The organism is Streptococcus oricebi (genome assembly GCF_017883985.1).
GTDB classification, from domain to species: Bacteria; Bacillota; Bacilli; order Lactobacillales; family Streptococcaceae; genus Streptococcus; species Streptococcus oricebi.
The window spans coordinates 166,738-224,408 of record NZ_PRDG01000001.1 but is presented as its reverse complement, the minus strand read 5'-3'; the positions used below and the strand labels follow the sequence as shown (position 1 = coordinate 224,408).

The window sequence follows — 57,671 nt, the reverse complement described above, 5'->3', positions numbered from 1 at the left end:
TCATCGGATTTGACTGTGCATCATCAGAATTCTACGACAAAGAACGTCAAGTATATGACTACACTAAATTTGAAGGTGAAGGAGCTGCTGTCCGCACTGCTGCTGAGCAAATCGACTACCTTGAAGAATTGGTAAACAAATACCCAATCATCACTATCGAAGATGGTATGGACGAAAACGACTGGGACGGATGGAAAGCTCTTACCGAACGTCTTGGTGGACGTGTTCAATTGGTTGGTGACGACTTCTTCGTAACTAACACTGAATATCTTGCTCGTGGTATCGAAGAAGGAGCAGCAAACTCAATCCTGATCAAGGTTAACCAAATCGGTACTTTGACTGAAACATTCGACGCTATCGAAATGGCTAAAGAAGCTGGTTACACTGCCGTTGTATCACACCGTTCAGGTGAAACTGAAGATTCAACTATCGCTGACATCGCAGTTGCTACCAACGCTGGCCAAATCAAGACTGGTTCACTTTCACGTACAGACCGTATCGCTAAATACAACCAATTGCTTCGTATTGAAGACCAACTTGGTGAAGTAGCAGAATACCGTGGATTGAAATCCTTCTACAACTTGAAAAAATAAGACATCAGTCTAAAGAAAAATCGATTAGCCTAGGCTAGTCGATTTTTTGCCAGTGTAAAAAGTGGATTGAGGTGATAAAGATGCATACGATTCAAGAAATTTATGAAAAATGGCATGAATATGCTAAGGGAAAGGATACAGAAGCACTGATTGCATTATATGCAGAGGAGGCTATTTTTGAGAGTCCTTTGGTACCAGCTATTCTGGATATAGAAAACGGCGTTTTGGAAGGAAAAGCTGCTATTCGTCATTTTTTAGAAGAAGGCACTAAACGTCGTCCCAATGAATTGGTAAAGTGGTTTCGGACGGGTGAGTATTTAACGAATGGAAAGATTTTGATGTGGGAATATCCAAGGATGACAGATGACGGTGAACAAATTGATATTCTTGAAGTTATGGAAATTGAAGAAGGGTTGATTAGTAGGCACCGAATATATTGGGGTTGGAAGGGGTGCATGATGATAAGCCCAGCTTTATCTAAGTTGTTAAAATAGCCTCAATATATAGGTGTGATGGATTTATTCTAATAGAAATGAAAAAATCCGATTTGATAACTAAAAAATGGTCCTTGATAGACCATTTTTGTTTTGCTAGATATATCGAATAACTGCCTGGCTAGTCTGACGGGTTTTAGGACTAGGTGTTTCAGCGCGATAGCCAAAGCCTGCCATCAGAGATACTTTGAAGTGCTTGCTATCTAAAATGCCTCTCTCAGTTAAAAGTTGCTCGACTTTTTCTTGGTTGAATCCTTCGATGGGACAAGAATCGATTTTTAGGAGAGCAGCAACAGTCAGCATATTTCCTAGGGCAATATAGGTCTGCTTTGAAGCCCAATCCTCCAATTTTTGTTCGTTTTCAAGTAACTTAAAATCCTCCTTTTGGAAGTTTTCAAAGGCTTTTCTTTTATTGATGACGACTTGTTGGGGTAGTTTTTGTACCTGGTTCATCATCTGGTCAATAAAGTCTGAATGATAAATCATATCAGAAGCCTTACGGGAAAGGATAATTAGGAAATGGCTTGCTCCTCTTAAGCTATTTTGAGCACCCCAAGCAAGAGGAAAGAGGTCATTTTTTAAGTCTTGGTTCTCTATGACTAAAAATTGCCAGGGTTCAAAGCCAAAAGAACTAGGTGAAAGTCGTCCCGCCTCTAGAATTGCTTGGAATTCATGTTCTGGAATTTTTTTATGACTATCAAAAGATTTGCAGGCATAACGAAAGTGAAATGCTTGAAGTATTTCATTAGCTTGAATGGACATGGTTAAGTCCTCCTTTATTTCTTATTTGATAAAATTATAACATGCTTGTTCTTTTTCTTGAAGAAGGCAAATTTTTTATATATAATATATAAAAAGTTACTTAGATATATTTTTTATACTGAAGGGAAAGCAATGAAATCAGAGAAATGTCAAAATCAACCATGCCCTGTTGAGACAACCTTAAAACTTATTGGTGGCAAGTGGAAGGGGCTTTTAATCTACCGTTTACTGGATGGTAAGAAACGTTTTAGTCAATTACAAAAGCTCATTCCTAGCATCACTCATAGGAGTCTTAGTCTGCAGTTGAAAGAATTAGAGGCTGCTGGTCTTGTTAAGAGGACAGTTTACCCAGAAGTGCCACCCAAGGTTGAGTATGAATTGACAGTTTTGGGCCAGTCCATGAGTTCTATCATTTATGCCATCTATGACTGGGGCAAATTCTACCAGGAAGGGCATAAGTAGCAGTCTTTAAAAATAGCTCTAGTTCAGTTGACTAGAGCTATTTTTTCTCAAACTTACAAAATTGTCATTTTGAAAACCTTTTCTGTAAGCAGAAACGATGGTTGTTTGATAAGATTTATCCTATAATAATTTTAGGAAATCAATTAAACGAGGTTATGAAAATGAATGTAAAAAAATTTGCTACGGCATCTAATTTAAAATATTTGGCCGCTTTTTGTATGTTCTTGGACCATATCCATGAGATGTTTGCGACAGCTGGTGCCCCCTCCTGGCTGACCATGCTTGGGCGGATTGTCTTTCCAATCTTTCTCTTTTTGGCGGCAGACTCCTTTTACTATACTAGTAATCGTAAGGCCTATATGAAACGTCTTTATCTAGCTTATGCTGGCATGGTTCTGCTAACAGCGCTTCTAACTAGCATTTTCCCGACGGACCGAATGATGCTGGCCAATAATGCCTTCGGTACCTTTTTTATGACCGGGCTTTATATCTACTCCTATGATTTGATGCGGGCGGCCTTTCAAAAGGGTCAAGCTAAACTTTTCTTTAAGGGCCTGGGGCTGGCTGTGCTCCCTCTTTTGACTTTTGGTCTTTTCTTTCTCTACCAACCTGTCTACCAATTCTTGCCTTATTGGCTGGCTCGACCTGTGGCCATCTTACTAGGACTTATACCCAGTCTATTTACAGTTGAGGGAGGCTATATTATGGTTGGCCTAGGGCTCTTCTTTTATATCTTCCGCAAGCATCGCTGGCTTCAACTAGCGGGTTTGGTAGCTCTATCAGTCTACATCTATCTACTAGATCCGATTTCCCTCCAATGGATGATGGTTTTTGCGGCCTTGCCAATGGCTCTTTATAATGGCCAAAAAGGTTCAGGCAGCAAGTCCTTCTTCTACATTTTTTACCCTAGTCATCTGGCCTTTCTTTATATCTTATCCGTTCTTCTTTTGGGTTAGGGGAGATAAAAAAGTGGGGAAGGAGGTCTTCTACAAAGAAGCGCCTTCATCACTTAGAGGTTGCCAAAACTAGGCACCCAAGGGATAGCCTAGTTTTTAGCTAGGTCCCATCCATTGCTAATACAGAGGCTGGAGACTTTTTGTCTCGGTCTCTTTTATTATGGTTTTAAGTTGGAAAAAAGAAAACCGCTAGCGAAGCTAACGGCGGGTAAGATTTTTTTGCTAGTTATTTCTCAAAAGCCACGCAAACCGCTTCTGGGACATAGAAGTCGTGGGAAAGCTCGGTCAGTTTGCCAGTTTCTGGATTGCGTTTAAAGACGGTGGCATTATCTGAGTCTTGGTGGACAGCGATAAGGTAGTTTTGGTCGGGTGTGATATTGAAATCACGGGGATTGTTGCCTTGGGTCGGAACGATTTCGACCAGTTCCAGCATACCGTCTCCGACAATCTTGTAAACAACAATCGAATCATGGCCACGGTTAGAGCCGTAGAGGAAGCGGCCATCAGCCGAAAGGCGAAGAGCAGCTGTTCCATTAGGTCCTGTATAATCTTCTGGTAGGGTAGAAATGGTTTGTAGGTGTTCAAAATCTCCCATGCCATCATAGGCCAAAACCTCAATAGTCGAATTTAATTCGCAGATAAGGTAGGCCATCTTGAAAAAGTGATGGAAAACGATGTGGCGGGCTCCTGCACCAGGAGCAGCCTGGTAGCTACCGAGTTTGCTAATCTTTCCTTCGGGGCTGACATCGTAGGTGATGACCTGATCAGTCCCCAAGTCACAGGTAATCAGGTAGTTGTCGGGGGTTAAATCGCTAAAATGCACATGGGCTGAAGCTTGATTTTCGTGAGGCCCATGACCTTGATGTGTATCCGAGTCAGCCAGGGTCAAACTGCCATCTGCCTGCTTTTGATAGACCAGGACCTGTCCCTTATGGTAGTTAGCCCCGTAGACTAGTTGGCGTTTTTCATCGACTGCCACATAGCAGAGAGGCGCACCTTCTGAGACAAGGTGATTGATGACCTGTCCTTTTTGATCAAGGGCAACAATTCCTCCTTGGCCGTCTTTGGAGCCGACCGAGTAGAGATGGCCTGCCTGGTCAAAGGCTAGATAGGTCGGACTAGGTTCTGCTGCGACCAGGGTCAGCTGGCTTAAGTGGCCACTTGTAGGGTCAAGGTCTGCCTTGTAAATTCCTTGGGAATTTCGGCGAGTATAGGTTCCAAAATAGACAGTTTGAGTCATAATTCACCTCACAAAATTTTACTATTTTTATTATAACATAAAATTGATGAAAGAGTTTCCATGCTTGTTAACAAGCATTTTTCAAAAAATACAGAAAAAATAGATGGGGGGTAGGAAGGTCTTAGAAGGCTTTGTTAGAATAGAATTATTCTTAAAGATGATAAAGGAGACCCATCATGAAACTAAAAAAAATAAGTATTCTTACCCTAGCCCTTTTAACTTCTAGTTTGGTCCTGGCTGCTTGTGGACAGAAGAAAGAGGCTGATAGTAAGGCCCAAAATGAAAAAAGTGTGGATATCAATAAAGATGCTATTGATACCAAGACCAAGACTGTCAATGGTAAGGAAGTCAAGGAATACACTATGCCAGATGGCAATGTTGTCCAAATCCCGGCAGACGGTGAGGTTCCTGATTCGTCAGGTTCAGCTGAAAATGGTGACTCTAGTTCCAGCCAAGAATAAGGCTTGATAGACTAAGGATGGAGGATATATGGTTCAATTAAGAAAAATGAGCCCTAAAAGAAAGATTCTACTAGCCAGCTCTTTGGTCCTAGCAACGGCGGGTATAGCTGGATATTTCGTTTATCAAGGGCAAAGTCAAAGCCAGCAGACCCAGCTTAGCAATCAGGTGGATTCTTTGACAGTCAGAGAAGCCGTTGATAAGAGTAAAAAGACCAACCTAGTTTTGGCTGGAGAGGTGGCTGCTAATAATAGTAGCAAGATTAAGATTGACTCTACCAAGGGAGAAATCAAGGAAGTTTTTGTTAAAAATGGTGATACGGTAACTGCAGGTCAGCCCCTCTTCCGCTATTCGACTGCCCAGGAGTTAACAGCCCAGTCAGCCCAGTATGATGCCCAAATCAAGTCCAATGCTATTGCGGCAGCCCAGAGTACAGCCTCCCTCAAATGGGAGAGCTACCAACGCAAACTTGCCGAGGTCAATGGATTGAAAGACAAGTATAACAAGTCCAATGACGAATCTCTCCTGGAGCAGATTAAAACGGCCGAAGAGGCCCTAGCTCAAAGCCTAATCGATGCTAAAAATAGTGATAATGAGGTTAAAAACGCCCAGATTGAAGCCGAAAAGGCTCAGGTTACAGCTGATACGGAGAATGAGCGGACCAAGTATGATACGGTCCATGCGGATACTGCAGGGACCATTACCTCTCTAAATGAGGACCTGCCCAAGCAGTCCAAGGCCAAGAAAGATGAAGAAACCTTTATCGAAATCCTGGACAAGTCTAAGACCCTGGTCAAGGGAAATGTGACTGAGTTTGACCGGGAGAAATTGGCTCTGGGTCAAAAGGTTGAAGTGGTGGACCGCAAGGATCCTAAGAAAAAATGGACCGGTACGGTGACCCAGGTTGGAAGTCTGACCAATGAGGCCAGTGCTAGCGGTGGCAATAAACAAGGGCAACAGGAAAACCCTAACCAGTCTAAATATCCTTATCGAGTTGAGTTGGATCAGGCAGACAATATGCCTCTGATTGGCTCCCACACCTATGTCAATGTCCTAGATAGCTCGGTTGAGCCGGGTAAACTAGCCCTTAAGTCCTCCTATACCTTTAGTAAAAATGGTAAGACCTATGTTTGGAAGATTAAGGACAAGAAGATTGTGATGCAGGAAGTTAAGACCCAGAAAAAGGGTCAGGATTTGCTGGAAATCACTGAGGGCTTAAGCATGGAGGATATGATTGCGACCCCCAAGGCGGGGATGAAGGAAGGCATGGAGGTTGGGCAAAATGTTAAAGCTTGAAGGGATTCACAAGTCCTATCGGCAGGGAAGCCAAGATTTTCCCATTTTAAAGGGGATTGACCTCCATGTACGAGAAGGAGATTTTTTAGCCATTATGGGTCCTTCTGGCTCTGGGAAATCCACCCTGATGAACATTATTGGTTGCCTGGATAAGGCCAGTCAGGGTCGTTATGCCATTGAAGGGGCCGATGTGTCGGACCTTTCAGATGATGCCCTGTCTGATTTGCGCAATCAAAAAATTGGTTTCGTCTTTCAAAATTTCAATCTCATGCCCAAGCTAACGGCCTGTCAAAATGTTGAGCTTCCCCTGACCTATATGAAGATTTCCAAGAAGGAAAGAAGAGAAAGAGCCTTGGAAATGTTACGCCTAGTCGGTCTGGAAGAAAGAAGTGAATTTAAGCCCATGGAGCTATCGGGAGGGCAAAAGCAGAGAGTGGCTATCGCGCGTGCGCTCGTTACCAATCCTAGTTTTATCCTGGGTGACGAGCCAACAGGGGCGCTAGATACCAAGACCAGTGTGCAGATTATGGACCTCTTTAAGGAGTTTAATGAGGCCGGCAAGACCATTGTCATCATTACCCATGAGCCTGAAGTGGCGGAGCGGTGTAAGAAAACAGTGATTTTGCGGGACGGTAATCTAGAAAGCAAGCTCGATTAGAAAGGACCCTGCCTATATGGAAGATATTTTTGTAGCCTTAAACTCAATCTTATCACATAAGATGCGCTCAACCTTGACCATGTTAGGGATTATTATTGGGATTGGGGCCATTATCGCTATTTTCTCGATTATTGAGGGCAATAGTGAAAATACTAAGAGACAGCTGATTGGTGGCAGTAATAATAGTTTGAATGTGGTTTACAATAAAAAAAATGCCATCAATCCAGATATTCCCGATAAGGCCAATGCCAAGAAACCTCTCTATCTACCTTTTCTAGGAGAGGAAACCTTGGAGCAGATTAAAAAAATTCCAGGGGTTAAAAACGCGGTCTTATCCTACCAAAAGGAAAATCAAATCTATTACCTACAAAATAAGGCCACAAGCAAGGTCATTGCGACCAGTCAGAATATTGCTGAGGTCAAAAAGATGAAGACTACTAGTGGAGCGGATTTTTCAGACCCGGCCTTTAGGAATCAGGAGCAAGTCGTTTACCTAGAAAAATCCCTCTACCAGACCCTTTTTCCAGCTGGAGATGGCTTGGGGAAATACGTTGAAATAAAAGGCAATCCCTTTAAGGTTATTGGGGTTTTTGAGTCCAAGAAGGCTAGTGGCTTAACTGCCGGTACAGAAAATCTGGCCTATATCCCCTTGAATCAATGGCACCGGATTTTTGAAGAGATTGATGTCAGTCCAGAAGTGACAGTGCAGACAGAGCGGGCCGATGGTTTAAAACCAGCAGCCAAGAAGGTAGGTGACTATCTGAACAGTCTGGTCCCCGATTCGGATTATATGTTTGGAGTGATGAATTTAAGAGAGTTTGAGCGGCAGCTAACCAAGCTCAACCAGTCCAACTTTGTCCTTTTAGCTGGTATTGCCAGTATCTCGCTCTTGGTTGGTGGAATTGGAGTCATGAACATCATGCTCGTTTCTGTGACCGAGCGAACGCGTGAAATCGGGGTCAAGAAGGCCCTAGGAGCTAGACGTAAGGTGATTCTCAAGCAGTTCTTGATTGAGGCAGTTATTTTGACCCTGATGGGGGGCGTGATTGGCGTATTGGCTGGAATCATTTCCGGTTTAGTTATTACACGCTCGCTGGACTACCCTTATATTCTTTCTCTCTTTTCAGTCTTTGTAAGTTTGCTATTTTGTTGTATAATAGGAGTAGTGTTCGGTTTACTGCCAGCCGTCAAGGCTTCCAAGCTAAACCCAATCGAAGCCTTACGGTTTGAATAAGGGAGAAAAATGTGATTTAACTAGCCTGACCAGTGCTTTACCAATCTTTTACCAAGAAGGAGGGGGAAGAAGTAGACTAGTTGAAGGCTTTGTATCTTGTGTAATTGAACACGCCCTAAAAACTTTGAAAAACCACGAACGAAAGAGTTGTGACTTCAAGACGCAGTAGACATCTGTTTGTAGGCGACGCTCATGCTTGCCTACAAACTAGTTGTCCTTGCGGGGGTCTCACGACGGAGTTGTTAGCAACTCCTGTTTGGCCGCCTATTTTTTCTTCGTTTTTCGACATTTCACAAGCAAAACGATAATTTTTGCTTGTGAAATTAGTGCAGACTTTAGAAAGAGCACGCTAGTGGCTTTCGTTTCCTGACAGCGCTCTAGGCGCTAGACAGGAATAAGTCTGCGAACGGGCTCGTATCTTATGAAATTGAACTCGGGCTAAAATCCTAGTAAAAAAGACTCGCTTACCTTGCTTCATCGAAGCGGCACCGCGCTCCCTATTTTTATACGGATTTTTTAACGCCCTCATATCTTATGGAGGAATGATGTACAGAATTTTAGTAGTAGAAGATGACACTACAATTAACCAAGTCATCTGCGAGTTTTTAAAAGAAAGTAATTATCAGGTAAAGCCTGTTTTTGATGGTGGAGAGGCTCTGCGAGCTTTTGCGGAAGAGTCTTTTGATTTAGTCATTTTGGATATGATGCTGCCGACCATAAATGGTCTGGATGTGCTCAAGGAGATTCGGAAAAGTTCACAGGTTCCAGTGATGATTTTAACCGCCTTGGACGATGAATATACCCAGCTTGTCAGCTTTAATCATCTGATTAGCGACTATGTGACCAAACCCTTTTCACCTCTAATCTTAGTCAAACGGATTGAAAATATCCTGCGCCGCCAGGTGGTTGTTTCAGAAATCACGATTGGAGACTTGCAGGTGATTTTAGAGGATTGTACGGTCTATTGGAAGGGGGAAAAGATGACTCTGACCAAGAAAGAGTTTGAAATCTTGCAGGCCCTAGCCAAGAGAAAGACCCACCTGGTCACTCGCGATCAGCTCATGAATACTATCTGGGGTTATAGCGAGCTAGATAGTCGGGTCTTGGACAATCATATCAAGAATATTCGTAAGAAAATTCCGGGCCTTCCCCTAAAGACGATTACGGGGATGGGCTATAAGCTCGGAGGAGATGAAGAGTGAAAATCGTTAAGAAGAACTTCCTATTGACTACTTCCTTGATTTTTATCGTAGTAACGGTACTTTTGGCCAGTCTTTACTTTATGATGCCCTTTTACTATGAGCAGGTAAAGACAGCTGAGGCTAGAAATGAATTTGAGGAAATTCTCAGTCAGGTTGAAGGGAAGTCAACAGAGGACATGCTGGAGCTTTTGGGTGATTACAGTCAAAAGAGCAATCGTCTCTGGTTTACCCTCATGGATACCAATAAAAAGGTTTTCTATCCGACCGTAGCCGAGATAGATGCCAGCGACGAGTCCTTACAGTTAACGATATCTCCTAACTTTACGGCCAGTATCTACAAGAATAAATATCTGAGCGAAACTATTAAAAATAAGGCTGGCCAAACCCTGCTCTTGCAGGGTGAATATTCCTTGCAGCCTATCTCAGATGCCAGTCGCATTCTCCTGAAACTCTACCCCATGGTCCTCTTTTTTGCCCTGACCCTAGGAGGATTGGGAGCCTACCTTTACAGTCGGACTTCCAGTAAACGGATTAAGGAAATTTCTAGAAGTACCCGCCGGATGACCAGCTTAGAGCCCCAGGTGATTTGCCCCGTCAAGGGACGGGATGAAATTGCCGACTTGGCCCAGGATATCAACCATCTCTATGAGAATTTATTAACCAGTATCGAGGCCCTGCGCCTGGAAAATGAAAAAGTCGCTGAAAGTGAACGTGAAAAGGCCGAATTTCTCAGAATGACCTCTCATGAGCTCAAAACCCCGATTACCAGTATGATGGGCATGATTGACGGGATGATTTATGGGGTAGGAGAGTTCAAGGACCACGATACCTATCTCCACCGTTGTCGGACCATTCTAGAGGAGCAGGCCGAGCTAGTCCAGTCTATCCTAGCTATTTCCAAGTTAGAAATGAAGCTAGATGAGGATGAAGAAGACCTCTCACTCAAGAGTCTCCTTAAGGACAATTTGAGTAGCTATAAAATCTTGGCCGAGGTCAAGAAGTACCAGTTTGAGGTCGAGCTGGAAGAGCTGGAGATCAAGGCCAATAAGACCTACCTACTCAAGGCAATCAAAAATCTCTTGGACAACGCCTTTCACTATACCCGCCAGGCAGGCAAGATTCGTTTGAGCTTAGGTAAGGGCCAGCTGGTGATTGAAAATCAGGCAGAACGCCTCCTAGATGAACAGCAGATTCAGCAGATTTTTCAACCCTTTTATCGACCGGATTATAGCCGAAATCGAAAGGACGGAGGGACCGGTCTAGGCCTCTTTATCGTCCAGCAAATTCTGGAAAAACATCATTTCAACTATCGCTTTGAAGCAGTGGACGAATCCTGGATGCGCTTTACCATCTTCTTCTAAGCTAGCTCAGTAGTGGCTCCGGCTCTTGAACCCATCTAGGGATTTGGAAAAACAGCCGTAAGAGCAGACTTGTGACGGAGTCACTTTTAGGATTTAATAACAAAAAAGATTGGGGCCAAGGCCATTCTTGCCTCAATTTTTTTATGCTTAGAGTGATTTTTTTGACAGAATTTTTCTTAGAAAAATGCTACAATGAAAAGAGATAAACGAAGGAGTCATCATGAACAAAAAAGAGAGAAATTTTACTATGAGTTGGTTTTTCAGGTGGTTTGTAGATAATAAGGCGATTACCGTCTTTTTAGTCTTTCTCCTCCTGGGTCTAAATATTCTTGTCCTTAGCAAGATTAGTTTTATTTTCGTTCCGGTCATCAACTTTTTGAAGGTCATCATGCTACCAGTTATCCTGTCAGGCTTGATTTACTACCTAATCAATCCCATTGTGGATTTTATGGAAAAGCATAAGGTTAATCGCCTCCTAGCTATAACCATTGTCTTTATCCTGATTGCCCTCCTTTTGATTTGGGGTCTGGCAGTCTTGATTCCTAAGATGCAGGAGCAGATTTTTAGCTTTATTAAAAATATCCCCGACTATATGGAGCAGGCTGAAAGGGCCTTGGACGGCCTGGTTGAAAACCAGATTTCTGAGGAGCTTAGACCCCAGATTGCAGAGGTCTTTACCAAGTTTTCTTCCCAGTTAACCACCTGGGCTAGCTCTTTTTCTTCTCGAGCTGTCAACTGGGCTGGTAGCTTTATCGGGGCAACCTCCCAGGTCGTTGTTGCCCTGATTATCATGCCCTTTATCGTCTTTTACCTCCTTAGGGACGGGAAAAACCTTAAGTCTTATCTGACTAAATTTTTACCTAAGAATTTCCGGGAACCGACAGCCAAGGTCCTCAGTGAAGTCAATAGTCAGTTGGCCAACTATGTTCGCGGTCAGGTGACGGTGGCGGTTATTGTTGCCTTGATGTTCATTCTCTTCTTTAAGATTATTGGTCTGCGCTACGGGGTGACCCTGGGTATTTTAGCTGGTTTCCTCAATCTAGTCCCTTATCTGGGTAGTTTCTTGGCCATGCTGCCAGCCTTGGTCTTGGGCTTGATTGCAGGACCGATTATGCTCCTCAAGGTTATTGTTGTCTTTATTGTGGAGCAAACAATTGAGGGGCGTTTTGTCTCCCCGCTCATTCTGGGTAGCCAATTGAGCATCCATCCCATTACAATTTTATTTGTCCTTTTGACCTCAGGCTCCATGTTTGGCATTTGGGGTGTCCTGCTAGGAATTCCGCTTTATGCCTCCATCAAGGTAGTTGTCTCAGCTATTTTTGAATGGTACAAGGAAGTCAGTGGACTTTATGATGATAAGGAAACAGGTGAAGAAAGTGAGCAAGCACAATAGTCAAAAAATGCTTCTAGCCTTAGAGGAGCAAGATTTAGAGCAGGCCAATTCCTACTTTGAGCAGGCCCTATCTAGCGACACAAATGAAGAATTACTAGATTTAGCCGACTACTTAGAAAGTATCGGCTTTTTCCCTCAAGCCCAGCAAATTTATCAGAAATTATACCCCCTCTATCCAGACTTGGCCCTCAATCTAGCCAGTATTGCTAGTGATGATGGTGACTTAGAAGGGGCCTTTGCCTACCTTGAAGAAATTGCTTCCTCGAGCCCCCTCTATCCGGCCAGCCTACTAGCCAAGGCAGATCTCTACCAGCAGGAGGGATTAGCAGATGTGGCGCGTGAGAAAATTTTAGAGGCCAGTCAAATCTCGGATGATCCCCTGCTTATCCTAGCCCTGGCCGAAATAAACTTTGAATTGGGCTACTTTCAAGAGGCCATTAAGAATTATGCCAGCCTGGACAATCGTCTCATCTATCAAGAGGCCGGCCTATCCACCTACCAGCGAATCGGCCTTTGCTATGCCAATCTAGGAAAGTTTGAGGCGGCGATTGAATTTCTGGAAAAGGCCCTGGAGCTAGAGTATGATGAGGCTACCCTCTTTGAGCTAGCCTTACTCTTGGCTGACCAGAAGGAATACCAGAGGGCCAATCTCTACTTCAAGCAGCTGGATACCCTGTCCCCTGATTTTGAAGGTTATGAATTTGCCTATGCTAAGTCCCTACATGCCGAGCATCAGACGGAGCAGGCCCTAGAAATGGCGAAACAGGGCTTGCAGAAAAACCCCTTTGATAGCCAGTTGCTTCTCTTAGCCTCCCAGCTTTCCTATGAACTGCATGATCAAAAAGGAGCAGAAGACTACCTTCTCCGAGCCCAAGTCGAAGCCGATGATTTAGAAGAGGTCGCCCTGCGCTTGACCAATCTCTATCTGGAACAAGAGCGCTACCAAGAAATCCTGCCCTTTGAGCAGGAGGAGCTGGACAATGTTCTGACTCGCTGGAATATAGCAAGAGCCCATCAGGCCTTGGAAAATCTAGAGCAGGCCTTGGAACTCTTTAGGGATTTGGCTCGTGATTTAAAAGACAACCCTGAGTTTCTAGAGCAATTCATCTATCTCCTCAGGGAATTGGGCCAAGTCCAGGAGGCCAAGTCCTATGCTAGAAGCTATCTGGACTTGGTCCCAGATGATGTGTCCATGCAGGACTTCTACCAAGATTTGTAAAAAGTTTAACAAGCATCTCTTTTTCACCCCCTTCCTAATTGTGGTATAATGAGCTTACATTTCTCTGGCAAGGAAGTCAGAGGTGAAAGTAGCAGGAACTTTGCTTGAAAGAAAGCACAATCAAAATAGCCTCTAGCTAGGATAAGAGCTGAAAGCCAGGGTCCTATCAGATTAAAAGAAAAGAAGTAGAAAAAGGAGAAAACATGGCAGAGCCAGTCAAATTATTTCAATACAATACCCTAGGAGCCTTAATGGCCGGTCTTTACGGTGGAAGCATGACCATTGGGGAGCTCTTGCAATATGGTGATTTGGGCATTGGGACGCTGGACTCGATTGATGGAGAGTTGATTGTCCTAGATGGTAAGGCCTATCAGGCCAAGGGCTCTGGTGAGTTACCAGAAGTAGTCGAGGTATCAGACGAGGTCACCGTTCCCTATGCGGCCGTTGTTCCTCATCAGGCCGAAGTTATCTTCCGCCAGCGTTTTGAGATGAATGATCAAGAGCTGGAGCAGCGGATTGAGTCCTACTATGATGGCGAAAATCTCTTTCGCTCTATTAAGATTCATGGTGACTTCGCCCACATGCATGTCCGAATGATTCCCCGCTCGACCGATGAGCGACGCTTTGCTGAAGTAGCAGTCAGCCAGCCAGAATACCATGCTGATAATGTCTCAGGGACTATCGTTGGCTTTTGGACACCGGAAATCTTTAATGGGGTCAGTGTAGCCGGCTACCACCTCCACTTCATCTCCGATGACCACACCTTTGGTGGCCATGTCATGGACTATATCATCAAGGAGGGGGTGGTTGAGCTAGGAGCAGTTGACCAGCTAGACCAACGCTTCCCCGTCCAAGACCGCAAGTATCTCTTTGCCAAGTTTAATCTGGATGAGATGAAAGAAGACATTGATGCCGTTGAGTAAAGGCTTGCTCCCAGTCTAAGCAGGTCAAGATTTGAAAGTTCAGAAATTTGCCTAGCTTTTTGCAGGGGCAAGTTTCTATAAGCAATAGAGGTCGGAGACTCTGTTTCGGCCTTTTTTTGTTGCAATCTTTTGCTCTCTTTTTCTAGATAGGCAGCAGAAAACCACCAGTTTGGCTGGTGGCTGATAAATCCTTTAGTTTCTCTTGCTTTTCATGCTTTTGATTTTTTCCTCATCTGGGGTAACCCTCAGGGTCTTTTGGCCGGTATAGGTGACAAAGCCAGGCTGGCCCCCCTTGGGTTTATTGAGCTTGCGGACTTCAATCATGTCTACCTGGACGAGATTGGAGAGGCGGGCCTTGGAGAAGTAGGCCGCTAACTCTGCCGCATCCGTTTTAACCTCATCGGAAGGATTAGGATTGCCTGTAATCAAGACATGACTGCCCGGAATATCCTTGGCATGAAACCACAGGTCCTCTTTTTTAGCCATCTTAAAGGTCAATTCTTCATTTTGCAGATTATTGCGGCCGACCAGGATAATGGTTTGGCCGTCACTAGCCAAGTATTGCTCGGGCTTTTGCCGCTTTTGAATCTTTTCTCTTTGTCGGCGGCGGATAAAGCCGGTCTGAATCAGCTCCTCGCGAATATCCGCAACTTCGTTAAGACTGGCCTGGGCCAAGGCTGTTTCGACACTTTCCAAATAGAGGACCGTCTTTTGTCCCTGCTCAATGAGCCTCTTGAGGTGCTTGACAGCCTCCTTCAATTTCTGGTATTTCTTGAAATAACGCTGGGCATTTTGGCTGGGACTAAGGGCCTTATCCAGCTGGATTTGAATTTCCTGGCCGGTATAGTAATTATCCAAGACCACCCAGTCCTGGTCCTTGGGAACCTGATGCAAGAAGGTGGTTAAGAGCTCCCCTTTTTGCCGATAGTCCTCGGCATTTTCACTATCCTTGAGCTGGGCCTCTTGCTTGAGGATTTTTTTGCGATTTTTTTCCAGCTCCTGCTCAACCCGACGGATTAACTCGCTAGCCTGTTGCTTGACCCGATCCCGCTCAGCCTTGTCCTGATAGTAGTTGTCTAGTAGCAGAGAGAGGCTGGCAAATTCTTCCTGACTATCCTTAAAAGAAGTAGCAGCAAAAGACTTGCTGGTCAGATTGGGCTGGCAAGGGGCTGCAAAGAAAGCACGGAAGGATTTGAGTCGCTGGTCGCCCAAGCTCTGGCTCAGTTCCTCAGCGCTATCTCGTCCCAGACCTTGAAAGGCCTGCTGGAGATTTTTAGCAGTCGGCTCTTGGGTCTGTAAGATTTCAAACAGTTCCTCATCTCCCACGCTAAAGGGATTGGCCTGCGGTTTTTTGGGCGGTCTCAAATAGCTAGAGCCAGGCAAGAGGGTCCGATAGGAATTTTGCGAAAAGCCGACATGCTTGATGGCCTCGATAATTTTCCCGCTAGCCTTGTCCAGTAAGATAAGATTACTGTGCTTGCCCATGATTTCTACAACCAGGGTTACTGCAATATGGTCGCCGATTTCGTTTTTATTAGAAACACTGATTTCGACAATGCGGTCATTTTCTACCTGCTCGATACTTTCGATATTGGCCCCCTGCAAATACTTCCGCATCATCATGGTAAAGGTGTTTGGATTTTGCGGATTTTCAAAGTTAGTTTGGGTCAGTTGCAGACGACCAAAGACCGGATGGGCCGATAGGAGTAGTTTGTGGGTCTGCCGCTGACTTCTGATTTGTAAGACCAACTCCTTGTCAAAGGGCTGGTTGATTTTTTGAATGCGTCCGCCCAGCAACTGCTGGCGCAATTCCTCTGTCATATAGTGTAAAAAAAATCCGTCAAAAGACATGGCCTACCTCGTTTTTCTAAATTCTGGTCACAACTAGTAATATTATACCAAAAAAATGAGCCAAACCCTAGTCAACCCTATTTTCACAAAAATAGAAATTTTCTGACAAAAGTCCTTGACATTTTTGGGGAAAATGGTTACAATGTTAGCATATCAGAAAAGTAGGAAGTGACTTATTTTTAGAGAGTCCGCGTTGGGTGGAAGCGGATAGTAAGAGCTTGTGAAATTGGGCTGATGGTAAAATGAATTTGAAACCATAAAAATTCGGTCGGCACCCCTTATCGTGCAACTTGTTAACAAGCAAGATAGAGATGTGGATTTTTCCATAATTGAGGTGGCACCGCGATTTACGCCCTCACACAGATTTTTTCTGTGTGGGCTTTTTTCTTGCTTAAAAAAATAAAGGAGTAGCAGTATGCAAAACAAAAGTTTAAAACTTATTCTAGGCCTTTTGGTCCTTCTAATTGTCGGAGCGGGAATTTACTCTGGCTTTACCAGTAAAAAAGCTCCCAAGACTAATCAAACCAGCAAGGACAAAACTGTCAAGGTCGGGGTTCTCCAGTATGTCAGCCATCCGTCCCTGGATGAGATTTATAAGGGGATTCAAGATGGTCTAGCCCAGGAAGGCTATAAGGGGGCTAAAATTAAGCTGGACTTTATGAATGCTGAGGGAGACCAAAGCAAGGTAGCTACCATGAGTAAGCAGCTAGCGGCCAATAAAAACGATGTCCTAGTCGGAATTGCTACACCAGCCGCTCAAGGTCTGGCCAATGCCAGCAAGGACCAGCCCATTATCATGGGGGCTATTACCGATCCAGTCGGAGCCAATCTAGTCAAGGACCTGAAAAAACCAGGTGGCAATGTGACCGGAGTATCTGACAATAACCCTGCCCAGCAGCAACTAGACTTGATTAAGACCCTGACACCAGATGTAAAAACAATCGGTATCCTTTATTCTAGCAATGAGGACAATTCCAAGACCCAGGTCCAAGAATTTACCAAGCTAGCAGAAAAGGCAGGCTATACCGTCCGTCCTTACTCTGTACCATCCACCAATGAGATTGCCTCAACCATGTCTATCATGACTTCAAAAGTAGACGCCATTTGGATTCCAATTGACAATACCATTGCGTCAGCCTTTTCTACCGTTGTTTCTAGCAACAAGGAAGCTAAAAAGCCAATCTATCCTAGCGCAACTGCTATGGTTGAAGAAGGCGGCCTAGCCTCTGTCGTGGTCGACCAGCACGATCTAGGAGTGGCAACTGGGAAAATGGTTGCCAAAATTCTTAAGGGAGCCAAACCAGCCGATACACCAGTCGAAATCTTTAATAAAGGAAAAACGGTTATCAATACCAAGGTGGCCGCAGACCTAGAAATCACCCTACCAGAGGAAGTGACCAAAAAGGCTGGAAAACTAATTAAATAAAGCTAGCGAGGTTGAGACTGGTTCTCAACCTCTTGTTTTTATAGAGGAGGGGCAAGGACTGAGAAAATCAGTCTTTTTTATTTTAGAATCAGTAAAGAAGTCTTCCTCCTCTCTCCTCAAGCAGTTTCAAGTTTATTTGTTAAGAAAATTTGTTGCTTCTAGCAGCCTTCTCCCAAAGGTGTTTCCATATTTTTGTGGGCACAAAAGAGAAATTTGTCATTTTATTAGGCAAAATAGAGAAAAGTGTGGTAAAATGGAATGGCATAGAGTTTTTAAACTAGATTATTATAAAAGGAAAAGGAACATGTTTTTCAAACGTCAAAAGGGTGATTTTCACGAAGTTGATCGTGTCACACGTTTTAAACTGATCAAATCCGGTAAGCAATGGCTCCGCGCAGCCAGCTCGCAACTGGGTCTTTTTAGGATGATGCGGGGCAAGAATGCCTCAGTGGCTGTTGAGACTCCATTGACCGAGGAGCAAGTGCCAGAAAAATTAACCGGTCTAGACTTTCTCAAAGGCCTAGTCGCCACAGGGGCCGTATTGGGTGGGGCAGTAGTTAGCCACCACACTGTCCAGGCCCAAGAGGAGCAACCTCTAGAGAAGGTCCTCCAATCAGATGATGTACTAGCCACCAAGGAGCAGGCCGTTTTAGGAGATGTTCAAGACTCAGAGCAAGGCTCGCTCAGCCAGTCAGCCAGCACCTCGGCCTCTATCAGTGCCTCCAGCTCGGCTAGTGAGAGTCAGTCTAGCTCAGAATCCCTGTCAGACTCACTCTATCATAGCTTATCTGTCTCAGAATCGACCAGTGTCGCTGAGTCTTTTTCTGCGTCTACCAGTCTAAGCCTTTCTGAAAGCCAGACCCAAGCTTCAAGCGCTAGCGCTCAAACGGAGTCAAGGACTAGTAGCCAAGCAGAAGCAAGTGCCAGCCAATCTACTGTCAATTCAACCAGTGCTAGCACGACTGAGGAAAAACCAAAAAGCTCAGCCATGCCTCGCCACCCTCTCAATGGGCAAAATATGCAGCCTGGGGTAGGCTTTAGGGCAATTAATAATGACACCCCAAACTTTACTAAAGATAGCAATGACGATATGTTGCATTCTATTACCAGCAGTTACGACGATGCTACCAAGCTTTTGACCTGGACTATTACTATGAAACCAAGTCAGCCTAAAGCAAATGTAGGCGTTCTGGTCTCAATCAGTGGCAATCAATCAACCCAAAGTGTAACATTCAATAATAGTAATTCTATAGCTGCTGGAACTGTTAATTCAGGTGGAATGTGGACTCTTTATAAGGGGACTTCAGGCCCTAATGTAGTGATGAAAATCGTCACAAAAATTTCTAATGAATTTGATAGGACAGCTATTAGTTTAAGAATGGCTACTAGTGATCAATTTATTATTGCAAGTCAGGTTACAGATAATGCAAATAATACCAAGAGAACGCTAGGGGGAAGCTGGGGTAAGGCTGACTTAGTTACAGCTAAGCTAGATACAGAGGCACCCAAGTATACTGGTCCAGATGAGGTCATCTTTTATACTGGTGAAGAAGGCTACTACGAATTAACCTCAACAGATAACAGCGGAAAGATTGTATCAGTACAAATTGAACAGCAGGGAAATACTACTTTTGGTATTTCGGGTCTTACTTTTGAAAGTAAAAATCTAAATCAAGCTGGTAATGCCACCCCGCAAAATCCCCTGGTGACAATCATTAAAGGTACGATTCCAGCTAGTAGTAATGCTGGAGTAGGTGTGTATTATACGCGTTATGTAATTGCCACCGATGCAGCTGGAAATAAAACAACAACTAGAAAAGTTAGTGACGATAATGTTGCGAGAGAAACTGGGCGTTTAAGAATTCAAATTAGGAGACAAACTGAAAAATATACTCCAAAAAATCCAGCAATCACCTATGTAGGAAACACCTCTAGTCTAACTCAGGCGGAGAAAAATAGAGTGCTAGCAGCAGTAAGAGCAGCTAACCAAGGTTACCTACCGGCCAGTGCAACTTATGCAGTAGCTAATGATGGAACGGTTACAGTTACCTATACAGATAAATCTACAGATACTATTCCTGGAAACGATACTGTAAGTCCGGCGTCCACTTCTGCCTCAGCGAGTGCCTCAGTTTCTGCTGTCGCTTCAGCCTCGCTAAGTGCTTCGCTTTCAGCAGCTTCTCTCAGTGCTTCCAGAAGCGCCTCAACTAGTGCTCGAACTTCTGCATCAATAAGCGCCTCGGCCTCCGCATCAGCTAAGACCAGCGCTAGCACCTCAGCAAGCACCAGTGCCAAGACTTCAGCTTCGACTAGTGCTTCAGTAAGTGCTTCAGCTTCATTGTCAGCTAAGACCAGTGCCAGCACTTCAGCAAGCACCAGTGCCAAGACCTCGTCTTCAACAAGTGCCAGTGTTTCGGCTTCTACATCAGCCAGCACCAGTGCCAAGGCTTCAGCGTCAACCAGTGCAAGTGTCTCAGCTTCTACATCAGCCAAGACCAGTGCTAGCACCTCAGCCAGCACCAGTGCCAAGACTTCAGCTTCAACGAGCGCCAGTGTCTCAGCATCTACGTCCGCAAAGACTAGCGCCAGCACCTCTGCAAGCACCAGTGCCAAAGCTTCGGCTTCAACTAGCGCAAGTGTATCGTCCTCAACAAGTGCCTCGACCTCCGCAAGTGAGTCTGCTTCAAGAAGCGCCTCAACTTCGGCAAGCGTATCAGCATCAGAGAGTGCGTCCACCTCAGCAAGTACGTCAGCCTCAACCAGTGCATCCACCTCTGCAAGTGAGTCCGCTTCAATGAGTGCTTCAACATCAGCGAGTGAGAGTGCCTCAAAAAGTGCCTCAACGTCCGCGAGCGAGTCGGCCTCAACCAGTGCGTCCACCTCAGCAAGTACGTCCGCCTCAACGAGTGCGTCAACTTCAGCAAGTGAGTCCGCCTCAATGAGTGCGTCGACTTCAGCAAGCGTATCAGCTTCAGAGAGTGCGTCAACCTCAGCCAGTGAGTCGGCCTCAACCAGTGCGTCGACTTCGGCAAGCGAGTCCGCCTCAATGAGTGCGTCGACTTCCGCGAGCGTGTCCGCCTCAACGAGTGCATCGACCTCCGCAAGTGAGTCCGCTTCAATGAGTGCGTCGACTTCAGCAAGTATGTCTGCCTCAATGAGTGCATCAACCAGCGCAAGTGTATCAGCATCAGAGAGTGCATCGACATCAGCCAGTGAGTCCGCCTCAACGAGTGCGTCGACTTCGGCAAGCGAGTCAGCCTCAACAAGTGCGTCGACCTCAGCAAGTACGTCTGCCTCAACGAGTGCATCGACCTCCGCGAGCGAGTCCGCCTCAACGAGTGCATCCACCTCTGCAAGCGAGTCCGCTTCAATAAGTGCGTCGACTTCAGCGAGCGAGTCCGCCTCAATGAGTGCGTCAACCTCAGCAAGTATATCTGCATCAGAGAGTGCATCGACTTCAGCAAGTACGTCCGCTTCAGAGAGTGCTTCAACATCGGCAAGCGAATCCGCTTCAATGAGTGCCTCAACTTCAGCAAGTGTATCAGCTTCAGAGAGCGCCTCAACCTCTGCAAGCGAGTCGGCATCAACCAGTGCCTCGACTTCAGCAAGTGTATCAGCGTCAGAGAGTGCATCAACATCTGCAAGCGAGTCCGCCTCAATAAGTGCGTCAACGTCAGCCAGTGAGTCAGCATCGACAAGTGCCTCAACAAGTGCCAGCGTGTCTGCCTCAGAAAGTGCTTCAACATCTGCAAGTACGTCCGCCTCAACTTCAGCGAGCGTCTCAGCTTCAGCAAGTGCTTCAACAAGTGCAAGCGAATCCGCTTCAATGAGCGCCTCGACCTCCGCGAGCGTGTCGGCTTCAACCAGTGCGTCAACTTCGGCAAGTGTATCGGCTTCAGTAAGCGCCTCAACTAGTGCAAGTGTCTCAGCTTCAGAAAGTGCGTCGACCTCAGCGAGCGTCTCGGCTTCAATGAGTGCGTCGACTTCAGCAAGCGAGTCGGCTTCAACGAGTGCGTCGACTTCAGCAAGTGTATCAGCGTCAACGAGTGCGTCGACCTCAGCAAGCGAGTCTGCGTCAACAAGTGCTTCAACGTCAGCGAGCGAGTCAGCGTCAACGAGTGCGTCGACTTCCGCTAGCGTGTCAGCTTCAGCGAGTGCCTCAACCTCTGCCAGTGAGTCCGCTTCAACCAGTGCGTCGACCTCAGCCAGTGAGTCTGCATCAGTAAGTGCATCGACTTCAGCAAGTACGTCTGCATCAGAGAGTGCCTCAACGTCAGCGAGCGAGTCAGCATCAACAAGTGCCTCAACTTCCGCAAGTATGTCCGCCTCAACGAGTGCGTCAACTTCAGCAAGTGAGTCCGCTTCAGCAAGTGCGTCAACGTCCGCAAGCGAGTCCGCCTCAACGAGTGCGTCCACCTCTGCAAGCGAGTCGGCGTCAACAAGTGCTTCAACATCAGCAAGCGTATCAGCATCGACAAGTGCGTCGACCTCAGCCAGTGAGTCCGCGTCAACAAGTGCCTCAACTTCAGCAAGTGTATCAGCATCGGAAAGCGCCTCAACTTCAGCCAGCGAGTCTGCTTCAACGAGCGCCTCGACCTCTGCAAGTATGTCCGCTTCAACCAGTGCGTCAGCCTCAGCAAGCGAGTCTGCTTCAACCAGTGCGTCAACTTCAGCCAGCGAGTCTGCATCAGTAAGTGCGTCGACTTCGGCAAGTACGTCTGCCTCAATGAGCGCATCGACCTCCGCGAGCGAGTCGGCATCAACCAGTGCGTCGACTTCAGCCAGTGAGTCTGCCTCAGTAAGTGCTTCAACTTCGGCAAGCGAGTCCGCCTCAATGAGTGCGTCGACTTCGGCAAGCGAGTCCGCCTCAGAGAGTGCATCGACTTCAGCAAGTGTGTCAGCCTCAACGAGTGCATCGACTTCAGCAAGTGTATCAGCCTCAACGAGTGCGTCGACCTCAGCAAGCGAGTCTGCGTCAACAAGTGCTTCAACGTCAGCGAGCGAGTCAGCGTCAACGAGTGCGTCGACTTCAGCCAGTGAGTCCGCTTCAATAAGTGCGTCGACCTCTGCCAGTGAGTCCACTTCAACAAGCGCCTCAACCAGCGCAAGTATGTCCGCCTCAATAAGTGCGTCGACCTCAGCAAGTACGTCTGCATCAGAAAGTGCTTCAACTAGCGCAAGCGAGTCAGCTTCAACGAGTGCGTCGACCTCAGCAAGTGTCTCAGCTTCAGAGAGCGCCTCAACCTCTGCAAGCGAGTCTGCATCAGTAAGTGCGTCGACCTCAGCCAGTACGTCTGCATCAGAGAGTGCATCGACCTCAGCCAGTGAGTCCGCCTCAACAAGTGCGTCGACCTCAGCCAGTACGTCTGCCTCAACGAGTGCGTCGACTTCGGCAAGCGAGTCCGCCTCAACAAGTGCGTCGACCTCAGCCAGTGCGTCTGCCTCAACGAGTGCATCGACCTCCGCGAGCGTGTCCGCCTCAACGAGTGCGTCGACCTCAGCCAGTGAGTCGGCCTCAACCAGTGCTTCGACTTCGGCAAGCGAGTCAGCATCAACAAGTGCGTCGACCTCAGCAAGTGTATCAGCTTCAGAGAGTGCTTCAACATCTGCAAGTACGTCTGCGTCAGAGAGTGCGTCAACCTCAGCCAGTGAGTCGGCCTCAACCAGTGCGTCGACTTCGGCCAGTGTCTCAGCCTCAATGAGTGCTTCGACTTCGGCAAGTGTCTCAGCATCAGAGAGCGCCTCAACTTCGGCAAGTACGTCTGCATCAGAAAGTGCTTCAACCAGCGCAAGTGAGTCTGCTTCAACCAGTGCTTCAACATCTGCAAGCGAGTCCGCTTCAACGAGTGCGTCGACTTCGGCAAGTGAGTCCGCATCAACCAGTGCATCGACTTCAGCAAGTGTATCAGCCTCAATGAGTGCGTCAACTTCAGCCAGTGAGTCCGCCTCAACGAGTGCGTCGACTTCAGCAAGTGTATCAGCCTCAATGAGTGCGTCTACCTCAGCTAGCGAGTCCGCTTCAATGAGTGCATCTACCTCAGCAAGTACGTCTGCCTCAGTAAGTGCTTCAACCAGCGCAAGCGTATCAGCCTCAACGAGTGCGTCGACTTCGGCAAGTGTATCGGCCTCAATGAGTGCCTCAACCAGCGCAAGTGTATCAGCATCAGAGAGTGCATCGACATCAGCCAGTGAGTCCGCCTCAACCAGTGCTTCGACTTCGGCAAGCGAGTCAGCCTCAACGAGTGCATCGACCTCCGCGAGCGTGTCCGCCTCAACGAGTGCATCCACCTCTGCAAGCGAGTCCGCTTCAATAAGTGCGTCGACTTCAGCAAGTGAGTCCGCCTCAACGAGTGCCTCGACCTCCGCGAGCGAGTCCGCCTCAACGAGTGCGTCCACCTCTGCAAGCGAGTCCGCTTCAATAAGTGCGTCGACCTCCGCAAGTGAGTCCGCGTCAACGAGCGCCTCAACTTCGGCAAGCGAGTCCGCTTCAATGAGTGCATCAACCAGCGCAAGTGTATCAGCATCAGAGAGCGCCTCAACCTCTGCAAGCGAGTCGGCATCAATGAGTGCCTCTACCTCAGCTAGCGAGTCAGCATCAACAAGTGCTTCAACTTCGGCAAGTACGTCTGCCTCAATAAGTGCGTCAACTTCAGCAAGTGTATCAGCCTCAATGAGTGCTTCAACTTCGGCAAGTACGTCTGCCTCAACCAGTGCGTCGACCTCAGCGAGCGTATCAGCCTCAGAGAGTGCGTCAACTTCAGCAAGTATGTCTGCCTCAATGAGTGCATCGACCTCAGCAAGCGAGTCTGCGTCAACAAGTGCTTCAACGTCAGCGAGCGAGTCAGCGTCAACGAGTGCGTCGACTTCCGCGAGCGTGTCAGCTTCAGCGAGTGCCTCAACCTCTGCCAGTGAGTCCGCTTCAACAAGCGCCTCAACCTCAGCGAGCGAGTCCGCATCGACAAGTGCCTCAACCAGCGCAAGTATGTCCGCCTCAACGAGTGCGTCGACTTCGGCAAGCGAGTCCGCTTCAATGAGTGCGTCGACTTCAGCAAGTATGTCTGCCTCAATGAGTGCATCAACCAGCGCAAGTGTATCAGCATCAGAGAGTGCCTCGACATCAGCAAGTGAGTCCGCTTCAATGAGTGCGTCGACTTCAGCAAGTATGTCTGCCTCAATGAGTGCATCAACCAGCGCAAGTGTATCAGCATCAGAGAGTGCATCGACCTCAGCAAGTACGTCTGCCTCAACGAGTGCGTCGACCTCAGCAAGCGAGTCTGCGTCAACAAGTGCTTCAACGTCAGCGAGCGAGTCTGCTTCAACAAGCGCCTCAACCTCAGCCAGTGAGTCTGCCTCAATAAGTGCGTCCACCTCCGCGAGCGAGTCCGCTTCAACAAGTGCCTCAACTTCCGCAAGTATGTCCGCCTCAACGAGTGCCTCAACTTCAGCAAGCGTATCGGCTTCAACGAGCGCCTCAACCTCAGCCAGTGAGTCCGCTTCAATAAGTGCGTCAACGTCCACAAGCGAGTCCGCCTCAACGAGTGCGTCGACTTCGGCAAGCGAGTCCGCTTCAACAAGCGCCTCAACGTCAGCAAGCGTATCAGCCTCAACGAGTGCGTCGACCTCAGCGAGTGAGAGTGCCTCAGAAAGTGCTTCAACCAGTGCTTCAACCTCAGCGAGCGTATCAGCATCAGAGAGTGCTTCAACATCTGCCAGCGAGTCCGCTTCAACGAGCGCCTCGACTTCAGCAAGTGTATCAGCCTCAGTAAGTGCGTCAACGTCTGCAAGCGAGTCCGCTTCAACGAGCGCCTCGACTTCAGCAAGTGTATCAGCCTCAGAAAGTGCGTCAACGTCAGCAAGCGAGTCCGCTTCAACGAGTGCATCGACCTCAGCGAACGTCTCAGCGTCCGCGAGCGTGTCCGCCTCAACGAGTGCGTCCACCTCTGCAAGTGAGTCCGCATCAACAAGTGCGTCGACTTCAGCAAGTGTCTCAGCATCAGAGAGCGCCTCAACTTCGGCAAGTACGTCTGCATCAGAAAGTGCATCAACCAGCGCAAGTGAGTCTGCGTCAACGAGTGCTTCAACGTCAGCGAGCGAGTCAGCGTCAACGAGTGCGTCGACTTCGGCAAGTGAGTCCGCATCAACCAGTGCATCGACTTCAGCAAGTGTCTCAGCCTCAATGAGTGCCTCAACATCTGCGAGTGAGTCCGCCTCAGAGAATGCCTCCACCTCAGCAAGTGAGTCCGCCTCAATGAGTGCGTCGACCTCAGCCAGTGAGTCTGCCTCAATGAGTGCCTCAATCAGTGCAAGTAGTAGTGTATCAGAGTCAACTTCCTTGAGTAGCAGCGAATCAGCTTCCCTATCAAGCAGTTTAAGCCTATCCACTTCAGAAAGCATCAGTTCTTCGGCCTTGGCAATCAGCAAATCCGCTTCGACGAGCGCCTCTATCAGCGCTTCCCAAAGCCAAGAAGCTAGCCAATCCCAAGAATTCAGCGAAAGTCTCAGCCTTTCAACTAGCCTCAGCACCAGTTTGAGCCAGGAGCAAGAGAGCCTAGCAATCAGCCTGTCCGAAAGCCAGTCGCTTTCCGCATCGCTAAGTGCTAGCCAGTCAATCAGCACTAGCCTATCAACTTCAGCTAGAGAATCAGAGATTGCCCTCCTTGCCAAAGGAAAATTACCAAACACAGGTGATGTAGCAGTAGATGCTTCAGGACTTGCCCTAGGTCTAGGCGTTCTAGGACTAGCTCTTGCAAAGAAGAAAAAGCAAAAAGAAGACAAGTTGTCCGATTAAAAGCCAGTCTTCTAAATAAAGATTGAAGGAATCCAATGAAGGGTTCCTTTGATTTTTATAAAAAATCAGCCTACTTTCTTAGAAGACAGAGTGGAAATTCTTCAACCAGCTCTTAGCCTTGCTGTTAAAGCAAACATTTGACTTTTAAGGGGGGAGATTATAAAATAGAGCAATAACTGGTTTTCAAATCTTTCCTAGAAAAAGGAGAGCATGAGGCCCAGTCTTTCAGCAAGAAAATAATAAAGCAAAAATCAGCCTGACCATAAAAAGGAGTTTTGAATGACCATCTCAGTGATTGTGCCCTGTTTCAATGAAGAAGAAGCCATTCCCTTGTTCTATGCAGCCATGGAGGCCATAAAAGCAGAACTAGCAGAGGATTTAGAATATATTTTTATCAATGATGGCTCCAAGGACCAGACTTTGCCGGTCCTTCGCGAGCTTAGTCAAAAAGATCCCTCCGTCACCTACCTGTCCTTTTCCCGCAATTTTGGTAAGGAAGCAGCCCTTTATGCCGGCTTACGGCATGCGACAGGTGAGCTAGTGACCGTCATGGATGTGGACCTCCAAGACCCACCAGAATTACTGGTCCAGATGAGGGAAATCTTGCTAGCCAACCCAGATTTAGACTGTGTTGGAACGCGGAGGACAACCCGCGAGGGAGAACCCCCCATTCGTAGCTTTTTCGCCAACCTATTTTACAAACTAATCAACCGCATCAGTCAGGTAGAGATGGTGGACGGAGCCAGAGATTTTCGCCTGATGCGCCGGCCAATGGTTGATGCCATTCTTGAGGTTTCTGAGTACAACCGCTTTTCCAAAGGGATTTTTGCCTGGGTAGGCTTTAAAACAGAATATCTAGAGTACAAAAATGTCGAGCGAGTAGCAGGAGAGACTAGCTGGAACTTCTGGCAACTCTTTAATTACTCGCTAGAAGGGATTGTCAATTTCTCAGATGCACCGCTGACCCTGGCTTTCTTAGGAGGTGTCATTGCTTGCTTGCTAGCCTTTATTCTCATGGGGATTGTCATTGTCCGAACCCTCATTTTTGGCGACCCCACCTCAGGCTGGCCGTCCATGGTTTCAATTATCCTCTTTCTAGGAGGTTTTCAACTATTGACCATTGGAATATTGGGTAAATATATAGGTAAAATATTCATGGAAACCAAGCACCGGCCAATTTATATTATTAAGGAAAAGAGCGATTCCCGTTAGGGAGTCGCCTTGGTTTTTTAGGAGCTTAATCGGATCCATCTAAGTATTTTTGGTAAATTTTAGAAAGAACTAGCAAATAAGACGACAATATAGTATAATCGAATTATATGATTTTTAAGGGGAAGAAAAGCGTGAAATCTTCGGAACTACTAATAATTATTCCGGCTTATAATGAGAGTGGAAATATAGAAAAAACGATTCAGATGATTGAGACCCACACACCTGAATTTGATTATGTGATTATCAATGATTGTTCAACAGATGACACTTTAGAGGTTTGTCGCCAGAATCATTTTAATGTCATTGATTTACCTATCAATCTGGGAATTGGCGGTGCGGTCCAGACAGGATACCAATATGCCCTTGCTAAAGATTATGACTATGCCGTCCAGATTGATGGTGATGGCCAGCATAATCCTGAGTACATCAAAACCATGCTGGACTTTATCAAAAAAGATCAGGTTGATATGATTATTGGTTCTCGTTTCATTGAAAATCAAGGCTTCCAATCTTCCTTTGCCCGTCGCATCGGTATTACTTTCTTTGAGAAACTCATCAAAATTTTAACTGGCAAGAAAATAACAGATCCTACCTCTGGCTTGAGAGTGGTCAACCGAAAAGTGATTGAGATTTTTGCCAGCCACTATCCTAGTGATTATCCAGAACCTGAGACCATTGTTTCCTTATTGGAGTCAGGTTATTTAGTAGAAGAGATTCCCGTCCTTATGAATGAACGCGAACATGGAACCTCTTCCATTACCCTAAGTAAATCAGTTTACTATATGATAAAAGTGTCGATAGCAATGCTGATCAGTAAAATGAGTGGAGGATATAAGGATGAACGTAAGAGCTAGTATTTTGATTGTTGCCTGTATTGCTTGTTTTTTGATTTACATTATCCGATTGATAGTGAAAAAAGAGATTGAGATGAGGACGGCATTAACTTGGCTGATTCTGGGGATTTCTATTTTAATTGTCACCTTGTTTCCGAGTTTGATAAATCTCATAGCACACCTAGTCGGTATTTATGAGCCAGTCAACCTTGTTTTTTTTGGTGGTTTCTGTCTTTTGTTATATATTTCTTTCTCTCTTACTCGAATTGTTTCAAAGCAAACTACGCAGATTCGTCATTTAGCACAGAAACAGGCTTTAGAAAACAAAAAACATGAAGAATAGCAAGTACATTTCTAAAAAGAAAATATATTTTTGGAATTTAATGGGGAATTTGTCAGCGGCAGGAGTATCAGTTTTATACCTTATGATAGTGTCTCGTTTGACGGTTGCCAATGAAGCTGATAAGTTTAGTTTATCTTACTCTATTGGTAATCTATGGGTTATTATTGGGATGTTTCAAGTCAGAAATTACCAAGGAACGGATGTTCAAAACTCTCATACCTTTGCTAGTTATTTTTTGGCTAGATTTATTTCAACGACTGTCATGTTAGTCACCATTCTTCCTTATTTACAATTTTCTGGTTATAATTTCTCTGATTTAGAACCAATTAAAGTAGCTATTTTACTCATCTTATATCGTACATGTGATGCGTGGTCTGATTTGTTTCAGGGGCAATTTCAAAAACATGAACGTTTGGATATTGCTGGACGTTCAATGACTATCAGATATGCCTTAAGTACAGTGATTCTTTTATTTGCCCTTCTCCTAACTCACTCTCTATCTTGGTCAGTTTTTGCGGTTTTTATTTTTAATCTAATATTTGTTTTTTCTTATGATTTTTCACAAAGTTTATTATTTGAAAAAATCATTTGGAGCGAGTTATGGAAAAATGAAAATGTAAAAGGAAGCCTCGCTATCTTAAAAATTTGTCTGCCCTTATTTATCAATGGATTCATTGTTAATTTGATTTTTAATGAGGCAAAACAAGCCATTGAAAGTGGCCTTCAAAATGGAATATTACAAGAAGGAATGCAGCGGAATTACAACATTTTGTTCATGCCGGCATTTTTTATGAGTCTCTGTATTTTAATTATCAGACCCTTGATAACTGATATGGCAAAGCTTTGGAGTCGTAAAGAGTATCAAAAATTTGATGCTATTAATAGAAAGATTCACTTTTCTCTACTGACAGGGGGCTTGTTAATCAGTATCATATCCTACTTAATAGGCACACCTATCCTAAGTCTTATCTTTGGAGTGGACTTACATGCTGAGCAATTCACTCTAGCACTCTTGGTTTTTGCAGGTGTTTTATACTCAGTTGCCTTGGTTTTGGAAAATGTTGTAACAATATTTAGAATGCAGAAGTATCTGTTATTTGTTTATATAGCAGTTTATATCCTTGCTAAGGCCATTACTTACCCACTCGTAGCAGGTTTGGGACTACTTGGTGCAGCTTTGAGTTTCTTTATAGCAATGTTATTTTATGCGATTGGAAATACAGCAGTCTATCTTGTTCTAAGAAAAAAATTAAGTTATTAACCATTTAGGAGATTAAAATGAAAAGTAATTTTTTGGGAAATGTTTGCAAAGAAAATAAATATTATCTTATCGCCTTTGTGTTACTGATTATCTCTATCCTGTTCTTATATCGGGGACAACTAGGATTTCCTGATGTAAAATTGTTGATAATAGCTATAGTTATTTCTTTGATTTTATTTTTGATGTTACGAGGTGAAAAAAATAGCTCAGTATTTTTGAGTCTTTCCGTTCTCGGGCTCCTCTTATCCTTTATGACTCCTATTTTAAACACGCCAGATGAAACGGTTCATCTATCTAGAACATTTCGCATAGCAAATGGGCAAATAAATTTGGATAATCAGAAAGAAAGTTTAAAACTTGATCAAGATTATTTTGATATTGCTGCTAATTTAAAGATTCCTTTAAATAAAACAAACTTATTTAGTCTAAAGATAAATAAAAAGCAACGCTCATTTGATGGAGAAACAGACTTTAGAACAACAAATGCCTATTGGTTTATTGGATATTTGCCCCAAGCAATAGGTCTGACAGTTGGAAGGATTTTAAATCTGAGTGTAGGAGCCACATATTACCTAGGACGAATTTTTAATGCTCTGGCTTTTTCCTTACTAGCATTGATTGCTGTAAAATTGAGCGGAAAGTACCGCCAAATTATGATGTTAGTCGTCATGATGCCTATGAATCTAGTATTGGCAGCATCTTATAATCAAGATGGTGTATCTTTAGGACTGATTTATGTTCTAATAGGTCTCTTTCTTAGCTATTTAGAAAGAGAGAAAAAGGTAAACATCCAGGATATCTTACTCTATGTAGCTTTATCTATGTTAATGGCGACTATGAAATTGCCTTACACTTTCCTTGTTTTCCTATTAGCATTTATTCCTAAAGCTAAATGGGAAAAACCAAAATACAGGTATTTGTCATATTTATCGATTCTTTTGACTTTACTTTTTACTATTTTCTGGTTTAAATTGTATCAGCAAATACAAGGGGTAGTTCTTCGTGAAGGCGTTAGTGTTGCAGAACAAATTAAATTTTTGATTTCAAATCCTAGTCAAGGAATTGCTATTATAGGAAATGAAATCATTACAGCCCCTTCTAAATTATTGATGACTTTTAACTTTGGTTGGTTAGACGCCCCGATGGACAAGCTATATATTGCTTTCATAGTCTTTTATACTCTCGTAGTCTTAAGTAATCTTAATCAAAATTCTATGACCAAATGGACAAAATTAGGTATCTTTTTTGTTACTTTAGCAATTGTTGGAGTTATCGTATTATCTATGTATCTCACATGGACTCCAATTGGCCTGGACATGGTTGAGGGTGTACAAGGGCGTTATTATTTTGGCGTATTTCTATTATGGTTGTTATTGTTGATTTCTTTACCAGATGTCTATTCTTTAAAAAAGAAGTTGAATGATAACTTTGTCTTTAAAATCGGTATGCTAGGAATTATTGCGGTAATTTTCTTCACGATAGGAAGTTTTTACTAATAGTTCCCTCACACCTTAAATATAGACTAGATATGAATTTTATTTGAAGTTTAACAATCAGTAGATTAGAATTTTAAAAGAAGGAAAAGCGGATTTTTTTCGCTTTTTTTGTTATAATATTTTTAGCAAAATTAAAGAAAGCAAAATATTTTGCTGCTTTAGAGTAGGAGAATTCTATGATTTTAATTACAGGTAGTAAGGGACAGCTCGGTACAGAACTACGTCACCTTTTGGATGAACGCAATGAGGAATATGTGGCTGTTGATGTGGCAGAAATGGACATTACAGATAGCCAAATGGTTGAGCAGGTCTTTGCTGAGATTAAGCCGACCCTGGTCTATCACTGTGCCGCCTATACAGCTGTCGACGCAGCAGAAGATGAAGGTAAGGACTTAGACTATGCCATCAATGTAGTTGGGACAGAAAATGTTGCCAAAGCTGCTGAAAAGCATGGGGCAACCCTAGTTTATATCTCTACTGACTATGTCTTTGACGGAGAAAAACCAGTCGGAGAGGAATGGGAAGTGGATGATCTTCCTGCTCCCCAGACCGAATATGGTCGGACCAAACGCTTGGGTGAAGAGCTGGTTGAGAAATACTCTAGCCGTTACTACATTATTCGGACAGCCTGGGTCTTTGGTAACTATGGTAAGAACTTTGTCTTTACCATGCAAAACCTAGCTAAAAGTCATCCAACCTTGACCGTGGTTAATGACCAGCATGGTCGACCAACCTGGACCCGGACTCTGGCAGAGTTTATGACCTACTTGGCCGAAAATCAAAAAGAATTTGGTTACTATCACCTGTCCAATGATGCTGAAGAAGATACCACCTGGTATGATTTTGCAGTAGAAATTCTGAAAGATACAGATGTAGAAGTCTTACCAGTAGACTCTAGCAAATTTCCAGCCAAGGCTAAGCGTCCTTTCAACTCAACCATGAGCTTGAAGAAGGCCAAGGCAACTGGTTTTGTTATCCCAACATGGCAGGACGCCCTGAAAGAATTTTATCGTCAAGAAAAGAAATAGTAATAAGGAGGCTAGTTTTGACTAGCCTCCTTTTTTCCTGCAAACTTCGCTATAAAATGGTATAATAGAATGGATTGTAAAATCTTGAATTGAGGAAAATCATGCAGCATGTATTCATCATTGGAAGTCGGGGACTTCCTGCAAAATATGGTGGTTTTGAAACCTTTGTAGAAAAAATAGTTGAAGGGCAAATATCGCCTCAAATCAAGTACCATGTAGCTTGTCTGTCAGAGGACCAAGCCTACCAGCACTTTGATTATAAGGGAGCGGATTGTTTTACGATTAAGGCACCCAAGCTTGGTCCAGCTCGAGTTATTGCCTATGATATGATGGCTATTAACTATGGCCTCAAGTTGGTCAAAGAGCAGCAGATAGAGCGCCCGATTTTTTATATTTTAGGAAATACGATTGGAGCCTTTATCGCCCCTTTTATCAGAAAAATTCAAAAATTAGGAGGGCGGTGCTTGGTCAATCCGGACGGTCTAGAGTGGAAGCGGGCCAAGTGGCCAGCTTATGTACAAGTCTATCTCAAGTATTCTGAAAAAATGATGACCAAATACGCTGACTTGATTATTGCGGATAATATAGGGATTGAAAGTTACATCCAAAAGGCCTATCCTTGGGCTAGGACCAGCTTTTTAGCTTATGGGACAGACTTGAATCTCTCTAGCCTATCTCGGCAAGATGAGAAGGTTCGTTCCTTTTTTGAGCAGTGGTCCAGCAAGGAAAAGGGCTACTACCTGATTGTTGGCCGTTTTGTTCCGGAAAATAACTATGAGACTGCCATCAGTCAGTTTATCAAGTCCAAGAGTCAGCGTGACCTACTGATTGTCTGTAATCACGAGGGCAATCCCTACTTTGAGGCATTACGCCAAAAAACACAGTTTGACAAGGATTCGCGGATTAAGTTCGTTGGGACGGTCTATGATCAGGAATTGTTGAAATATTTACGGAATCAAGCCTTTGCCTATATTCATGGGCACGAGGTTGGGGGCACCAACCCGGGTCTCTTGGAGGCCCTGGCCCAGACAGATTTGAATCTGGTTTTGGGTGTTGACTTTAATCAACAAGTGGCTAAGGAAACGGCCTACTATTGGCAAAAGGCAGACAATAGCTTATTGGATTTGATTGAAGGGCTAGATAAGGAGCAGGACTTTAGCTCTCTCGGCCAAGCTGCCAAGAATAATATGAAAGAAAATTACACCTGGGAAAAAATTGTGGGTGAATACGAGGAATTATTTTTATCATGAAAGTCAATATTCTCATGTCTACCTATAATGGTGAGAGATTTTTAGCGGAGCAGTTAGAGAGTATCCAGCAGCAAACTTTTCCAGACTGGAAACTGCTGATTCGAGACGATGGCTCTAGTGACAGAACCTTAGAAATCATCGAGCAGTTTGTCGACAAGGATTCGCGCATTCGTTTTATCAACGAGGCGGAAGAAGGCAATTTAGGAGTTGTCAAAAGCTTTCATCGCTTGCTAGACTTTGAAGCGGCTGACTATTATTTCTTCAGCGACCAAGATGATGTTTGGTTGCCAGATAAAGTAGCCATGCAGCTAGAAGCAGCTGCAGAGTATAAGGTCGAACAACCACTTCTGATTTATACAGACTTAAAAGTAGTTGACCAAGACTTAAATGTTGTTCATGAAAGTATGATAAGAGCCCAGTCAGGGCATGCCAATACCGAACTTTTACAAGAATTGACTGAAAATACGGTGACTGGCGGTGTGTCCATGATTAACCATAGCTTGGCTCAGTTGTGGACAGGTCAGGAGACCTATCCCATCCTCATGCATGACTGGTACCTGGCCTTACTAGCGACCAGTTTCGGCCAGTTGGTCTACCTAGATCAGCCAGGAGAACTCTATCGCCAGCATGATAGCAATGTTCTGGGAGCCAGGACCCTTTCTAAAAGGCTCCATAATTGGCTGAGGCCCCACCTATTATTTACCAAGTATTGGAACTTGATTTCAAGGAGTCAAGTCCAGGCCAAAAATCTTCTGGCCCTGCCCCTTGCAGCAGAAAAGAGAGATTTGATTGAAAATTTTGTGACAATCATGGAGCTTCCTTTTAAGGAGCGCTACCGCCGGTTACGCCATTATGGTTACCGGAAAAATCGGGCCTTTCATACCCTGGTTTTTAGCCTCCTGATTCTCACCAAATTTGCCTATAAGGAGAAGAAATAATGGACTTTTTTAGTCAGAAAAATCGGATTTTATTAAAAGAACTAATAAAAACAGACTTTAAATTACGCTACCAAGGATCAGTTATTGGCTATCTCTGGTCAATTTTGAAGCCCTTGCTCCTGTTTACAATTATGTATATCGTCTTTATCCGCTTCTTGCGTATTGGAGGAGATGTCCCTCACTTTGCAGTAGCCTTGCTACTGGCCAATGTCATCTGGTCTTTCTTTTCTGAAGCGACTTCTATGGGAATGGTATCTATTGTATCACGGGGAGATTTGTTACGAAAGTTAAACTTTTCTAAACATATTATCGTTATTTCAGCAGTAGCTGGTGCTATGATTAACTTTTCTATTAACTTGGTAGTTGTTCTAATTTTTGCTATTTTAAACGGCGTTCAGCTGACTTGGTCAGCTCTGTGGATTGTTCCTTTGTTTATAGAGCTCTTTTTAATGGCTGCTGGACTAGCTTTTATCTTGGCGACACTTTTTGTTCGTTTTCGTGATTTGTCTCAGATTTGGGAAGTCTTTATGCAGGCTGGGATGTATGCCACACCAATTATTTATCCAATTAGTTTCATTGCTGAAAAAAATCCAATAGCAGCAAAAATTGTGATGATGAATCCGATTGCTCAAATTATTCAGGATATGCGTTATTTCCTCATCGACCCTGCCAATACGACTATTTGGCAAATGGTTAATAACAAGTTGATTGTTTTATTCCCTTATCTTTTACCGATTATCGTTTTTGTGGTGGGATATGTGGTTTTCAATAAGAATGCTAAGAAATTTGCGGAGATTCTCTAATGACAGCTAATGATATTGCAGTAAAAGTAGAACATGTCAGCAAGTATTTTAAGTTGCCAACCGAAGCAACTAATAGTTTACGAACTGCCATGGTCAACCGTTTTAAAGGAATTAAAGGCTATAAAGAGCAACATGTCCTCAAAGATATTTCCTTTGAAGTGAAAAAAGGAGATTTTTTTGGAATTGTTGGCCGAAATGGATCTGGAAAATCTACACTTTTGAAGATTATCTCTGAAATCTACATGCCAGAAAAAGGTCGTGTGACAATTGATGGAAAGTTGGTCTCCTTTATCGAGCTGGGGGTCGGCTTTAATCCAGAATTGACTGGCCGGGAAAATGTCTATATGAATGGAGCCTTACTCGGTTTTTCTCGAGATGAAATTGACTCCATGTATGATGATATTGTCGATTTTGCCGAACTTCAAGAATTTATGAACCAGAAATTGAAAAACTATTCTTCTGGAATGCAGGTCCGTCTGGCCTTTTCAGTGGCCATCAAGGCCCAGGGAGATATTCTGATTCTTGATGAGGTTCTGGCGGTGGGAGATGAGGCTTTCCAGCGCAAATGTAATGACTATTTCATGGAACGCAAGGAATCAGGCAAGACGACTATTCTTGTCACCCATGATATGAATGCTGTCAAGAAATATTGTAACCGAGCGGTTTTAGTTGAAAATGGGCTGGTCAAGGCTTATGGTGAACCTGAAAATGTCGCCAATCAATACAGTTTTGATAATGCAGTGCCTCTGGTGCGACAAGAAGAGCTTGAAGATAAAAAAGCTGAGGAGAAGGAAGAAATCTTACTTGTAGATAATCTTCAAATAAAACTCAATACGCCAAATGATATTACCGCAGGCGATGTGATTGAGTTTGAGATTGACTATGACTCGTTAGAAGATGCTGAAACCTACATCGCACTTTCTTTGACTGATATTGACCGAAATATTTGGATTTACAATGACAACTCTATGGACGAGCCTTGCCGCGGCAAGGGACATAAGAAAATCACCTATCACTGTACTATTCCTAGTGTCAATAATATTAAGATGAAGCTAGAAGTGACCGTTCGTGATAAGAAGGGCAAAATGTTAGCCTTCTCTAATGTTGAGCAAACGCCAATTATTATGGTTAGTCGAAAAGACATCAAGCTCAACGACTTGTCAGCTCTAGATTCAGCTAGCGGACTTATTCAGCGAAATGGGAAATGGAATTTTCACTAGAGAGTTCTAGCTTTCTTATGGCTTTGGCCTTTGATGATTGATGAAAGGATATTGATATGGAGACAAAACCTCTTGTATCGATCATTTGCACCGTTTATAATAAAGGACCTTGGATTGCGCAGGCGATTGAGAGCTTTCTAAGTCAACAAACGACTTTTGCGGTAGAAATTCTCTTGGTGGATGACGCGTCAAGCGACCAGTCGCCACAAATTCTAGCAGACTATGCAGAGCGTTATCCTGATAAAATTCGTAGTTTTTATAATGAAAGCAATCAAGGGATTTCTAAAACTTGGGTTCGGATTTGTCAAGAGGCGCAAGGTGATTATATTGCTCGTTGTGACGGTGATGATTTCTGGCTAGATCCTTTGAAGTTGCAGAAGCAAATTGAGGCTTTGGAGCAAAATCCCCAGTCTAGGTGGTCAAATTGTGATTTCGATGTTTATAATCAGGACGGTGTTCTCAAAGCACAAGCGGGCTTTGAAAAGGATGTTATTCCATTAGCAGATACCTATGAAAAGATGCTTGCGACAAGGGGCTTCACCATGGCTTCAACGTGGTTGATTGAACGTGAGCTGATGTTAGAGGTCAATACAGAGCTTGATTTGACGACGTCTGACGACACTTTTAATCTGCAGATGGACTTGTTTCAAAGAACCGAGCTGACCTATTTGCCAGAGCCTATGGTCGCTTATCGTATCAATGAAGGCTCGGATTCGCGTCCCAAAGATTTTGATGCACTGACCTATCGTTTCAATCGTTTATTGGATACCCAGTTGGATTACGTTGAGAAGTATCCTCAAAGCGATTTTAAGGAAATGACAAAAATTCTTTTGCGCCGTAATAATGACTATGAGCTTGAATTGTCTAAGCCTATAACCTCAGTTTCTCAAATCGGCAGTCAGACGGTGACGATTTATTTTGCAGCAGCAGACGGCGTTTTCAGTCAGGAAGATATTTTACGAAAGACTTTGGAAGCAGAGGACACCATTACATTCAAGCTGAGTCCAGATGTGACAAGGATTCGGATTGACTTGTCGGAAATTCCCAGTTTTTACTCCAAAGTTGCCTTGATTGATAAGGAGCACAATACGGAAATTCTTCCTTACGATTTAAATGGCTTTCAGTTTCAAAATGACTATTTTTTCCCGCAACCTGACCCGCAGCTTTTTTATGAAATCAAGGACTATCATGGGAAAGAGTTGACTTTGCACTATCAAATGATGAATGTTGACGATGTGACCAAGTTGAATTACATCGGTGATGTTTTAGGGAGAAAGTTGCTAGAGCTTGGTCCTAAGGCTGAGGAATTAACGATTTATAAAGTTCAATGCGAGCATTTGCAGCAGCGTAATCAAGAATTGCAAGCCCAACTAGAAGAAATGGTTGTTCGTTATAACTCGGTGACACATTCCAGACGCTGGACGATTCCTAGCAAATTTATAAATTTATTCAGAAAAAGGAAATAAGATGAAAAGATTGCTTTTCTATGTTCACTTTAATAAATGGAATTCTATTAGCAGTCATGTCCTCTATCAGTTAGAGCACATGCGACCACTATTTTCCAAGATTATTTTTATTTCTAACAGTGAACTCAATCAAACAGATAAAGAAAAATTGACGCAGACTCACTTAATTGATGATTTTATCGCGCGTGAAAATGTTGGTTTTGACTTTGCAGCTTGGCGTGACGGAATGACTCATGTGGGCTTTGAAAATCTCAAGTCTTATGATTCCGTTACCCTTATGAATGACACCTGTTTTGGTCCCCTCTGGGATATGAAAGAGATCTACAATAGTTTTGAAAGTGATGCCAATGTTGATTTTTGGGGCATGACCAATTTTCGTAAAACCAAGCAATTTCAAGAGCATATTCAAAGCTACTATATGTCTTTCTCACGTGAAGTTGTGGTATCTGAGGCTTTTCAAAATTTTTGGCTCAATGTCCAAAATTTTATCAATGTTCAAGATGTCATTGACCAGTATGAAACCAATATCACAACGTCCTTACTTGATGCCGGCTTCAAATACCGAACTGTTTTTAATACAGTTGAAGAAGATGATAGCGGTATGCTGCATCCAGATTTTTCTTACTATAATCCTACAGCAATCTTGCGATATAAGGTTCCTTTTATCAAGGTGAAGACCATTGGTGCCAATCAAAGTGTGACCCCTTATATTTTGAAGGAAATTGAGCGGCGTACGGACTATCCGATTGATTTAATTGTTTCGCACATGTCTAAGATTGACTATCCTGACTACCCTTATCTGCTAGGTAGCAAGTATTTGAAAGCGGCGGTAGCTCCCCCCTCATCGGCTAGCAAGATTGCTGTTCATCTTCATGTTTTCTATGAGGATTTGCTGGAGGAATTTTTGGAGGCTTTTGAGCAATTCCATTTTCCTTACGATCTTTATATCACGACGGATCGGGATGAAAAAGTCACAGCTATTGAGGCTATTTTGGATCAGCGCCAGGCTCAGTCTCAGATTTTTGTCACGGGAAATATCGGTCGAGATGTTCTCCCTATGCTCAAGCTCAAGAAGCAACTCGCTCAGTACGATTATATCGGGCACTTCCATACTAAAAAATCTAAGGAAGCTGATTTTTGGGCAGGCGAGTCTTGGCGCAAAGAGTTGATTGATATGCTAGTTAAGCCGGCGGATCAAATCATCGCTAATCTGCAAGAAAATGAAGATTTGGGTTTAGTCATTGCTGATATTCCGACCTTCTTTCGTTATAATAAAATCGTTGTTGCTTGGAATGAGGCTTTGATTGCTCCAGAGATGAACGACTTGTGGCAAAAGATGAATTTATCTAAACCGATCGACTTCAAAAGCTTCAATACTTTTGTCATGAGCTATGGAACCTATATTTGGTTTAAATATGATTCTTTGCAACCACTCTTTGACCTGGATTTGACGGATGCTGATGTTCCGGCAGAGCCTCTTCCTCAAAATTCTATCTTGCATGCGATTGAGCGGCTCTTGATTTATATTTCTTGGGCGAAAAACTATGACTTTAGAATTGCTCCGAGCCAAGAAGTGCTTACTCCTTTTATTGATAATAAACTGTTAAATAATCGAGAAGATTTGCAACCGCATACCTATGTTGATTTTAATCATATGGGTGGAATCAAGGGAGCCTTGAAGTATATTATTATTGGTCCAGCGAGAGCTGTCAAGTATATTTTCAAACGCCTAGCGCAAAAGGTGAAATCATGAAAAAATTTTTGAAAAAGTTGTCGCCAGTTGTTCTTGTTACAACTTTCTTGTTTTTGTTAATCAATCATTTTTTGCTCCATTCCTTGGTTATTAGTTATCAAAAACCAGTGGAAAATGTTAAGACTTTCTTACTAGTCAGTCAGCTTATTTATTATGCTGCTATTCTGGTTCTTGCTTTTATCTTTTCTTATTTTAAATTTCATTGGAAATTTCTTATTAAATTATTGTTAATGTATATTGCTTATTGTTGTGTGGCTTATTTCATTGATATGACTTTGAATATTAACAATAATAAATATAAGTTATGGAATTTTTCTAAAGCAGGAATCTTTCAAGAGCAGGTGTTATTTACTTTGGCTCTGGTAGGAATATTAGCAGTTTTAATCTATTATCTGCGTACGAAGGTAAAATTTCTAGCGAATAAAGCTCCTCAGCTGGTTTTTAACGAAGGAATCGACTATTTCTTTTTATCACAGATTCTATTGACTTTAATCTTGACAAATAGAAATATGAGAGGAGTAGTAGCCAATACAGAATTATTTTTACAGTTAAATCACCGAATTACTCCATCGTCGTCTTATGGAAACAATCACTTTTTTCTAGTTACAGGAATCATTCTTTATATTTCTTTTCTCTGGACAGGAATTAGTTATTTTCTAGTTAAAGGAGCAAGGGATTTTGTCAAAAATCGCTCCAGTTATCTATTAGCAATTAGCACCAGCCTTTTCTTAGCCTTGGTTTTCAATTTTAGTATTCAATTGAGTATGGGAAAAGGAGTACCTTTCTTAGAGCGCTATCCAATTTTGCCAGGAGCAATGAGTTTTCAAATTATTGTTTTATTTTTATTATTTTTGACAATTTACTTGATAATCAATCAATTTTGGATTGCTACGAACCTTATTTTAGTTATTGGTGGTATATTCACCTATGCAAATTCAATTAAGTATAATATGCGAGGAGAACCGATTCTACCCAGCGATCTTTCTTGGATTTTCAAAGCAGATTCACTTTTAGGTTATATCGATTCATCCTTTATCTGGTATACGACAGTAGCGTTAGTCTTGTTATTTATCTTATTCTTCGTTCTTAAACGCTTCTTATTTGTAGGTAAAATAATTACTTCTGTTAAAATGCGCATTACTTGTCTAGTAATAATTGCTTTTATTTTTAGTAGTCTATTTGGTCTCTTCTTAGACAAAAAAGATGGAAAAATAAGCGACAATATACCAATAGTATCTGTTTTGAATAATTTTCAAGATATTACTTGGTTAGGAAATGCAAGCAATGCTCGCTATCGTTCTTTAGCTTTTGTTTGGATTAATCAGATGACTACCGAAGTGATGGAAAGACCTGATAATTACAGTCAGAAGAGAATAAAAGAAATCGAAGAGAAGTATCTGAAATTATCCCAAGAAATCAATCAGAATCGTTCAGAATTTCTTAATGAGCAAACAGTTATCTATGTCCTTAGTGAAAGTTTTTCAGATCCTGCGCGAGTTGAGGGAGTAGAATTGACACAAGACCCTATTCCTAATATTCACCAAATTAAGGAACAGGCTACTAGTGGTTTGATGAAGTCTGACGGTTATGGTGGCGGAACAGCTAACATGGAATTTCAAACTTTGACTGGTCTTCCTTTTTATAATATGTCACAAAGTGTTTCGGTCTTATATACTGAAGTTTTTCCTAAGATGAAATATGTACCAACTATTAGTAATCTGTTTAAGTCAAAGGATCGCATAGCAATTCACTTAGCCAACCCATCTAACTATTCTCGAAATTATGTTTATGATTATTTAAAATTTGATCGTTTTATATCTACAGATACCAAAAATATAGATGTTCAAAACGAGGGAATCAGTCCAAGTGATGCCTCTACTTATAGGTTGATTTTAGATAATATTGATAAGGGAAGAAGTCAGTTTTTCTCTGTAATGACGATGCAGAATCATGCGCCATGGCTAGAGGATAATCCAGAAAATTTAGAAGGGAGTGCTGATGATTTCACTTCGGATCAAAATTCTAAATTAACTTTTTATAGTCGTCTTTTATATCAAACTGATTTGGCTACCAAAGACTTACTCGAAAATTTATCCAAGATAGATAAAAAAATCACTGTTGTCTTTTATGGCGATCACCTACCAGGTCTCTACCCAAGTTCGGCCTTTCTCAATAATCCAGATAGTCAATATCTGACAGACTACTTTATTTGGAGTAATTATGAACGGCCTAAGTTGGACTATCCAGTGGTCAATTCGAGTGACTTTTCGGCCTTGGTTTTGGAGCAGACAAATTCTAAGGTTTCTCCTTACTATGCCCTGTTGACAGAAGTTCTCCATAAGGCTAGTGTCGACAAAGCACAGTCAGAATTTAGCCCAGAAGCAAGGGAAGTGGCTGAAGATTTAAAACTGGTCGAATACGACATAGTTAGTGGTCGAGGCTACTTATCCAAGAATTTCTTTAAGCTTGTAAATAATTAAAATAGAATAGGTTTCCTATTCTATTTTTCTCTTTTTTATGCTAAACTAGATAGAGGAGGTGTAGCGATGATAAAGATTTTTGGTCAGCTACGTTATCACTGGCAACCAGATGTATCTATCTTAGTCATTTACTGGTCTTTATCTGTCATTCCGATTTTTGTTGGCCTAGCCCTCATGTATGAGAGTTCGGATGTACCTATCTTGGTCTTATCCTTCTTCTTTTTATTCATGCTCTTGCTAGGAATTGGAGTCCATCGGTATTTTACTATTTATGATAATGGGATTTTGCGCATCATTACAGCCAATCCTTTTACACCTTCAAAGATTGAGATTGCCAGTATCCGCAAGGTGGAAGTGACCAAGACCTCAATTACCTTATTTTTTAATGGAAAAACAAAGGGCCGAACCTTCTGTATGAGAAAGTGGCCCAAGAAATACTTTGTCAATGACCTGGCCCGTAATGACTACTTTCAAGGGGAGGTCGAACTGGTGGATAATTTACTTCATATTGATTATTTTGCCACCTATTATGGAGACAAGGATAGTTAGTCCTTTAAGAGAGCTCTAGTTGGACAGTTTTTAATGGCTTCTAGGATTGCCGGATCCATTTCCACTTCTTTTTCAAGAACTTGGTCTTCATCCTGGGCAAATTTGACAATGCCATTATCATGATAGTCAAAGAGTTCAGAATAGGTTTGGCAGAGCCCGCAGGCAATACATCTTTCGGGAATTAGTTTTACTTTCATAAGTATATTGTAATAAGATTTTAGAAAAAACACAAGGAGGAAGTCATGGCAAAGGAACCATGGAAGGAAGATATCTACGATAAGGGAGAAAAGGAATTGGAGAGAAGTAAGAAATTTAACGGTGTCTGGGCCAATCGTGTCCTGACCATTTTAGCAGTCATTTTCTTTATTATGGTCATTACGATTATCGTTGCTTTGACCTACTTATCAACAGGGGGCAGTAGCAAGAAGGCCCAGACAGAAGGTTTTTACAATGCCAATGCTCCAGCTCAAACGACCGAGAGTTCGTCAGCAGAGCCCGTTGCCTCTAGTGGGGAGACGACCGAGTCTTCTGAAGGGACCCTAACTGTCCAGGCAGGTGAGGGAGAGGCGGCCATTGCTGCGCGTGCAGGAATCTCGATTGCCCAGCTAGAACAGCTCAATCCTCAGCACATGACTCAGGGCTATTGGTATGCCAATCCTGGTGATGTGGTAAAGATTCAATAGGAGTCTGCTTATGAAAGAAATTCAAATCGCTATTGATGGCCCAGCCTCGAGTGGTAAGAGTACAGTGGCCAAGATTGTGGCCAAGGACCTTGGCTATATTTACCTGGATACAGGAGCTATGTATCGGGCTGCCACCTATTTGGCGCTCAAGCACCAGTTGACAGCCGAGGATAGCCGGGAAATCATCGAGCTCTTAGAGGAGCACCCGATTGGTTTTGGTCGTAGTGAGGCAGGAGAGCAGCTAGTCTTCGTCGGAGATGTGGATGTGACCCATGCTATTCGTGAAAATGAAGTAACCAATAACGTTTCTTGGTTGGCTGCTATTGCTGAGGTTCGTGAGCAGCTAGTAGCTCTCCAGCAAAGGATTGCCGGCCAGGGAGGGATTGTCATGGACGGTCGCGATATTGGAACAGTTGTTCTGCCTGAGGCCCAGTTGAAAATTTTCTTGATTGCCTCGGTCGAAGAAAGGGCACAAAGGCGTTATAAGGAAAATCTCTCCAAGGGGATTGAGACAGACTTTGAAACCCTGAAAAAAGAGATTGCAGAGCGGGACTATAAGGATAGCCACCGGGCAGTCTCACCTTTGAAAGCAGCAGCAGACTCCCTGACCTTTGATACTACAGGAGTAGGCATCGAAGAAGTGGTTGCCTTTATAGAAAATAAGGCCAAAGCCTTGATTGAAGAGGGATAAGCATAGTCTCGGAAAATCAAAATGATATTTTTAGACTTGGTAAGACCTAGTCTTGCTTGAGTCTAGTTTTTTCACTTAGAGAAAAGTTTGATTTTCTTGACCTATAAGCCCTCAGGCCTTGGCCTGGGGCTTATTTGCTAGCTTTAAAGAGTTAGTAGACAGGGAAAATCTCCTTAGCTAGGGCTAGCCCCTTCTGGTCTTTTAGCTAATTTTTGATGGCTCTTTGGAGGAATAGTTATGATCCGAAAACCCAAATGGCAGCTTCAAGTGATGGACTTGAAGGCTGAAAATATTGAAAATTTACTGGGAGAAAGGGTGATCCAGTACCCAGTTCTTTACCTTTTGTATAGCCAGTCAAATAGACATGCCTTCCTTGGGGAGACTGTACAGATTCAGCATGACTTGTTGCAGCATTTAAGGAAGGGTCACTATGAGAGGCTGCTCTTGATGAGCCATGAACACCTGCACCAATCAGCCCTCTATACGATTGAGGGCAAGCTACTTAACTATTTGTTGGCTGATGAGGGCTTTATCTTGGATAACCTGACGACTAGTCGCACCAGAATCCAGCATCGTTATTATCAGCAGACCTACTACCAAAAGGAGCTTTTCCGGGATTTGTGGGAGGCTCTACTAGAAGCTGGTTTTGTCAAGCAGGGTGCCCAAGAAATTGAAAATAGGGCCCTCTTTAAATTATCCCCCTATCATGACCTGTCTCTCGACCAGGCAGCCATAAAAGAGGAGTTGATAACTAGCTATCAAGACCTACTTAAAGAGGAAAAAAGAGTTTTGGTCTTTATTAGGGGGGAGGCTGGGACAGGTAAGAGTGTCCTCTTGTCTAGTTTGTTTTCTAGTCTGCAGGAAATGACGACCAAGTCCTCCTATCTCCTAGTCAATCATCAGGAGGTCCTCAAGACCTACCATGCCCTCAGCCAGCGGCTGACCTCCTTGAAAGAGGAGCAGATTCTTGAACCGGAACAGTTTATCGCCCAGGTAAAAGAGACTGATTTGGTCCTGGTTGATGAGGCCCATTTACTGCTGGCCACAGGCCGGTCCAAGACCCAGTTAAGTGATATCCTGTCAAGAACAAGGATGCTGGTCTGTATTTATGATGAGTATCAGCTATTGAGGCTTCAGAGCCATTGGGATAGCAAGAGTTTTTTAGCCTCCTTAGGTCAGGATCAGGATGTTTTAGTCCGAGATTTTGAATTGACAGATCAGATTCGGATGCGGTCTTCTCAAGAAGTCTGGCGCTGGGTGGATACCCTGGTTAAGGAGCGCAAGATTGAGCCCATTCCCATGAATCATTCGGGGAAAAATCTATTTGACTTTAAAATCGTCAAATCAGCTGAGGATTTGAAGAGATTGATTGCCTATCGTAATCGCGATGTCGGTTTATCGCGGATAGTAGCTACCTATGACTATCCTTATAAGCCTGATGGGGCTAGCTATCTGGTAGATCCCCAAGGCTTGGCCCTACCCTGGACCTTGATGAAGGAGGATGCTACCTGGGCTGAAAGACCAGATACCTTGGATGAGGTAGGTTCGATTTATACAATCCAAGGCTTTGACCTAAACTATGTAGGTGTCCTTTTAGGGCCTTCCATTGCTTACGACCCCAAGCAGGGGAGTTTAGTCCTAAAGAGTGAGCTCTATCAAGATCCAGCCGCCTTTCAAGGAATGACGGACTTGAATCCAGAAGAGGAGAGAAGGCAGCGGGAGCGGATTATCTTAAACTCCTTGAATGTTCTGATGAAGCGAGGGGTTAAGGGGCTTTATATCCATGCTGTCAATCCTGCCCTTAGAGACCACCTGCTGGACTTGCAGGATCAGGCTATTCGCTCTAGAAGTTAGCTGGACCTGACGGAAGTTTTTGGATATTTCTTTAATTTTTCTCGCAAAGTCCTTGACAGGAACAAAGAAAATTGGTATTCTATAATGGTTGAGAAAAGCAGAAGTGAGAGCTTCTCGCCTTGCGACTAACGTTGTCTGGCTCTACAGGATGAAGTTTCAGAGATGAAATACTATCAGGTAGTGTGGGTTTGCGTTAGCGAGCCCACACTTTGTTTTTCTCGAATAAGGAAAAAGAGGTGAAAACCATCGCAAAACAAGACTTATTCATCAATGATGAAATTCGTGTTCGTGAAGTTCGTTTAATCGGTCTTGAGGGTGAGCAGTTAGGTATCAAACCCCTTAGCGAAGCGCAAGCAATTGCTGACGATGCTAATGTGGATTTGGTTCTTATCCAACCACAAGCTAAACCGCCTGTTGCTAAAATCATGGACTATGGCAAGTTCAAGTTTGAGTATCAGAAGAAGCAAAAGGAACAACGTAAAAAACAAAGCGTTATCACGATTAAGGAAGTCCGCCTAAGTCCAACCATCGACAAGGGTGACTTTGAAACCAAGCTTCGCAATGCACGTAAATTCCTGGAAAAGGGAAATAAGGTTAAGGTTTCCATTCGTTTCAAGGGACGGATGATTACCCACAAGGAAATTGGAGCTAAGGTATTAGCTGATTTTGCTCAGGCAACTCAAGATATCGCCATTATTGAGCAAAGGGCTAAGATGGATGGACGTCAGATGTTTATGCAGTTAGCACCGATTCCAGACAAGAAATAATTGTCAAAAGTTAGAAAAAGGAGAACATATCATGCCAAAACAAAAAACACACCGCGCATCAGCTAAACGTTTTAAACGTACAGGTTCTGGTGGCCTTAAGCGTTTCCGTGCTTACACTTCTCACCGTTTCCACGGAAAAACTAAGAAACAACGTCGTCATCTTCGTAAAGCAACCATGGTATCTGCTGGAGATTTCAAACGTATCAAAGCAATGCTTACAGGTCTTAAGTAAGACAAGAATTCTAGGAAATTATTGGAGGAAATATAAATGGCACGTGTTAAAGGTGGCGTCGTATCACGCAAACGTCGTAAACGTATTTTAAAATTAGCTAAAGGTTACTATGGAGCAAAACATATCTTGTTCCGTACTGCAAAAGAGCAAGTAATGAACTCTTACTACTATGCATACCGTGACCGTCGTCAAAAGAAACGTGACTTCCGCAAATTGTGGATTACACGTATCAATGCGGCAGCTCGTATGAACGGACTTTCATACTCACAATTGATGCATGGTTTGAAATTAGCTGAAATCGAAGTGAATCGCAAAATGCTTGCTGACCTTGCTGTTAACGATGCAGCAGCTTTCACAGCACTTGCAGAAGCAGCTAAGGCTAAGCTTGGTAAATAGGTGGCCGAACAGAAGTCATATTTTGACTTGCTAGTGAGAGCCCCGCAAGATTGAGTACCTTTCCAGTTTATATAGTATAGATATCTGGAAAGCACTCAATTACTGCGCTGAAATTAGAAAAAGGAAGGTGGAATTATTGAACTCCATCTTCTTTTCATATATGATTGTTTTTATGGTATACTAGTAGAAAATAAGAAAGAGGTGGCTATATGGCTAGTAAAATGTTGCACACTTGCTTACGGGTAGAAAACTTGGAAGCATCCATCAAATTTTATGAAGAGGCTTTTGGCTTTAAGGAATTACGGCGCAAGGACTTTCCAGAGCACAAGTTTACCATTGTTTACTTGGGCTTAGAGGGTGACGATTACGAATTAGAGTTGACCTATAATTATGACCATGGTCCTTATATAATCGGAGATGGTTTTGCCCATGTAGCCCTCAGTACACCGGACTTGGAAGCCTTGCACAAGGAGCACAGCCAGGCTGGCTATGAAGTGACAGAGCCTAAAGGGCTTCCTGGTAATCCGCCAAATTACTATTTTGTCAAGGATCCAGACGGTTACAAGGTTGAGGTTATTCGCGACAAGTCCTTATAGGATAGAAGAGCGAGACAGAAGACCTTCTGTCTCGCTTTTTTTGATAAGATTTCTCTTTTTTTACTTTATTTTTATCAGCTATGCAAGGTCTAATTTTTTTAAATTTTTTAAGGATTGTTAGGAATTTCACATAAAATTTTGTTATAATATTAGACATGAAAAAAAAGATTATTTTGCTAGTGTGTTCACTTTTTATCTTCTTGGGCTGTCTGGCCTGGGGGATTTTCCGATTTTTAGATTGGCGAGCAGAACAAGAGCTCAAGCAGGAAATTACCTCCAGTCTCCAGCAGATGGACCAGAAACACAATAAGGGAGAGGTTGAAAGAAAGGAGACCAAGAAGGGTCAGTCCTTGATTGTTGCCTACTATCCTCGTCTTAATGGTCAGGTGATTTCTGCCATAGCCGATCAGATGGATGCCGACTGGAAAAATGCGAACCAGGGCCAAGACCAGAAGCCCTTAAAGCGCCTACTTTTTTACACTAGTCAGACTAGCTCTACTAGTCTAGCTGGTATTGACTTGGTAGAGCTTGAAAAAAGTGAGAGGACCGTCCTGGACCATCAGCTGAGTCCAGTCAAGAATCTCCAGCTGGGGCATCTCTACCTAAGAAAAAACGGGGAAGTCTTAACCTTAAATCAGCTCTTCAAAGATTCAGAGGGAGCTAAGCAAGTCTTTTTGGCTTCGATTGAGGAGGGACTTTTGGCCCAAGGACAGGCTGAGTCAGACAGTCAGAACTTGGTGGAAGAGCTAGCCAAGCAGGACCTGAGCCAATGGAAGTTTCGCTATGAGGAGGGACTTTTTAAAATCTTTTTACCAACGAATAAGACCAAGCTAGGCGAGTCGGTCCTGCCTCTAGGCAAGTTTTATGACCTTATTGATGAAAGTTACCTTAAGGATGAGGACCTAAAAGCCTACCAGCAATACCAGGCCAATAAGAAGAAAAAATTGGTGGCCTTGACCTTTGATGATGGTCCTGACCCTAAGACCACTCCCCAGGCCTTGGATATTCTGGCCAAATATAAGGCCAAAGCAACCTTCTTTATGCTGGGACAGCATATTGCAGGCAATGAGAATCTGATTAAGCGGGTCCAAAAGGAGGGCCATGAAATCGGTAATCACACTTGGAGCCATCCTCGCCTACCGACCCTTAGCCTAGCTCAGGCGCAAAAGGAGATTGAGGATACCCAGGCCGCCCTTGCAGCAGTTACCGGTCAAAGACCGCGCCTACTGCGCCCTCCTTATGGAGAATTTACAGGAGCCTTGTGCGCAGGAATAGACCTATCCTTTATCCTCTGGAGTGTCGATAGCCTGGATTGGCAATCCCATAAGACAGAGGCCATTTTAGACCAGGTCAAAAAGCAGGTCAAGGAGGGCTCGATTATCCTGATGCACGATATTCACCAGACCAGTATTGATGCTCTGCCAACTGTGCTTGACTACCTACAAAAGAATGGTTATAGTCTAGTAACCGTATCTGAGCTGATGAATCAGCAACTAGAAGGCCACCAGGTCTACTACAATGCTCCCTAGTTTTTAGGAACATCAGAAAAAAACAATCAGAGACCCAATCCTACTTGTCGGGCAGTTCCCAGAAAGAGGAGGGGGTCTTTTTTCAAGCCTTGCTAGGAGAGCTTCCAGCTAGCTGGAAGAGGCTTGGACTAGCCTAGGGCTCTTGCCATTTTTTGTGATGATCAAAGCTAAAAGACAAGGATATAATTTTAAGTAAAATAAAAAAGTAGTGAGAGGCCCTTATGGGAGACTTTCTCACTACTTTTTTATTTCAGGTCTGCCCAAGCAAGACCTTTAGTTATTAGTTTAAGCCAGATAAAGTTTTTGATTTTTTAAAATCAATTCTTGGGGCTGGGCGTATTTCTTCAAGTCTTTTAGGTCCTGCGCTTGGCTAATCAGGGTGATAACAGTTCCTTCCTTTCCCATTCGGCCTGTCCGCCCCGAGCGATGGGTATAGGTTTCCAAATCCCTGGGGACCTCGTAGTTAATGACGCATTCTAAGGAGTCAATATCAATTCCCCTAGCAACTAAGTCGGTAGCTAGTAGGAGGGTTAGCTGGTGGTCCTTAAACTTATCCAGAAGGACCTTACGAAACTTGACATTGACATCGCTAGCTAATGAAAAAGCATCAGCCCCTCGGTATTGGAGCTTCTCCTCAGCATTGCCTAGGTCAGAAAGGGAATTGAAAAAGACCAGCCCCCTAAAGTCGGGGATATTGCTCAATTTTCTAAGGAGTTCCACCTTATCTCGTTTGCTGACTTGGAGATAGTAGTGCTTGATTTGATCCATGGCTTGATTATTTATCTCAATCCGCTGGGTTCCTGCTGCTAGCTTGGCTTGGTCAAACTTGGTCGTAGCGCTCATGTAAATCAGTTGTTGGTTTCTAGGAACATAGTGGATAATCTTGTCAACGAAATGATAGTGGGAGTCTTCCAATAATTGGTCAAATTCATCCAGGATAATGGTATTGACTTGCATCATTTTAATCTTTTTTAGCTTGACCAATTCAAAAATTCGGCCAGGTGTTCCGATTAGGATTTCCGGACCTTTTTTCAGACGTTCAATCTGCCTTTTTTGACTGGAGCCGGAAATAAAGAGTTGGCTTTGCAGCTCGAGCAAGCCAGCCCAATCTTTCACGACCTCAAAGATTTGTCCAGCTAGCTCGGTATTAGGGGCCAAAATCAGGAGTTGTTGGGCCTTTCTAGCTTGGAGCTTTAGAAGGCTGGGAAAGAGATAGGCCAGGGTTTTACCCGTCCCTGTTGGACTGACCCCCAAAAGGTTCTCTCCTTCCATAATCGGAGTAAAGGCTGCTTCCTGGATGGGACTTAGCTTTTCAAAGCCTAGTTTTTCTAATTCTTCTTGCCAAGGCAAGGGTAGTTTATCTTTTATGGTCATCTGTGTCTCCCTCGAAGTGAATGCCAGCGTCCTGGCGGAGTTTAAATAAGGTTTGGTGGACAAGGCTAGCAGCTGTTAGTGCTTCTTGATAGTCAGCCGGGTCCTTGCCTTCGATGACCCGGGCGAAATAGCGGGCCTCTTCTAGCATGGGGTGGCTGGCTGGCTCTAGTGGGATTTCTTTTTCTTGCCCATCTAGGTCTTTAAAAATAGCAGAGCCAACCTCTTCAATAGAATTGAGGCTTAAGGTCCCTTGGTTGGTATAGATTTCTGCTGGCAGAAAACTATTGATATTTTTTCCTGTTTGAAAATGGACTTGAAAGCCTGGATAAGTCAGCTGGCCTGCTCCATTCAAGTCGATGCTATTGGGCAGTTGCTGGGCCTGGTAGTGGGCTTCAAGAGGTGCTCCGAATAACTTGATGGCGGCATAGATGGGATAGATTCCAAGATCCATTAAGGCTCCACCAGCGTACTTGGCAGAAAAGACATTGGGCTCTTGACCTGCTAGTAGGGCTGGCATTTTTGAGGAGTATTTGGCATAGGTGAAATGGGCTCCCAAAAGGGTCTGATTTTTGAGGAAGGCAGCAATTTTCTCCCAGGCCTTTTCGTGATAATTGCGGGCGGCCTCAAAGAGGTAGACCTGGTGCTCCTCAGCTAATTTAACCAGTTCCTGCCATTCTTCTGGCCGAGATACGGCTGGTTTTTCGATAATCACATGTTTGCGGGCCAAAATGGCTACCTTGGCTTGATTGAAGTGGAGCGAATTGGGGCTGGCGATATAGACAATGTCCATATCACTAGAGAGAAATTCGACCATTTCGGTATAGATGGCGATTGGACCATAATTTTGAACAAAGCGTTCAGCGCTAGTCAGCGTGCGGGAATAAACCGCCCGTAAACTATATTTTTGGCTGAGCTTTGCTGCCTTGATAAATTCGTGGGAAATAAAACTAGTCCCGATAATTCCTAGTTGAAGCATCTTTACCTCTTTTCTAAGGGGAAGGTTTCTGGTTGTCTTGGACCTGCCTTGGATCGGGTCAGGCCTCGCTTCCTTTATTATAACATGATTTAGGCCAAATCTCTAAAAAGACTAGTAGCAATATTTGCTAATTTAGGGTAAAATAGATAAGATAATACATAATGGAGAAAACGATGCAAAATAGACCGATTATTATTGGCGTAACAGGTGGCTCTGGTGGTGGAAAAACCAGTGTGTCTCGAGCGATTTTATCTAATTTTCCTAATGAAAAAATTGCCATGATTGAGCATGATTCCTACTATAAGGACCAGTCCCATCTGACCTTTGAGGAGCGGATTAAGACCAACTATGACCATCCCTTTGCCTTTGAGACGGATTTGATGATTGAGCAAATCAAGGAACTTTTGGCGGGGCGGCCAGTGGACATTCCGACCTATGACTATACGGCCCATACCAGAAGTGACAAGACCTATCGGCAGGAGCCCCAGGATGTCTTTATTGTAGAGGGAATTTTGGTCTTGGAGGACAAGCGGTTACGGGAGCTCATGGACATTAAAATCTTTGTGGACACAGATGATGATGTTCGGATCATCCGTCGGATTAAGCGGGATATGGAGGAGCGGGGGCGGAGCCTCGATAGTGTGATTGAGCAGTATCTAGGCGTAGTGAAACCTATGTACCACCAGTTTATCGAGCCGACCAAGCGCTATGCGGATGTGATTATCCCTGAAGGGGTCAGCAACCTCGTTGCTATTGATCTTATCAATACCAAAATCTCAAAAATTTTGGAAGAGGCTCGCCAGGATTAAGAGCCAGGTCTGACTAGTCTTGACAGCGATTTTAGTTCAAGCAAGCTGCCGAAATTTTCAGAAAAGTTCGATTTTTCATTGACATCTATTTTTTACTGTGATAAAATGCTAAGTAATAACATCGAAGGAGCAAGCTAAACATGTCTACAATCAAGTCTCAATCATTTAACTTGTTGTTGATTTACTCGGGCTAGTGCGAAAGCATTAGTCCTGTTTGGCTTACCAAGCGGGCATGCTCAAACATCTCGCTTGGTCGCGAGATGTTTTTTATTTTACAACTTTCAGAAAAGGAGCGAATTCATGACTAAAGTTGAATTTCTTGACACGAGCTTGCGAGACGGTGAGCAGACCCCGGGTGTTAATTTTTCCATTCGAGAAAAGGTAGCCATTGCCAAGCAGCTAGAAAAGTGGGGAATTTCGGCCATTGAAGCAGGTTTTCCTGCGGCCAGTCCCGACTCTTTCTTAGCCGTTCAGGCCATTGCTCAGACTATTACCAAGGCTTCGGTCACCGGCCTAGCCCGCTCGGTTAAGTCAGATATTGATGCCTGCTACGAGGCCCTAAAGGAGGCTAAGTATCCTCAAATCCATGTCTTTATTGCCACTAGTCCAATCCACCGTAAGTACAAGCTAAAGAAAAGTAAGGAAGAGATTCTAGCAGCTATCAAGGAGCATGTGAGCTATGCCCGTTCAAAATTTGAGATTGTTGAATTTTCTCCAGAAGATGCAACCAGAACAGAGCTTGACTTTCTACTGGAAGTTGTCCAAACAGCTGTCGATGCAGGAGCTAGCTATATCAATATCCCTGATACAGTTGGTTTTACAACTCCCCAAGCTTTCGGCCAAATCTTTAGCTATTTGATTAGTCATGTCAAGACAGACCGGGAAATCATCTACAGTCCCCATTGCCATGATGATTTGGGAATGGCGGTGGCCAACAGCCTAGCAGCCATAAAAAATGGTGCCAGACGGGTTGAGGGGACCATCAACGGAATCGGTGAGCGGGCTGGAAATGCAGCCCTAGAGGAGGTAGCAGTCGCCCTAGAAATTCGCTCCGACTACTACCAGGTCGAGACAGATTTGAAGCTGGCTGAAACCATGAATACATCCGAATTGGTCTCTCGTTTTTCAGGAATTGCTGTACCTAAGAATAAGGCGGTAGTCGGAGGCAATGCCTTCTCTCACGAGTCTGGTATCCATCAGGATGGTGTTTTGAAAAATCCTCTGACCTATGAAATCATCACTCCCGAACTGGTCGGTGTCAAGAGCAATTCTCTGCCTCTAGGTAAGTTGTCTGGTCGCCATGCCTTTCTTGAAAAATTGAAGGAGCTGGCCTTGGACTTTGAGGAAGCAGAACTGGATCAACTCTTTGCCCGTTTCAAGGCCCTGGCTGATAAGAAAGAACAGGTCACAGATGCAGATATTCGGGCTCTGGTGGCTGGTGTGGTCATCGAAAATCCAGAAGGCTTTCACTTTGATGACCTGCTTCTGGTCACCAATGAGGACAAGACTATTACAGCTAGCGTTCGCCTGGTCAATGAAGCTGGGGAAAGCGTTCAATGTGTGGCTGAAGGCCAGGGAAGTGTCGAGGCAATCTTCAATGCGGTAGACCAGTTCTTTAAGCAGGAGGTCAAACTCTTGTCTTACAATATCGAGGCCGTTACTGACGGTATCGACTCGCAGGCTCGAGTGCTAGTGGCTGTTGAAAATGTAGATACAGATACGGTCTTTAACGCCTCTGGTTTGGACTTTGATGTTCTAAAGGCTAGCGCCATTGCCTATATTCATGCCAATGCCTTTGTACAAAAGGAAAATGAAGGCCAGTTTGGTCCAAGGCTTTCCTATCGTGACCTTCCAGACAATGATTAGTTAGAAAGTGAAAAGATGACAAAAAAGATTGTAGCTCTGGCTGGAGATGGTATCGGGCCGGAGATTATGGCAGCAGGCCTAGAGGTTTTGACAGCAGTGGCCAAAAAATTCTCCCTGACCTATCAGGTAGAAGAAAGAGACTTTGGTGGAGCAGCTATTGACCGCCACGGTCATCCCCTGCCAGCAGAGACCTTGACGGCCTGTAAAGGAGCCCATGCTATTTTATTGGCAGCGATTGGGGCTCCCCAGTATGACGAGGCTCACATTCGTCCCGAAAGGGGGCTCTTAATGCTCAGGCAGGAACTGGGCCTCTTTGCCAATATTCGGCCAGTCAAGATTTTTGATCCCCTTAGACATCTGTCTCCTTTAAAGGAGGAACGCATCAAGGGTGTAGACTTTGTAGTGGTTAGGGAATTGACCGGAGGGATTTATTTTGGCCAGCACCACCTAGAAGATAGGCGGGCAGAAGATATCAATGCTTATAGTTATGAGGAAATCGAGCGCATTGCTCGCCAGGCCTTTGAGATAGCAAGTAGGCGCAAGAAGCGCGTGACCAGTATTGATAAACAAAATGTCCTAGCCACTTCCAAACTTTGGCGCAGGGTCTTGATAGAGGTGGCCAAGGATTATCCTGATGTGCAGTTAGACCACCAGTTGGTGGACAGTGCCGCTATGCTGATGATTATAGATCCTGCCCGCTTTGATGTGCTGGTGACAGAAAATCTCTTTGGCGATATTCTTTCTGATGAGGCCAGTGTCCTGGCAGGGACGCTGGGGGTTATGCCTTCGGCCAGCCATTCTGAGACCGGTCCCAGCCTTTATGAACCTATTCATGGATCGGCGCCAGATATTGCAGGCCAAGGTCTGGCTAATCCAGTCAGCATGATTTTATCGGTGGCCATGATGTTGCGGGAAAGCTTTGACCAAGGAGCTGCAGCAGAAGCCGTAGAAATAGCGGTAGAGCAGACCTTTGCCCAGGGAATTTTGACCAGAGATCTGGGAGGATCGGCTAGTACGACAGAAATGACGGAGGCAATTATTAGAAATCTATGAAATGGTTGATTGCGATTATTCTGCTGATTTGGAATGGCTGGGTTTTTATCCTTTATGGTCTTGATAAGAGAAGGGCTAGAAAGCACCTTTATCGCATATCAGAGCAGACCTTGTTGACTTTTAGCTTGCTATTTGCTGGTTTTGGGGCCCTTTTGGCTGGTAATTATTTTCATCATAAGACTAGAAAATGGTATTTTTGGCTAGCCTGGCTCCTAGGTAGCTTCTTGCAGGGCTTACTAGTTTACTTTATTTGGAGAATCTAAAATGAGTGGAAAATCGATTTTTGATAAATTATGGGACCGTCACCTTGTAGTCGGTAAAGAAGGCGAGCCTCAACTCATGTATGTAGACCAACATTACATTCATGAAGTAACCAGTCCCCAGGCCTTTCAGGGCTTGCGCGAGGCTGGCCGCAAGGTCAGGCGTCCCGATTTGACCTATGGGACTTTCGATCACAATGTTCCGACTGTCAATATTTTTGATATTCGAGATGTTATTTCCAAGGCCCAGATTGATAAACTTTCTGAAAATGTAGCAGAGTTTGGGATAGAGCATGCAGACCATGGCTCAGAGCTACAAGGAATTGTCCACATGGTAGGACCAGAGACGGGCAAGACCCAGCCTGGCAAATTTATCGTTTGTGGAGACAGTCATACGGCCACCCATGGTGCCTTTGGCTCTATTGCTTTTGGGATTGGGACCAGCGAGGTGGAGCATGTCTTTGCCACCCAGACTATCTGGCAGGTCAAGCCCAAAAAGATGTTGGTCGAGTTTATCGGGACACCACCCAAGGGGGTCTACTCTAAGGACTTTATCCTAGCCTTGATTGCCCGCTATGGTGTTGCAGCCGGTGTCGGCTATGTGGTTGAATACACTGGAGATGCCATTGAGCATTTGAGCATGGAGGAGCGGATGACTATCTGCAATATGTCCATCGAATTCGGCTCTAAAATGGGCATTATGAATCCAGATCAAAAGACCTATGATTATGTACGAGGCCGGGCCAATGCCCCCCGAGATTTTGAAGCAGCAGTAGCAGACTGGAAAACCTTGGTTAGTGATCCGGATGCTGTCTATGACAAGGTGATCCAGATTGATGTTTCCGAGCTGGCTCCCATGGTGACCTGGGGAACCAATCCCTCTATGAGTGTAGAGTTTCATGACTCCTTTCCGGAGATTCGGGACATGAATGATGAGCGGGCCTATCGCTATATGGACATGGAGCCGGGCCAAAAGCCAGAAGATATTGACCTGGGCTATATCTTTATCGGTTCTTGTACCAATGCCCGTCTCAGTGATTTGCAGTTGGCTGCCCGCTTTGTTAAAGGTAAGCATATTGCTCCTAACCTCACAGCCATTGTTGTGCCAGGTTCCCGCCCGGTTAAAAGGGCTGCTGAAAAGCTGGGCCTGGATAAAATTTTTATGGATGCAGGCTTTGAATGGCGAGACCCTGGCTGCTCGATGTGTCTGGGAATGAATCCGGACAAGGTTCCCGATGGGGTTCATTGCGCCTCGACTAGTAATCGAAACTTTGAGGACCGACAAGGTTTTGGGGCCAAGACCCACCTCTGTAGCCCAGCCATGGCTGCCGCCGCCGCCATTGCCGGCCGCTTTGTCGATGTCAGGCAAATGCCAGAGGCACAGTAAGGAGGTCTATGGAAAAATTCACGATTTATACAGGGACGACGGTCCCTTTGATGAATGATAATATCGATACCGACCAAATTCTTCCCAAGCAATTTCTGAAATTGATTGATAAGAAGGGTTTTGGTAAGTATCTGATGTACGCTTGGCGTTACCTAGATAGCCGCTATACAGAAAACCCCGATTTTATCTTTAACCAGGAACCCTATCGGAAGGCGACTATCCTGATTACAGGCGATAACTTTGGGGCTG

The 57,671-nt window shown here is 44.0% G+C and carries 49 protein-coding genes, 1 pseudogene and 1 other annotated feature (2 of these 51 only partly in view); of the genes and pseudogenes, 44 read left to right on the top strand and 6 right to left on the bottom strand.

Going from position 1 to position 57,671, the window contains the following annotated elements; all coding sequences use genetic code 11:
* Positions 1-593, top strand: the end of a protein-coding gene (gene eno / locus C4K46_RS01005; protein WP_209626473.1) for a surface-displayed alpha-enolase. It extends 712 nt beyond the left edge of the window; 593 of the gene's 1,305 nt are visible here — the last part of the coding sequence; its start codon lies beyond the left edge, outside the window; it ends in the stop codon at positions 591-593.
* Positions 594-673: 80 nt separating this feature from the next.
* Positions 674-1,087: a nuclear transport factor 2 family protein gene (locus C4K46_RS01000; RefSeq protein ID WP_209626471.1), complete on the top strand. Its 414-nt coding sequence runs from the start codon at positions 674-676 to the stop codon at positions 1,085-1,087.
* Between the two features lie 96 nt (positions 1,088-1,183).
* Here the strand turns inward: C4K46_RS01000 and C4K46_RS00995 are convergent, their stop codons facing one another.
* Complete coding sequence (locus C4K46_RS00995; RefSeq protein ID WP_209626469.1) at positions 1,184-1,849, bottom strand: NAD(P)H-dependent oxidoreductase; 666 nt, start codon at positions 1,847-1,849, stop codon at positions 1,184-1,186.
* Between the two features lie 132 nt (positions 1,850-1,981).
* Between C4K46_RS00995 and C4K46_RS00990 the strand changes: the two genes are divergently transcribed.
* Both C4K46_RS00990 and C4K46_RS00985 read left to right on the top strand, forming a co-directional pair.
* Complete coding sequence (locus C4K46_RS00990; RefSeq protein WP_209626467.1) at positions 1,982-2,311, top strand: winged helix-turn-helix transcriptional regulator; 330 nt, start codon at positions 1,982-1,984, stop codon at positions 2,309-2,311.
* A gap of 161 nt (positions 2,312-2,472) precedes the next feature.
* Positions 2,473-3,267, top strand: coding sequence for a TraX family protein (locus C4K46_RS00985; protein ID WP_209626465.1), 795 nt, complete (start codon positions 2,473-2,475; stop codon positions 3,265-3,267).
* Positions 3,268-3,493: 226 nt separating this feature from the next.
* Here C4K46_RS00985 and C4K46_RS00980 read toward each other — a convergent pair whose 3' ends face one another.
* Positions 3,494-4,507 carry a lactonase family protein gene (locus C4K46_RS00980; RefSeq protein ID WP_209626463.1) on the bottom strand — a complete coding sequence of 338 codons (1,014 nt, stop codon included), beginning with the start codon at positions 4,505-4,507 and terminating at the stop codon, positions 3,494-3,496.
* A gap of 176 nt (positions 4,508-4,683) precedes the next feature.
* Between C4K46_RS00980 and C4K46_RS00975 the strand changes: the two genes are divergently transcribed.
* The 9 genes from C4K46_RS00975 to budA all read left to right on the top strand — a co-directional run bounded on the left by C4K46_RS00975 (position 4,684) and on the right by budA (position 14,252).
* Complete coding sequence (locus C4K46_RS00975; protein ID WP_209626461.1) at positions 4,684-4,968, top strand: hypothetical protein; 285 nt, start codon at positions 4,684-4,686, stop codon at positions 4,966-4,968.
* 28 nt (positions 4,969-4,996) lie between these two features.
* Entirely contained in the window at positions 4,997-6,262 is a 1,266-nt protein-coding gene (locus tag C4K46_RS00970) for an efflux RND transporter periplasmic adaptor subunit (RefSeq protein ID WP_209626460.1), read from the top strand.
* Positions 6,249-6,920: an ABC transporter ATP-binding protein gene (locus C4K46_RS00965; protein ID WP_209626457.1), complete on the top strand. Its 672-nt coding sequence runs from the start codon at positions 6,249-6,251 to the stop codon at positions 6,918-6,920. The genes C4K46_RS00970 and C4K46_RS00965 overlap by 14 nt, the downstream gene beginning before the upstream one ends.
* A 16-nt stretch (positions 6,921-6,936) precedes the next feature.
* Complete coding sequence (locus C4K46_RS00960; RefSeq protein ID WP_209626455.1) at positions 6,937-8,154, top strand: ABC transporter permease; 1,218 nt, start codon at positions 6,937-6,939, stop codon at positions 8,152-8,154.
* Between the two features lie 545 nt (positions 8,155-8,699).
* Complete coding sequence (locus C4K46_RS00955; RefSeq protein ID WP_209627098.1) at positions 8,700-9,356, top strand: response regulator transcription factor; 657 nt, start codon at positions 8,700-8,702, stop codon at positions 9,354-9,356.
* Positions 9,353-10,717 (top strand): ATP-binding protein, encoded by a 1,365-nt coding sequence (locus C4K46_RS00950; RefSeq protein WP_209626453.1) that lies wholly within the window; start codon positions 9,353-9,355, stop codon positions 10,715-10,717. Before C4K46_RS00955 ends, C4K46_RS00950 begins: the two co-directional genes overlap by 4 nt.
* A 220-nt stretch (positions 10,718-10,937) precedes the next feature.
* Complete coding sequence (locus tag C4K46_RS00945) at positions 10,938-12,110, top strand: AI-2E family transporter (RefSeq protein ID WP_209626451.1); 1,173 nt, start codon at positions 10,938-10,940, stop codon at positions 12,108-12,110.
* Positions 12,070-13,329, top strand: coding sequence for a tetratricopeptide repeat protein (locus C4K46_RS00940; RefSeq protein ID WP_338059771.1), 1,260 nt, complete (start codon positions 12,070-12,072; stop codon positions 13,327-13,329). The genes C4K46_RS00945 and C4K46_RS00940 overlap by 41 nt, the downstream gene beginning before the upstream one ends.
* 203 nt (positions 13,330-13,532) lie before the next feature.
* On the top strand, positions 13,533-14,252 hold the full coding sequence (gene budA, locus C4K46_RS00935) for an acetolactate decarboxylase (protein ID WP_209626447.1): 720 nt from the start codon (positions 13,533-13,535) through the stop codon (positions 14,250-14,252).
* A 192-nt stretch (positions 14,253-14,444) separates the two neighbouring features.
* Here budA and C4K46_RS00930 read toward each other — a convergent pair whose 3' ends face one another.
* Positions 14,445-16,103: an Rqc2 family fibronectin-binding protein gene (locus C4K46_RS00930; protein WP_209626445.1), complete on the bottom strand. Its 1,659-nt coding sequence runs from the start codon at positions 16,101-16,103 to the stop codon at positions 14,445-14,447.
* 415 nt (positions 16,104-16,518) lie between these two features.
* Between C4K46_RS00930 and trpX the strand changes: the two genes are divergently transcribed.
* The 17 genes and pseudogenes from trpX (at position 16,519) to C4K46_RS00850 (ending at position 42,949) form a co-directional block, all read left to right on the top strand.
* A complete protein-coding gene (gene trpX / locus C4K46_RS00925; protein ID WP_209626443.1) occupies positions 16,519-17,529 on the top strand; it encodes a tryptophan ABC transporter substrate-binding protein in 1,011 nt (336 codons plus the stop codon).
* Between the two features lie 253 nt (positions 17,530-17,782).
* Positions 17,783-18,076, top strand: a pseudogene (locus tag C4K46_RS10740) (accessory Sec-dependent serine-rich glycoprotein adhesin); the annotation flags it as partial.
* Between the two features lie 732 nt (positions 18,077-18,808).
* On the top strand, positions 18,809-26,317 hold the full coding sequence (locus tag C4K46_RS10670) for a MiiA motif-containing surface protein (RefSeq protein WP_476756097.1): 7,509 nt from the start codon (positions 18,809-18,811) through the stop codon (positions 26,315-26,317).
* Positions 26,318-26,596: 279 nt separating this feature from the next.
* Complete coding sequence (locus C4K46_RS00915; protein WP_209626441.1) at positions 26,597-27,529, top strand: glycosyltransferase family 2 protein; 933 nt, start codon at positions 26,597-26,599, stop codon at positions 27,527-27,529.
* 131 nt (positions 27,530-27,660) lie between these two features.
* Complete coding sequence (locus C4K46_RS00910; RefSeq protein ID WP_338059762.1) at positions 27,661-28,383, top strand: glycosyltransferase family 2 protein; 723 nt, start codon at positions 27,661-27,663, stop codon at positions 28,381-28,383.
* The gene (locus tag C4K46_RS00905; protein ID WP_209626437.1) at positions 28,367-28,705 is read left to right on the top strand and encodes a DUF2304 domain-containing protein; all 339 of its coding nucleotides are present in this window, start codon (positions 28,367-28,369) and stop codon (positions 28,703-28,705) included. Before C4K46_RS00910 ends, C4K46_RS00905 begins: the two co-directional genes overlap by 17 nt.
* Entirely contained in the window at positions 28,695-29,966 is a 1,272-nt protein-coding gene (locus tag C4K46_RS00900; protein ID WP_209626435.1) for a lipopolysaccharide biosynthesis protein, read from the top strand. Before C4K46_RS00905 ends, C4K46_RS00900 begins: the two co-directional genes overlap by 11 nt.
* A gap of 17 nt (positions 29,967-29,983) precedes the next feature.
* Positions 29,984-31,462, top strand: a complete 1,479-nt coding sequence (locus C4K46_RS00895) for a DUF2142 domain-containing protein (RefSeq protein ID WP_209626434.1) — start codon at positions 29,984-29,986, stop codon at positions 31,460-31,462.
* A 176-nt stretch (positions 31,463-31,638) separates the two neighbouring features.
* Entirely contained in the window at positions 31,639-32,490 is an 852-nt protein-coding gene (rfbD, locus tag C4K46_RS00890) for a dTDP-4-dehydrorhamnose reductase (protein ID WP_209626431.1), read from the top strand.
* A 101-nt stretch (positions 32,491-32,591) separates the two neighbouring features.
* The gene (gene cps2T, locus C4K46_RS00885) at positions 32,592-33,740 is read left to right on the top strand and encodes a beta 1-4 rhamnosyltransferase Cps2T (RefSeq protein ID WP_209626430.1); all 1,149 of its coding nucleotides are present in this window, start codon (positions 32,592-32,594) and stop codon (positions 33,738-33,740) included.
* Positions 33,737-34,678 (top strand): glycosyltransferase family 2 protein, encoded by a 942-nt coding sequence (locus C4K46_RS00880; protein WP_209626428.1) that lies wholly within the window; start codon positions 33,737-33,739, stop codon positions 34,676-34,678. Before cps2T ends, C4K46_RS00880 begins: the two co-directional genes overlap by 4 nt.
* Entirely contained in the window at positions 34,678-35,481 is an 804-nt protein-coding gene (locus C4K46_RS00875; protein WP_209626426.1) for an ABC transporter permease, read from the top strand. Before C4K46_RS00880 ends, C4K46_RS00875 begins: the two co-directional genes overlap by 1 nt.
* Positions 35,481-36,701 (top strand): ABC transporter ATP-binding protein, encoded by a 1,221-nt coding sequence (locus tag C4K46_RS00870; protein ID WP_209626424.1) that lies wholly within the window; start codon positions 35,481-35,483, stop codon positions 36,699-36,701. Before C4K46_RS00875 ends, C4K46_RS00870 begins: the two co-directional genes overlap by 1 nt.
* A 56-nt stretch (positions 36,702-36,757) precedes the next feature.
* A complete protein-coding gene (locus C4K46_RS00865; RefSeq protein ID WP_209626422.1) occupies positions 36,758-38,167 on the top strand; it encodes a glycosyltransferase family 2 protein in 1,410 nt (469 codons plus the stop codon).
* A gap of 1 nt (position 38,168) precedes the next feature.
* Positions 38,169-39,920 (top strand): rhamnan synthesis F family protein, encoded by a 1,752-nt coding sequence (locus C4K46_RS00860; protein ID WP_209626420.1) that lies wholly within the window; start codon positions 38,169-38,171, stop codon positions 39,918-39,920.
* A complete protein-coding gene (locus C4K46_RS00855; protein WP_209626418.1) occupies positions 39,917-42,400 on the top strand; it encodes an LTA synthase family protein in 2,484 nt (827 codons plus the stop codon). The genes C4K46_RS00860 and C4K46_RS00855 overlap by 4 nt, the downstream gene beginning before the upstream one ends.
* Before the next feature lie 66 nt (positions 42,401-42,466).
* Positions 42,467-42,949: an EbsA family protein gene (locus tag C4K46_RS00850; RefSeq protein WP_209626416.1), complete on the top strand. Its 483-nt coding sequence runs from the start codon at positions 42,467-42,469 to the stop codon at positions 42,947-42,949.
* Here the strand turns inward: C4K46_RS00850 and C4K46_RS00845 are convergent.
* Positions 42,946-43,146: a ferredoxin gene (locus C4K46_RS00845; protein ID WP_245335096.1), complete on the bottom strand. Its 201-nt coding sequence runs from the start codon at positions 43,144-43,146 to the stop codon at positions 42,946-42,948. The genes C4K46_RS00850 and C4K46_RS00845 overlap by 4 nt on opposite strands.
* Positions 43,147-43,191: 45 nt before the next feature.
* On the opposite strand from C4K46_RS00845, the gene C4K46_RS00840 reads away from it, so the two are divergent.
* The 8 genes from C4K46_RS00840 (at position 43,192) to C4K46_RS00805 (ending at position 49,697) form a co-directional block, all read left to right on the top strand.
* Positions 43,192-43,632, top strand: a complete 441-nt coding sequence (locus tag C4K46_RS00840) for an SAG1386/EF1546 family surface-associated protein (RefSeq protein WP_209626414.1) — start codon at positions 43,192-43,194, stop codon at positions 43,630-43,632.
* Positions 43,633-43,642: 10 nt separating this feature from the next.
* Positions 43,643-44,323, top strand: coding sequence for a (d)CMP kinase (gene cmk, locus C4K46_RS00835; RefSeq protein ID WP_209626412.1), 681 nt, complete (start codon positions 43,643-43,645; stop codon positions 44,321-44,323).
* 237 nt (positions 44,324-44,560) lie between these two features.
* Complete coding sequence (locus C4K46_RS00830) at positions 44,561-46,177, top strand: DNA/RNA helicase domain-containing protein (RefSeq protein WP_209626411.1); 1,617 nt, start codon at positions 44,561-44,563, stop codon at positions 46,175-46,177.
* A gap of 89 nt (positions 46,178-46,266) precedes the next feature.
* Positions 46,267-46,397 (top strand) — a sequence feature (ribosomal protein L20 leader region).
* 16 nt (positions 46,398-46,413) lie between these two features.
* On the top strand, positions 46,414-46,944 hold the full coding sequence (infC, locus tag C4K46_RS00825; protein ID WP_209626409.1) for a translation initiation factor IF-3: 531 nt from the start codon (positions 46,414-46,416) through the stop codon (positions 46,942-46,944).
* A 31-nt stretch (positions 46,945-46,975) separates the two neighbouring features.
* A complete protein-coding gene (gene rpmI, locus C4K46_RS00820) occupies positions 46,976-47,176 on the top strand; it encodes a 50S ribosomal protein L35 (protein ID WP_209626407.1) in 201 nt (66 codons plus the stop codon).
* 36 nt (positions 47,177-47,212) lie between these two features.
* A complete protein-coding gene (gene rplT / locus C4K46_RS00815; protein WP_146496046.1) occupies positions 47,213-47,572 on the top strand; it encodes a 50S ribosomal protein L20 in 360 nt (119 codons plus the stop codon).
* Positions 47,573-47,781: 209 nt separating this feature from the next.
* Positions 47,782-48,168 carry a lactoylglutathione lyase gene (gloA, locus tag C4K46_RS00810; RefSeq protein WP_209626405.1) on the top strand — a complete coding sequence of 129 codons (387 nt, stop codon included), beginning with the start codon at positions 47,782-47,784 and terminating at the stop codon, positions 48,166-48,168.
* 155 nt (positions 48,169-48,323) lie between these two features.
* Complete coding sequence (locus C4K46_RS00805; RefSeq protein WP_209626403.1) at positions 48,324-49,697, top strand: polysaccharide deacetylase family protein; 1,374 nt, start codon at positions 48,324-48,326, stop codon at positions 49,695-49,697.
* Positions 49,698-49,982: 285 nt separating this feature from the next.
* Here C4K46_RS00805 and C4K46_RS00800 read toward each other — a convergent pair whose 3' ends face one another.
* On the bottom strand, positions 49,983-51,071 hold the full coding sequence (locus C4K46_RS00800; protein ID WP_209626401.1) for a DEAD/DEAH box helicase: 1,089 nt from the start codon (positions 51,069-51,071) through the stop codon (positions 49,983-49,985).
* Positions 51,055-52,047, bottom strand: coding sequence for a Gfo/Idh/MocA family protein (locus C4K46_RS00795; RefSeq protein ID WP_209626399.1), 993 nt, complete (start codon positions 52,045-52,047; stop codon positions 51,055-51,057). The genes C4K46_RS00800 and C4K46_RS00795 overlap by 17 nt, the downstream gene beginning before the upstream one ends.
* A 173-nt stretch (positions 52,048-52,220) precedes the next feature.
* Between C4K46_RS00795 and udk the strand changes: the two genes are divergently transcribed.
* From udk to leuD, 6 genes are all read left to right on the top strand, one after another.
* Positions 52,221-52,856, top strand: a complete 636-nt coding sequence (gene udk, locus C4K46_RS00790; protein ID WP_209626397.1) for a uridine kinase — start codon at positions 52,221-52,223, stop codon at positions 52,854-52,856.
* Between the two features lie 300 nt (positions 52,857-53,156).
* Complete coding sequence (locus C4K46_RS00785) at positions 53,157-54,722, top strand: 2-isopropylmalate synthase (RefSeq protein WP_209626395.1); 1,566 nt, start codon at positions 53,157-53,159, stop codon at positions 54,720-54,722.
* Positions 54,723-54,737: 15 nt separating this feature from the next.
* Positions 54,738-55,775: a 3-isopropylmalate dehydrogenase gene (gene leuB, locus C4K46_RS00780; protein ID WP_209626392.1), complete on the top strand. Its 1,038-nt coding sequence runs from the start codon at positions 54,738-54,740 to the stop codon at positions 55,773-55,775.
* Positions 55,772-56,038, top strand: coding sequence for a DUF1294 domain-containing protein (locus tag C4K46_RS00775; protein WP_209626391.1), 267 nt, complete (start codon positions 55,772-55,774; stop codon positions 56,036-56,038). Before leuB ends, C4K46_RS00775 begins: the two co-directional genes overlap by 4 nt.
* Position 56,039: 1 nt before the next feature.
* Entirely contained in the window at positions 56,040-57,422 is a 1,383-nt protein-coding gene (gene leuC, locus C4K46_RS00770) for a 3-isopropylmalate dehydratase large subunit (protein ID WP_209626389.1), read from the top strand.
* A gap of 8 nt (positions 57,423-57,430) precedes the next feature.
* A protein-coding gene (gene leuD / locus C4K46_RS00765) for a 3-isopropylmalate dehydratase small subunit (RefSeq protein ID WP_209626387.1) crosses the window boundary here: on the top strand, positions 57,431-57,671 show its 5' portion. It continues 389 nt past the right edge of the window; 241 of the gene's 630 nt are visible here — the first part of the coding sequence; the start codon lies at positions 57,431-57,433; its stop codon lies beyond the right edge, outside the window.

Coding starts and splice junctions, on each gene's coding strand:
- C4K46_RS00955 (WP_209627098.1), top strand. CDS start 8,700: ATGTACAGAATTTTAGTAGTAGAAGATGACACTACAATTAACCAAGTC.
- C4K46_RS00995 (WP_209626469.1), bottom strand. CDS start 1,849: ATGTCCATTCAAGCTAATGAAATACTTCAAGCATTTCACTTTCGTTAT.
- gloA (WP_209626405.1), top strand. CDS start 47,782: ATGGCTAGTAAAATGTTGCACACTTGCTTACGGGTAGAAAACTTGGAA.
- rfbD (WP_209626431.1), top strand. CDS start 31,639: ATGATTTTAATTACAGGTAGTAAGGGACAGCTCGGTACAGAACTACGT.
- C4K46_RS00985 (WP_209626465.1), top strand. CDS start 2,473: ATGAATGTAAAAAAATTTGCTACGGCATCTAATTTAAAATATTTGGCC.
- budA (WP_209626447.1), top strand. CDS start 13,533: ATGGCAGAGCCAGTCAAATTATTTCAATACAATACCCTAGGAGCCTTA.
- C4K46_RS00880 (WP_209626428.1), top strand. CDS start 33,737: ATGAAAGTCAATATTCTCATGTCTACCTATAATGGTGAGAGATTTTTA.
- C4K46_RS00805 (WP_209626403.1), top strand. CDS start 48,324: ATGAAAAAAAAGATTATTTTGCTAGTGTGTTCACTTTTTATCTTCTTG.
- C4K46_RS00975 (WP_209626461.1), top strand. CDS start 4,684: ATGAAACTAAAAAAAATAAGTATTCTTACCCTAGCCCTTTTAACTTCT.
- C4K46_RS10670 (WP_476756097.1), top strand. CDS start 18,809: ATGTGGACTCTTTATAAGGGGACTTCAGGCCCTAATGTAGTGATGAAA.
- C4K46_RS01000 (WP_209626471.1), top strand. CDS start 674: ATGCATACGATTCAAGAAATTTATGAAAAATGGCATGAATATGCTAAG.
- C4K46_RS00870 (WP_209626424.1), top strand. CDS start 35,481: ATGACAGCTAATGATATTGCAGTAAAAGTAGAACATGTCAGCAAGTAT.
- C4K46_RS00960 (WP_209626455.1), top strand. CDS start 6,937: ATGGAAGATATTTTTGTAGCCTTAAACTCAATCTTATCACATAAGATG.
- C4K46_RS00800 (WP_209626401.1), bottom strand. CDS start 51,071: ATGACCATAAAAGATAAACTACCCTTGCCTTGGCAAGAAGAATTAGAA.
- udk (WP_209626397.1), top strand. CDS start 52,221: ATGCAAAATAGACCGATTATTATTGGCGTAACAGGTGGCTCTGGTGGT.
- rplT (WP_146496046.1), top strand. CDS start 47,213: ATGGCACGTGTTAAAGGTGGCGTCGTATCACGCAAACGTCGTAAACGT.
- C4K46_RS00940 (WP_338059771.1), top strand. CDS start 12,070: ATGATAAGGAAACAGGTGAAGAAAGTGAGCAAGCACAATAGTCAAAAA.
- C4K46_RS00945 (WP_209626451.1), top strand. CDS start 10,938: ATGAACAAAAAAGAGAGAAATTTTACTATGAGTTGGTTTTTCAGGTGG.
- C4K46_RS00965 (WP_209626457.1), top strand. CDS start 6,249: ATGTTAAAGCTTGAAGGGATTCACAAGTCCTATCGGCAGGGAAGCCAA.
- rpmI (WP_209626407.1), top strand. CDS start 46,976: ATGCCAAAACAAAAAACACACCGCGCATCAGCTAAACGTTTTAAACGT.
- C4K46_RS00905 (WP_209626437.1), top strand. CDS start 28,367: ATGAACGTAAGAGCTAGTATTTTGATTGTTGCCTGTATTGCTTGTTTT.
- C4K46_RS00895 (WP_209626434.1), top strand. CDS start 29,984: ATGAAAAGTAATTTTTTGGGAAATGTTTGCAAAGAAAATAAATATTAT.
- C4K46_RS00855 (WP_209626418.1), top strand. CDS start 39,917: ATGAAAAAATTTTTGAAAAAGTTGTCGCCAGTTGTTCTTGTTACAACT.
- C4K46_RS00860 (WP_209626420.1), top strand. CDS start 38,169: ATGAAAAGATTGCTTTTCTATGTTCACTTTAATAAATGGAATTCTATT.
- C4K46_RS00900 (WP_209626435.1), top strand. CDS start 28,695: ATGAAGAATAGCAAGTACATTTCTAAAAAGAAAATATATTTTTGGAAT.
- trpX (WP_209626443.1), top strand. CDS start 16,519: ATGCAAAACAAAAGTTTAAAACTTATTCTAGGCCTTTTGGTCCTTCTA.
- C4K46_RS00795 (WP_209626399.1), bottom strand. CDS start 52,047: ATGCTTCAACTAGGAATTATCGGGACTAGTTTTATTTCCCACGAATTT.
- C4K46_RS00845 (WP_245335096.1), bottom strand. CDS start 43,146: ATGAAAGTAAAACTAATTCCCGAAAGATGTATTGCCTGCGGGCTCTGC.
- C4K46_RS00865 (WP_209626422.1), top strand. CDS start 36,758: ATGGAGACAAAACCTCTTGTATCGATCATTTGCACCGTTTATAATAAA.
- C4K46_RS00830 (WP_209626411.1), top strand. CDS start 44,561: ATGATCCGAAAACCCAAATGGCAGCTTCAAGTGATGGACTTGAAGGCT.
- C4K46_RS00980 (WP_209626463.1), bottom strand. CDS start 4,507: ATGACTCAAACTGTCTATTTTGGAACCTATACTCGCCGAAATTCCCAA.
- C4K46_RS00775 (WP_209626391.1), top strand. CDS start 55,772: ATGAAATGGTTGATTGCGATTATTCTGCTGATTTGGAATGGCTGGGTT.
- C4K46_RS00840 (WP_209626414.1), top strand. CDS start 43,192: ATGGCAAAGGAACCATGGAAGGAAGATATCTACGATAAGGGAGAAAAG.
- C4K46_RS00875 (WP_209626426.1), top strand. CDS start 34,678: ATGGACTTTTTTAGTCAGAAAAATCGGATTTTATTAAAAGAACTAATA.
- leuB (WP_209626392.1), top strand. CDS start 54,738: ATGACAAAAAAGATTGTAGCTCTGGCTGGAGATGGTATCGGGCCGGAG.
- C4K46_RS00785 (WP_209626395.1), top strand. CDS start 53,157: ATGACTAAAGTTGAATTTCTTGACACGAGCTTGCGAGACGGTGAGCAG.
- C4K46_RS00915 (WP_209626441.1), top strand. CDS start 26,597: ATGACCATCTCAGTGATTGTGCCCTGTTTCAATGAAGAAGAAGCCATT.
- C4K46_RS00990 (WP_209626467.1), top strand. CDS start 1,982: ATGAAATCAGAGAAATGTCAAAATCAACCATGCCCTGTTGAGACAACC.
- C4K46_RS00930 (WP_209626445.1), bottom strand. CDS start 16,103: ATGTCTTTTGACGGATTTTTTTTACACTATATGACAGAGGAATTGCGC.
- C4K46_RS00850 (WP_209626416.1), top strand. CDS start 42,467: ATGATAAAGATTTTTGGTCAGCTACGTTATCACTGGCAACCAGATGTA.
- C4K46_RS00970 (WP_209626460.1), top strand. CDS start 4,997: ATGGTTCAATTAAGAAAAATGAGCCCTAAAAGAAAGATTCTACTAGCC.
- leuC (WP_209626389.1), top strand. CDS start 56,040: ATGAGTGGAAAATCGATTTTTGATAAATTATGGGACCGTCACCTTGTA.
- cmk (WP_209626412.1), top strand. CDS start 43,643: ATGAAAGAAATTCAAATCGCTATTGATGGCCCAGCCTCGAGTGGTAAG.
- cps2T (WP_209626430.1), top strand. CDS start 32,592: ATGCAGCATGTATTCATCATTGGAAGTCGGGGACTTCCTGCAAAATAT.